Consider the following 56550-nt stretch of genomic DNA (forward strand, 5'->3'; position numbering starts at 1 on the left):
TGCCTTACAAGCAGAATGTCGGCGGTTCGACTCCGTCATCACCCACCAAGTTTCCTTTCATTGTTGCAAAACAATGATGCGCGGTGGTAGCTCAGTTGGTTAGAGTACCGGCCTGTCACGCCGGGGGTCGCGGGTTCGAGCCCCGTCCGCCGCGCCAAATTTCAAAATACTGACATTGTCGGTATTTTTTATTTTCGGGTGATTAGCTCAGTTGGTAGAGCGTCTGCCTTACAAGCAGAATGTCGGCGGTTCGACTCCGTCATCACCCACCAAGTTTCCTTTCATTGTTGCAAAACAATGATGCGCGGTGGTAGCTCAGTTGGTTAGAGTACCGGCCTGTCACGCCGGGGGTCGCGGGTTCGAGCCCCGTCCGCCGCGCCAAATTTAAAAAATACCGGCTTTTGCCGGTATTTTTTTGCGCGTAAGAAACGAACGCAGAAAAGAGCGGTATTCAGTTTTTCAGACGACGTGCATTAGGAAGGTCGTCTGAAAAGCTTCAATCAGCGTTCTCATCGCGTTCATCATACTTTCTCAGAAAAATCACTGTCCAAATTAAGCTGATTAAAATACTGCCAAAAAAGGCAATCTCAAAAAAAACAACCAAAGCCCCGAGACACCCGACCCCGCAATTTCCGCTATTGCTGCTCAGAAAAGCATTAATATAAGCGACGACATAAAGAATTGCCACAAACTCAGGAATAGCCATCAACCAAATACCTAAAACACTCAACCATTTCATCAGCGTTTTTCAACCTCGTTTTTTTCCATTTTAGGCAGCATGGTGGATGGTCCAGCGGAAGATATCATCCCTGCGGCAGCCACATATAGGCTGAACAGACCGGATGCTGAAAAAGGAACGTTTTTCCAATTCACCAACCCCATTATCTGAAGAAGGAAGGAGGAAAAAATCCAATAATAAAATGCCGTCAAACCTGCCGCCTTCATCCTGTCTTTACTATTACATTTCAAATTCATCTTCTTGGCGGTATAACCGACAAAATAACTAGGAATACAATAAAGTAGCAACAAAAGTCCCAAAATCAATAGAGAAAATGGAAAAGCAAATTTCAAAAAGAAAAACACATCTGTCAGCAGGCTGGAAATATTTATTCCCTGAATAGGAAAAAGAAAAAAAATCAGCAATAACTGAATAATAAAAATCGGCAATCCCAATATTAAATTAGAGCGCGTGTAATTTCGATAAGGATTGAAATCTTTTTCTAGTGAATGTTCCATAATCTTTCTTCGTAAACTCTGCGAATAGCATTTACGCTAAACACTTATCCTTCTCTCTACAAGATTCGTATCCCTTTTCTTTTTAAAAGGTCGTCTGAAAATATTTAAGTAATATTCTTGTGACGTTTATTATCCTTTATTAGGAAAACTACCGTCCAAATTAAGCTAATCAACAAACTGCCAAAAAATGCAATCTGCAAAAAAGTATACAAATTTTCAAAGCAATTGACTTCACAATGTCTGCTATTGCTTTCCAAAAAAGGAGAAATCCAGCTGATAATATAAAGAATTGCCACAAACTCAGGAATAGCCATCAACCAAATACCTAAAATTTTCAATAATTTTATCAGCACTTTACAACCTCATTTTTTAGCATTTAGACAGTATATATGACGTTACGGTAAAAAACAACGCTCCTGCAATGACCACATACAGACTGAACAACCTGAATACTGAAAAAGAAAAATCCTGCAACAACATCTGAACGAGAATGAACGGGAAAACTAATAATAAAATGCCCCAAAACCTGCCGCTTTCAGACGACCTTATCAGACTGTTGAGACTTAACCCAATCTGCAGTTACTGCTTCGATAACTACATGAAGGCAGGTCTCAAATTACTGATTTTTTTCTTGAAGGAATTGATTAAAGTTTAAAAAAAAGCTATTCAATGCCATTTCTTCATCGTAATAGAGGGAAAATAGCAATTTATCCCATGAAACGCTATATCGATCAATGTTGAACTTTGCTTGAATCCAGTCTGTAAATTCTATCAGTATTTCTGAATTATCTGTTTGTTTAGGATTTCTAAAATGCCAACCATCTAGAAAGGCTTTTAAGCAAAAAATACTATTGCGTCCAATATACATTGCCGGCCTTTTTTCTATTTCTAAAATAAGCTTTACAATGTTATTTTGCATTTTTAGTCTTTCTTAAAAAAACACCGAATGTTTCATAATCTTTCTTCGTAAACTCTGAGAACAGCATTTAGAGTGGATTAAATTTAAACCAGTACGGCGTTGCCTCGCCTTGCCGTACTATTTGTACTGTCTGCGGCTTCGTCGCCTTGTCCTGATTTAAATTTAATCCACTATACTCTGCCCCGCTACACTACAAGATTCACATTCCGTTTCTTTTTTAAAAGGTCGTCTGAAAACGAAATTCACGAAGTAAATTACCGTTTACTCCTACAAAAAACCCTCTTCCCGCAAAAACTTCTCCAGCCTCTCCGCAAATACCTTATAGCCCGCCGCGTTGGCGTGTATTTGATCGGATTTCAACTTCTCATCACTCAAAATTTCAGACCATGCGCCTTCAAACAAAGGGATTTTGTATTGTTCGGCAAGTTCCTGATAAAGCGGGTGATCGCTCAAATGACCGAACAATGCGCCGACACTCAAGTGCGGTACGCCCACTAAGACGGCGGGGATATTTTCCTTCTGCACGCTTTCGATGATTTCGACAATATTGGCGCGGGTTTCGGCTTCGGTTAATTTGCGCAGGAAATCGTTGCCGCCTATGCTGATAATCACAAGCTTGGGTTGGCGTTGCAACAGCGCAGGCAGACGCGACAGGGCTTGTGCGGAGGTATCGCCGGAAATGCCGCCATTGATAATGTCCCAACCGGTCAGCTTTTGCAATTGCGCAGGATAGGATTCGGCAGGACTCGCGCCGTAGCCGTAGGTCAACGAGTCACCCAAAGCAAGTACGGTATTGCCTGCGGCAATTTTCGTCTGCTTCTTGCCGGATTTACTGCCGCAAGCTGCAAGCAGCAAAACGCTTGTGTAAGCAAGGAATGTTCTTCGTGTGAGCATATTTTGTTTCTGATTCTCTAAAGTATCACGGAAGCTGCTGCGTTAATTTTGTACATCTTGATCTTGAAGATGGAAAGTGATAGGCATACTAAATTTCGTCCATACAGGTTTGCCATTTTTAACGTTAGGTAAAAAGATGCCTCCCATTGCCCCTTTCCTTGCCGCATTATCCAACCAGCTAGAACCTGAGCGTTCTATCACCTTGATGCTCTCCAATTTACCCTCCGGCGAAACTACGCCCTCCAATATAACCTTACCCTCATCCCCATTTTCCTGTGCTGCAGGAGGATAAGGAATGTTCACCCGTCGATATAAACCGCCTTTATAGTTGTCGTTCTCCCCATAGAGCAAGTAAATATGTTCCGCATAAGACGGAACGTTTTGACACACGCTCTGCACCTCGCCGTTTGCATTGGTTTGATCAGAGCAAGTTTGAGCAGGTTCATATCGCTTCGGACGCTTCTGCGCCAATGCAGCTTTGCACAATGCCGCTCCTGTCGACTGATCTCGGCACACTACGCCATCAACCCTGCCTTTTTTATTAATGACGGACAACACTGACAACACGCCGCCCTTACGTCCGTCAGGCATCGAAACAACCACCACTTGTGGGTTCGCTGCCTGCGGACGTTTTAAGATTTTTTCAACAGGCGGCAGTTTTTTGCCCGGCATGGTGGAACCTGCGGTCAGAGGAGTGGACAGCATCAAGAGTGTTAAAACGGATGGTTTGAACATGTTCATTTTTTGTTTTCTTTATGTTTAATGATTTATCTTGCGGAGTGATTAAAAAGATTATGACATAGAAAATATGAAAAAGCTGAATTTCAAAGGACAAAGTTTGCCTCAAGGTCGTCTGAAAACAGTTATAGTGGATTAACTTTAAACCAGTACGGCGTTGCCTTGCCTTAGCTCAAAGAGAACGATTCTCTAAGGTGCTGAAGCACCAAGTGAATCGGTTCCGTACTATCTGTACTGTCTGCGGCTTCGTCGCCTTGTCCTGATTTTTGTTAATCCACTATATTTCTGAAACCGGCAAAGCAAGTTGCCTCGAAACCCGTTTTCAGACGACCTCTGTCCATTTCGGATGGCATTCTAAAACTTCTTGATAAACCGGACAGCTTTCAATATGCGCGCCGGGCAGGTAGCTGGTACTCATTAAAAATTCGCCGACGATTTCGCCTCCGACAAATTTGAAATGTTTTTTAAAGAGCCTCACCCACTCAGCTTTATCGAGCGGATGGTTCGTATCGAGCCAGTGTTTGAACGAACCGTATTCCTGTTGCAACTTTTTGATTTGTCTAGCATTGTAAATAGCGGCATTGATTTTCAGGCGGTTGCGGACGATGCCTGCGTCGGCAAGCAGGCGTTCGATATCGGCTTCGTCGAATACGGCGACAGTGTCAATGTCGAAATCTTTAAATGCAGCCCGAAACGCCTGTTGTTTCTTCAACATCAACGTCCAGCTCAAACCCGCCTGATTGATTTCCAACACCAGCCGCCCGAACAACTCATTGTCGTCTGAAATCGGAAAACCGTATTGCGTATCGTGGTAATGTTTGTTCGGATTGTCCGTATCGTTTGGGAGAGCGGCAACAAATTCGCAGTAATTCATGTTTTATCAACCAAGCAAAACAAAGGTCGTCTGAAAACCTAAAACGGGGTTTCAGACGACCTTTCAAAATCGAAACGCGGCAAAATGCCTGCCGCGCAAGTTTAAATCAATCCACTTCGCCCGCGTATTGCTCGGCGGTCAGCAAGCCGTCGTAGTCGGCAGGATTGGCAGGTTTGATTTTGAAGAACCAGCCTGCGCCGTAAGGGTCGCTGTTGGCGGTTTCCGGCGCGCTGGGCAAATCTTCGTTGACGGCAACGACTTCGCCCGCAATCGGCGCGTACACGTCGGACGCGGCTTTCACAGACTCAACCACACCGGCTTGTTCTTCAGCGGCAAGGTTCGCGCCGACTTCGGGCAGCTCGACGAACACGATGTCGCCCAATAACTCTTGCGCGTGGTGGGTAATGCCGACGGTGATGGTACCGTCTTCTTCAAGGCGCAGCCATTCGTGGCTGGCAACGTATTTCAGTTCGGCTGGGATGTTGTTGCTCATGGTTAATTCTCCATTGGTTTTTTGGTTTGAAGGTCGTCTGAATCATGCTGTCTCAGGCAGATTGTTTCACGGTTTTTCCAACATTGCTTCTAATTTTTGCTGATCTCGTTTATACCAATTTATTAAATAATTTTCTTCTATTCGGCTACGCGAGCCATAACGTATCACGTTTAAATATCCATTATCATTATGTTTAAACTGAATTCCCACCAACTTTCTAGAATTAATTAAAAAATAAATGATATTGTCTGAACAATTATGTGGTTCACATACTGTTGCTCGTTGGTATTTCTGTGAACCAATTATTACAGGTTCTAATGGTGTAGCAACACCCCCCGCCCCTTTCAACCAATCATCATTTTTATCTCTGACTTCTCGCCATACTTCTTGTCCCCAAATTGCTTTATACGGCTGTTTTTTCACCAAATCAAAAGGATAAATCTCTTTAGCAGAAGCAAACCCCGTAACTAGTACCCAAAATGTAGCTGCAATTGTTATAACCTTACTTTTTCTCATAAAAGTTACCTATTTCATTTTGAATTCATAATTTTCGAAGAGGACAGTAAATTACGTCCTCGTTACGAAAACTAATCTAACGTTTAAAACTGTTTCTGCCCATTACGCACAAACGGCAGCTTCAATACGCGCACGTCCACTTCCTTACCGCGCATCAGCACTTTGGCGGTATCGCCGTCAAAATCTTTCGGTACGCAGGCGATAGCGATGGATTGTTTCAGGCTGGGTGAGAATACGCCGCTGGTGGTTTCGCCTTTGCCTTTGTCGGTCAACACTTCCATATGCGCCCGCAGGATGCCGCCTTTGTCGAGCAGCAAACCGACTTGTTTGACGGCAACGCCTTTTTCTTTCAATGCCAACAAGGCGGCTTTGCCGACGAAATCGCGGTTTTCGTCTTTCAAATCAACGGTCCAGCCCATGCCTGCTTCGAGCGGGCTGGTGTCGTCGTCCATATCGTTGCCGTAAAGATTCATACCGGCTTCCATGCGCAGGGTGTCGCGCGCGCCGAGGCCGCAGGGCTGTACGCCGGCTTGTTGCAGGGCTTTGAAAAATGCGACGGCTTCGGTGCCGGGCAGGATGACTTCGACGCCGTCTTCGCCGGTGTAGCCGGTGCGGGCGACAAACCAGTCATTACCCAAATCCGCGCCTTGGAACGGTTTGAGGTTGTGGACGACATCCGCCCATTCAGGTTTGACGGTCAGGAGTTTTTCGATGGCTTTCGGGCCTTGTACGGCAAGCATACCGAGATCGTAGCGCGGGTTGAAGGCGACGCCGAATTCTTGTCCGATTTTGTGGAACTGGGCGGTGTCTTTTTCGCGGGTCGCGCCGTTGGACACGATACGGTATTGGGTTTCGGCTTCGTTGGTGCGGTAAACGATCAAGTCGTCAATCACGCCGCCGTTGTCGTTGAGCAGCGCGGAATAAAGGGCTTTGCCGACAAAGGAAAGTTTGGCAACATCGTTGGCAATCAGTTTGCGGAAAAAGGCTTTGGCGTTCGCTCCGGCGACGTCGGTAACGAGCATATGGGATACGTCGAACATGCCTGCGTCGGTGCGTACGGCTTCGTGTTCGGCGATTTGTGAACCATAATGGATGGGCAGCTCCCAGCCGGCAAAATCGACCAGCTTCGCGCCTGCATCTTGATGGGCTTGGTGAAACGGGGTGGTTTTCAGGGCAGTCATTCTCAGCTTCTCCGGATTTATTGTTCAGATGCCGTCCGCACATAAGCGCGGAAGACCCTATCTGTCCTTGAACCTGAGATTTTCGGCCGTATCCGCTTGATGACAAACCAGTCTGCTCACTGCTTTGCGCGGTTGTCTGAATGGTGGTTCAGACGACCTTCTCCCCTTCGGTGGGTGCGATCGCACCGCTCTCCAGATGTTTTATTTCAATGTGCAGTCCCTGTTGCCTGAGCGATTTAAGGGCATCTGCGCCTTCGGCGGCTACGCGTAACCTGATGTAGCTCTCTCCTGCACATGGCGCGATTATGGCTTGAAAAGACAGTTTGGGCAAGCCGTGTTTTATATGACGGACATTCGTTTTGCCAAAATTGGCTAAAGCCTGTTTGCGGGGATGGAAATTAAATCAATTTGTTTGCATCCATACTTTTTAACACAGATTATTTTCAAAAATACTTTTTCATTGGTTGATTGTATGTTAAGTAAATGTTATTTGTTATATACTCTGCCTGACTGGTCAATTTAAGTGGTCAATTTGAGCGTTCAAACGAACGCAATCCGACTGATTTTCAACCTATACAACAGGGAGCAAACTAAATGATACCGATAACCTTGGATAAAACCGACCTTAAAATCTTACAAGTCCTGCAAGAAAACGGCAGATTGACCAATGTCGAATTATCCGAGCGAATCGCGCTTTCACCCTCTCCCTGCCTGCGCCGCCTGAAACAATTGGAAGACGCGGGTATCATTCGCCAATATGCCGCCCTGCTCTCCCCCGCAGCCGTCCATCTGGGCTTGCAGGCATTTATCCGCGTTTCCATCAGCAAGGCAAAAGATGCGCGCAAAGACTTTGCGAAATCGGTGCAAGAATGGCCCGAAGTATTGAGCTGCTTCGCCCTGACCGGCGAAACCGATTACCTGCTCCACGCATTTTTTACCGATATGAACTCGTTTTCCCATTTCGTTTTGGACACGCTCCTGTCTCACCACGGCGTACAAGACGCGCAGTCCAGCTTCGTGTTGAAAGAAATCAAAAACACAACCGCCCTGCCGCTAGGACACCTCATCCCCGATTAAGGGCAAAACATAAAGGTCGTCTGAAAACGAAAACCCTGTATTTTCAGCGTTTTCATTTTCAGACGACCTTTTTCCGTCCTCATGGCGGTATCCTGAAAACAGAAAGTTTTATGCTATACTTGAGAATTATTTTTAATTAAAGCCAATCCGAATTCCCGCATGACTACCCCCGACTCCGCCACCGTAACCGACCACACCCGCCAATGGCTCGAAAAAGCCGTCATCGGACTCAACCTCTGCCCTTTCGCCAAAGCGCCGCACGTCAAAAACCTCGTACGCATCAGCGTCAGCCAAGCCCGTCATCTGGACGGTTTCCTCGAAGACCTAGACCGTGAATTGCAGCTTTTGGGCGACACGCCCGCCGACGAGCTGGAAACCACCCTTCTTGTCCACCCGACCCTTTTCCCCGACTTCGACACTTTCAACCAAATGCTCGACATTGCCGACGCCGCCGTTGTCGACAACGGTTTGGAAGGCATTGTCCAAATCGCCCCGTTTCATCCCGATTTCCAATTTGAAGGCACGGATTCAGACGACATCAGCAACTACACCAACCGCTCGCCCTACCCCACCCTGCACCTCATCCGCGAAGACAGCATCGCCAAAGCCGCACAAGCCTTCCCCGATGCCTCCGCCATTTTCGAGCGCAACATCGCCCTACTCGAAGAAATGGGACACGAAGGCTGGGACAAGCTCGATATTCCCCGCTGCCCGTTTGATCACGGCAAATCCAAAGAATCCGAATAAAACCTTCAACAAAACAACAATATGATTCGTTACTTACTCATCTTTTGCGGCGCAGTTTCCTTACTTTTAGGTATCATCGGCATTTTCCTGCCATTGCTGCCAACCACGCCTTTCGTCTTGCTCGCCGCCGCCTGCTGGGCGAAAGCCTCGCCCCGCTTCCACCGCTGGCTGCACCAACACCGCTATTTCGGCCCCATGGTGCAAAACTGGGAAAACAACGGCGCCGTCCCGCGCAAAGCCAAAATCTTCGCCATCAGCATGATGGGCCTATCCTGCATCTTCATGTTTTGGCGCTTCCCCGAACAATGGTGGATAGGCGCAGTATCCACATTGGGCTGCGGCTGCGTCGCCGTCTGGATGTGGCTGCGTCCCGAACCCTGATTCGTGTTCAAAACCAAGGTCGTCTGAAAACGCGGCTTCCGTTCCGAAACCGTATTTTCAGACGACCTTTTGTCATTTCAAAGTATCGGTTTTAAAATATCGGCAACACAAACCATCAAAAGGAAAGCCGTCATGGCACAATTCTTCGCCATTCACCCCGACAACCCGCAGGAACGCCTGATCAAACAAGCCGCCGACATCGTCCGCAGCGGCGGGGTTGTCGTGTATCCCACCGACTCCTGCTACGCGCTCGGCTGTAAACTCGGCGACAAAGCCGCGATGGAACGCATCCTCGCCATCCGCAAAATCGACTTGAAACACCACCTGACTCTGATGTGCGCCGATTTGAGCGAATTGGGCACTTACGCCAAAGTCGACAACGCCCAATTCCGCCAACTCAAAGCCGCCACTCCCGGCAGCTACACCTTCATCCTGCAGGCCACCAAAGAAGTCCCCAACCGCACGCTGCACCCGAAACGCAAAACCATCGGTCTGCGCGTTCCCGACAACAACATCGCCTTGAGCCTGTTGCAGGAATTGGGCGAGCCGCTGCTCAGTTGCACCCTGATGCTGCCTGAAGACGACGAGCCGCTGACCGATCCTTACGAAATCCGCGACCGCCTCGAGCACAGCGTCGATTTGGTCATTGACGGCGGCTGGTGCGGCACCGAGCCGACCACCGTCATCGACATGACCGATGGCACAGAACTCATCCGCCAAGGCAAAGGCGACATCGCCCTATTCGGTCTGTAAACCCCGAAAACTATAGTGGATTAAATTTAAATCAGGACAAGGCGACGAAGCCGCAGACAGTACAGATAGTACGGAACCGATTCACTTGGTGCTTCAGCACCTTAGAGAATCGTTCTCTTTGAGCTAAGGCGAGGCAACGCCGTACTGGTTTAAAGTTAATCCACTATAAAAGGTCGTCTGAAAACCCGAATCGGTTTTCAGACGACCTTTTGACATTGCCCTAGCCGAAAACAATCGACTTATTCGAAAATCAACGATGCTGCGGGTTGTAACGGCTTTCCAAACGCAGGAACACCCAGCCCAAGAAAGTCGTCATCAAGAGATAAATCATCGCGACGGTATAAAGCGGTTCTTCATAAACAGAATAGCGGCCGCTAATCGTACTTTGTACATAAGCCAGCTCAGCCACAGCGATGACAGACAAGAGCGAACTGTCTTTCAAAAGAGTAATAAATTCGCTGGCAAGCGGCGGCAGCATACGGCGCAGCGCCTGCGGAAGAATCACATAGCGCATCGCCTGCGGATAACTCAAACCCAGCGAACGCGCCGCCTCCATCTGACCGCGGTCGATGGACTGGATGCCCGCACGAAAAATCTCGCAGATATACGCGCCGGAGTTGGCAATCAGGGCAAGCGAACCGGCAATCAGCGCGCCGTAAGAACGTCGGATTTCTACCGCCTCGTCGCCGTTGATCAGCAAACCGTCGGTAGGATGGACGAAAAACGGGAACCAGACGTAAGACCAAATCACAATCTGTACAAACAGCGGCGTACCACGGAACAGCGTTACATACAGCAACGAAACCTTACGCAAAACCCAAGCCAGCGCACGCATGGGCGCACCCGCCTTTTCCAGATGAATCAAGCGCGCCAGCGCGAGCAGCAGACCCAATACGGAGCCGCCCGCCGTCGCCACTACGGTCAAACCCAGCGTCGTCAGCGCGCCGTAGAAAAACATCCAGCGGTATTCGTAAATAATGTCAAACCGAAAATCCATACTCGTCCGCCTGTCTAAAACTCTGGGAAACGGTTTGCGGCAGCTGCCCGATTCCCGAACATTGGAAAAATGAAACTCGATATTTTACAAGAAAATACATTTTTTGAATGCCTTTTTGTTAAATTAATCGGGTTACATCCGTTTTTTTACATTTCCCCATCCGTCGCGCCTATCCGCCAATCGTCGCACTCGAATCCGTTTTCCTCTGAAAAAACAACGCAAAACAATCCCGATATGCCGCCGCAAAATTGACCGTCCCGACAAAAAGGCGGATAATCCGCCCATCCTTAAAACACCGTTTCAGACGACCTTTTCCCGTGATTTAAAAGGTCGTCTGAAACCTTTTATAAAGCACGAACATGAAAGCACCCGAACTCCTCCTTCCCGCCGGCGGCCTCGAACGTATGCGCGCCGCCTACGACTACGGCGCAGACGCCGTTTATGCCGGCAGCCCGCGTTATTCCCTGCGCGCCCGCAACAACGAATTTGCGAAACTCGACGTCCTCGAGCAAGGCATTAAAGAAGCGCACGAACGCAACAAAAAATTCTTTTTGACCGTCAACACCCTGCCGCACAATTCCAAACTCAAAACCTTCGTCACCGACATGGAGCCGCTGATTGCCATGAAACCCGACGCGCTGATTATGGCGGATCCGGGTTTGATTATGACCGTGCGCGAAAAATGGCCGGAAATGCCGATCCACCTGTCCGTACAGGCGAACACCACCAACTACTGGGGCGTGAAATTCTGGCAGAACATCGGCGTTGAACGCATCATCCTGTCACGCGAATTGAGCATGGAAGAAATCGCCGAAATCCGCCAAGAATGCCCCGACATCGAACTCGAAGTCTTCATCCACGGCGCATTGTGCATCGCTTATTCAGGTCGTTGCCTGTTGTCAGGCTATTTCAACCACCGCGACCCCAACCAAGGTACCTGCACTAACTCCTGCCGCTGGGATTACAAAGTCCACAACGCCACTGAAAGCGATGCGGGCGACGCCCAGCTTCTGCAAGGCTTCAACTTTGAAAAAGCCCAAGAAGAAGCCAACCAAAACTTCGAAGGCATCAACGGTCAGAAACGCCACCCCTACGCCGACAAAGTCTTCCTGATTGAAGAGTCCAACCGCCCAGGCGAAATGATGCCGATTATGGAAGACGAACACGGCACCTACATCATGAATTCCAAAGACCTGCGCGGCATTGAAGTGGTTGAGAAACTCGCCAAAATCGGCGTAGACAGCCTCAAAGTCGAAGGTCGCACCAAGTCGCTCTACTACGTCGCCCGCGTCGCCCAGTCCTACCGCAAAGCGATTGACGATGCCGTCGCAGGCCGTCCGTTCGACTACGGCTTATTGAGCGAACTCGAAGGCCTCGCCAACCGCGGTTACACTAGTGGCTTCCTCGAACGCCACCAAACCCAAGACTATCAAAACTACCTCAGCGGCCATTCCACCGCCAAACAAAGCCAATACGTCGGCCACGTTACTGAAATCGACGCCGAAGGCTGGGCAACAGTGGAAGTCAAAAACCGCTTTGCCGTCGGCGACACCTTGGAAATCATCCATCCCGAAGGCAACCAAACCATTACGCTGGAACAAATGACCCGCAAAGGCGCAGCCGTCGAAGTCGCCCCGGGCAACGGCATCCAAGTCAAAATCCCGAATATGCAGGGCAAAGAAAAAGCCTTGTTGGCGCGGGTTATCAAATAATCAAAAGGTCGTCTGAAAATTTCCAGACGACCTTTTGTCTTTTGTTAAGGAATTGTATGAACGAAGAAACCAAACAGGCGGCTCAGACCATAGGTCGTCTGAAACGTAAAGCCAGCGACGAAGAACGGCTGCAAGGCTGGCGCGAAACCTGCGCCGAACAAGTGTTAAGCGGCGAATTTATCCTGACCGCCAAGCTCAACGGCGCGGCTTATACCGAGGAAGAAGCCCATATGGTGGCGGAGCTTTTCGGCAAATAAACCGACAATCTGTTACTTTAAAATTACAAATCATATCAAAACTTGACAAAATTACCGATTTTGATTATAGTCGTATCTGAGTTAACATTGCCGATTTGACACAGCTTGCGGGCATAAACAGCTAAAGCGTATTTTCATTTTCTGCTGTTTTTATTCCTTTCTTTATATCCAAGCCCGTTGTGTACAGCATCGGGCTTCTTTTTTTCCGGAAGTATCAGGAAGTATTTATGATTATTTTGGACAACGTTTCCAAACATTACCAAACGCGCGACAAAACCCGTTTTGCCGCCGTCGAGCCGACCAGCCTCGAAATCCAAGACGGCGAAATCTTCGGTCTGATGGGCTATTCCGGCGCGGGCAAATCCACCCTGTTGCGCCTGATTAACCTGTTGGAACGTCCCGACAGCGGCAAGGTCAATGTGTGCGGACAAGAGCTGACCGCGCTCGATGCCGCTGCATTGCGTCAGGCGCGGCAGAATATCGGCATGGTGTTTCAGCAGTTCAATCTTTTGAGCAACCGCACCGTCGCCGACAATGTTGCCTTTCCTTTGGAAATCGCCGGATGGTCGTCTGAAAAAATCAAAGAACGTGTTAAAGAATGCCTTGAAATCGTCGGCTTGACCGAACGCGCCGACCACTACCCCGCCCAGCTTTCCGGCGGACAAAAACAGCGCGTCGGCATCGCCCGCGCGCTCGCACCCAAACCCCAAGTCATCCTCGCCGACGAACCCACTTCCGCCCTCGACCCCGCCACCACGCGCAGCGTCTTGGAATGTTTGGAAGACATCAACAAACGCTTCAACGTCACCATCGTCATCGTAACCCACGAAATGAGCGTCATCCGTCGCCTGTGCGACCGCGCCGCCCTTTTGGATAAAGGAAAAGTGGTGGAAATCGTCGAAGTACACGGCAACCAAATCCACGCCCAATCCGAAATCGGGCGCGAACTGATTCGGGAGGACTGATATGGCAGACTTAACATTCGAACAAGCCGTTTCTACCATCGTCGGTATGAAAGACGAAATCATCCGCGCTTTGGGCGAAACCTTCGTCATGGTCGGGTTGTCCACCACGTTTGCCGTCATCTTCGGCACGCTGCTAGGCGTCTTGCTTTTCGTGACTTCCAGCCGCCAGCTTCATTACAACAAGCCGGTGAATTTCCTGCTCGACAACTTAGTCAACCTGATGCGCGCCTTCCCCTTCGTCATCCTGATGATTGCCATGATACCCGCGACCCGCGCCATCGTCGGTAGCACCATCGGCCCGATTGCCGCCTCGCTGGTATTGAGCGTGTCCGGCCTGTTTTACTTCGCCCGACTGGTGGAACAAAACCTGCGCGAAGTCCCCAAAGGCGTGATTGAAGCCGCCACCGCCATGGGCGCCTCGCCGCTTGCCATCGTCCGCAAAGTCCTCTTGAACGAAGCCCGCGCGGGCATGGTTTCCAGCATCACCGTCCTCGCCATCGGCCTGCTCTCATACAGCGCGGCGGCAGGCATGATAGGCGGCGGCGGCTTGGGCGACCTTGCCATCCGCTACGGCTACTACCGCTATCAAACCGAAGTCATCATCTTCATCGTCGCCCTCCTCGTGCTGCTCGTTATCCTGATTCAAAGCACCGGCAACGCATTGGCGCGGAAATTGGACAAACGTTAAACCTCACAAACGTAAACAAGGTCGTCTGAAAATACACCTGATGCATTTTCAGACGACCTTTTGAGTGAAAAATACAACATGAAATCCGCCAAAAAAATTCTAATTGCCATTTATTTAGTCAATATCGGCAATATCCTTTGGTACTTTATTGGCCCCATGAACCATATGCCGAAAATATGGTACATAGGGCTGAGTATCGGCATCTTTCTTGCCCAACTCGTCATCTTGGAAAAATTAGAACACCCGCCCTCCGACGTCAACGCGCACAACAGCAAAATGCTGCGTAACGATATGGGTTTCTTCATTTTATTGTGTGTCGGGCTATTGGCTGTCTTTATGATATGGTCCCTTATCGCTTCCCCTGTCCCCATTTGGGGCATCCTTTCATTTGACGATATGGTTTCCATAGGGGAAATGAACGGATCAATTGGCACGATGGACATCGATGAAATGGGCGAAATCAGCGAGCCGGATGAAAGTGCCATGATGGCTGAAGACTATGGTGATGAAATGGACGGACACGCCGTAATAGACGAAACAGATGAAATGTATGAAAGTCCCGATACCGCCTTTGATGTTTCTCCGTTCGCCACCTCGTTAGATTGGCTTAAAATCATCTCAGCCCTGACTTTTAAAGCAGGATTGATTTGGCTGTGTTACCGTTCCGTCAAAGGGCTGTACTTCACCATAAAAAACCGTCCCGTTTCCCATAAATGGATTTAAAATCCCAACTGTCCCGACGGCAGAGGCCGTCTGAAAAATCGACTTAACACTTACCAGGAGTAAAACATGCAGACAAACACCTTATTCAAAACCCTTTCCGCCGCCGCGCTCGCCGTAGTACTCGCAGCCTGCGGCGGCCAAAAAGACGGCACACCTGCAGCATCCGCCGCATCGCCTGCCGCCGACAATGGCGCGAAAAAAGAAATCGTCTTCGGCACGACCGTCGGCGACTTCGGCGACATGGTCAAAGACCAAATCAAACCTGCGCTGGAGAAAAAAGGTTATACCGTCAAATTGGTCGAATTCACCGACTACGTCCGCCCCAACCTCGCTTTGGCAGAAGGCGAGCTGGACATCAATATTTTCCAACACAAGCCTTATTTGGACGACTTCAAAAAAGAACACAAATTAGACATCACCGAAGTCTTCCAAGTGCCGACTGCGCCTTTAGGTCTGTATCCGGGCAAACTGAAATCGCTGGACGAAGTCAAAGACGGCAGCAGCGTTTCCGCGCCTAACGACCCGTCCAACTTCGCCCGCGCGCTGGTAATGTTGAACGAATTGGGCTGGGTTAAGTTGAAAGACGGTGTGAATCCGCTGACCGCTTCCAAAGCCGACATCGCCGAAAACCTGAAAAACATCAAAATCGTAGAACTTGAAGCCGCACAACTGCCGCGCAGCCGCGCCGACGTCGATTTCGCCGTTGTTAACGGCAACTACGCCATGAGCAGCGGCATGAAGCTGACCGAATCCCTGTTCCAAGAACCGAGCTTCGCCTACGTCAACTGGGCAGCCGTCAAAACCGCCGACAAAGACAGCCAATGGCTCAAAGACGTAACCGAAGCCTACAACTCCGACGAGTTCAAAGCCTACGCGCGCCAACGCTTCGCAGGTTACAAATACCCTGCCGCCTGGGGTGAAAACGCAGCAGCCGGTGCGAAAGCCGAAGCCGCTTCTACCGCTTCGGCAGCAAGTGCCACAGCAGCCTCCGCAGCCAACTCCGGTGCTTCCGCAGCAAAATAAACTGTAAGCCCTAAAGTAAAAGGTCGTCTGAAACCCCAAATCAGGTTTCAGACGACCTTTTTGCCGTATATGGCGGTCAAATATAGTGGATTAAATTTAAATCAGGACAAGGCGACAAAGCCGCAGACAGTACAGATAGTACGGAACCGATTCACTTGGTGCTTCAGCACCTTAGAGAATCGTTCTCTTTGAGCTAAGGCGAGGTAACGCCGTCCTGGTTTAAAGTTAATCCACTATACATTCAACGCAAAGCAACGTGCCCCAATCTTACGATGACGGTTATTCGTCTTTTATTTTGCCGCGCAAACTCAAGGTTTGCCTTACCGGATGCGAATAGGTGTCTTTTTCCGCCGTCAGTTCCAACTCCAGCTCCGTCAGTTTTTGCAAATACTCGGAAGCTTTAACCATCGGCTCTTTTGTCAATTCTTCAAACTGCTTTTTCGCCTCATCAAACCGGCTCAGTTTGCGCAACATTTCTCCGCGCACAAGCTTGGTATTCACACGTTTTTCAGCCGGCAGGCTGTCATCTTTCAAAGTCAAATCGGCGTAATGCAGGACTTTCTCCAGATCTTGCTGATGACCGCCCAGCCAGCTGGCATGCAAAAATATCGACATCATTTGTTCTGCGTTTTGATTTTCGCCTGCCAACTCCAACATCACCCCCGCCAACCTTTGCGCGGAAGCCTTTTCAGCCACCTGCTTGAGATAAGCCTCGCTTCGGATAACTTTTTCATACTTATCCAATTCTTGTTGCGTAAAGTCGTCCTTAAACATGACAAACTTATTGCTCGGACAAACCGGAATGGGGGCTGGCGCCATAACCATACCTACCGGCTCCAAATCAGTCTTCATATCGATCGAAAAGCCCGACATTACCATAACCGATGTGAATTTTTCGCCGCCTATCGGGCAAGTATGCTCGACCGGACGCGTAGTCAGCGCATGGGCATGCGTACAAACGGCAAGTGACAAGACGAATGCTGAAAGTTTGATTTTCATTGGGAATTCCTTAATATTTGCGTATTTAAAGCGGCATAAATCTTGTTTTGCCTGCCCAAAATTTGAATTTATAGTGGATTAACTTTAAACCAGTACAGCGTTGCCTCGCCTTAGCTCAAAGAGAACGATTCTCTAAGGTGCTGAAGCACCAAGTGAATCGGTTCCGTACTATCTGTACTGTCTGCGGCTTCGTCGCCTTGTCCTGATTTAAATTTAATCCACTATATCGTCAAAAAAGGGAATTCTAATCACAAAGAACCCATATCCGCAAACAATAAAGGCTTGCACCAGACTTTAAGCCTGACCGCAAGCCCCTTCTTTCACATACCGTGATTGATTCACGCTTCCGCCGATTTGCCGGTCACTTTTTCAAACGCTTGAATCAGCCTTCCAACCACGGCATCTTCGCCAAACTCGTTCAAACAATCCGCACGCAATTTTTCCGCCGAAAATTTCTCGCGTTCTTCATACATCCGAATCAGTGCCTCGCTCAATGCTTCTATATTTTCAGTCGGAATCAGATAACCATTATTTTCATTAACTATCGACTGAGGTCCGCCGCACATTGTCGCAATGACCGGCAAGCCTTGTGACAGTGCTTCGATAAACACCACGCCGAACGTTTCCACACGGCTGGCGAGTACAAAAGCATTGCTATGGCGCATCAAATCCAAGACCTCTTCCGTTTTCAAAGCACCCAAAAAGGTGACGGCATGACCGATGCCCAACTCATCAACCAAACGGCGCAGATTCGCTGCTTCCACGCCATTGCCGCCGATTTTGAGTTTAAGGAAGGGGTATTTCTCCAAAGCTTTGGCAAAGGCAGGGAGCAATAAATCATGCCCTTTCAGATGACGCAGATGGGAGACGGAACAAAACGTGAAATCCTGATGGGACTTATCGAAAGGCTCGAACGGACGCGCAAAGTTATCGCCCAAAATATTTGGCAGATATTCCCAGTCCAATCCGTATTTCTCGCGCAGCAACGCACAAAAATCCTTGCTGACCGCAAAGCGTTCCTGACAATGCTGTGCGGATTCTTTCATGATCGGCCATTGGTTTGGGCGGACGAGATTGCGGGCGATTGCGCTGCTGTGTTCGGTAATCACATAAGGAATACCGTATTTTTTTGAGATTTCATACGCCAAAACGCCGCCAAAATTCATCGTATGCGCATGGAGGACATCAGGCTTGCCGTTTTCCGCCACATACCGCTTAAAAGCCTTCATGCCCGCCCTTACCCAACGGATACGGTCGATATCGACGACGGGGCAATGCGGGAAAAAATACATGCTGTCGTAAACATAAGTATTCAAACCGCCCTGATTGTGATGGCGCATTCCGTAAGGTCCGGTCAGAATACTTTTCCATTCGGTCCGCAAAGAACGGAACAAAGGCGCAATGACCCCTACTTTCAAACCCTTGCGCTGCAAAGCCTGCGCCTGCAAACGGAAGAAAATCCCGTCCACATCGGTTTCAGATTTCGGATACCACGATGGAAGAACGACAACATGCATTTTTTACTCCTTACACCAACCCTGCCAAAGACAATCTGCATCATTGCCCACAAAGTCAAAAAATATAAAAATCAATAATTTGGTTATATTATAAATAACAGTACATTTTCAAGTGATTATAAACAACAGCATTACAACTCAAAGCATGAATTAAACCATATATATGACAAAGTACTCAAACTGCAAGTTAAAAAAATCTCCCTATTTTTTCAAGCAACTGATTTAAATTGAAATAATATATGACATATAACAACACATTGAAAACTACGCATCGCCAAACCATTTCATCACGCGCATTGGCTTAATAAATACGGCTCTTCAAAAAGCCGACATTTTCCGTTTCAGACGACCCATAGGCTAAACAACGGCAAGACCATGATTGTTTATAGTGGATTAAATTTAAACCAGTACGGCGTTGCCTCGCCTTAGCTCAAAGAGAACGATTCTCTAAGGTGCTGAAGCACCAAGTGAATCGGTTCCGTACTATTTGTACTGTCTGCGGCTTCGTCGCCTTGTCCTGATTTAAATTTAATCCATTATAGTTCCCCTCGCTCGATAATCCATTTTCATTCACAGCACAGAGCCGACTGGAATCACCAACCGTCTTTGCCTTGAAGCTAAACAATAAAAAGGTCGTCTGAAATCTCGTATTTGATTTTTCAGACGACCTCTCAGTCATAGCGAAAAGGTTATGCGTATGACGAAACCTTTTCAGACGACCTCATCAAACAGCAAACATGAATTTTACCGTTTTAAGCTGTCGTTACAGTCCATCAAGCATCCACCGGCTTCCAGTCCGCACCTTTTACCGGCGGCAACCAAGATTGCGTACCGCTGGCGGAAAATTCCCACAGGATGTCGGGCAAGCCGTAATGGTCGGCGCGCATCGGGTCGAGTTGCGTTTCGATTTCGGCTTCGCGGCCTTCGCTGATTTGTGTGGCGATGTGCGGATTGATCATGACGGTTTTGCCCAATGCGATAAATTCCGCCCAGCCGGTTTCAAACGCCGCCAGAATATCGTCGGCGGTAAACAGGTTGCCCACGCCGATAAGAGGCAGCTTGCCGTTGATGCGGTCGTGGATAAACTGCATACGGGTTTGCGCCGTATCGCCGCCGCGTCGGATTTTCTTGTCGAATTCCCACAAGGAAACGTGCAGGTATTGCAACGGCTTTTGCACCAAGGCGTCAATCAACGCGCCCGTTTCAGCCATGGTCAGCCCATCTTCGCCTGCTTCTTCGGGCGAGAAACGGTAACCGATGATGAAATCGTTGCGCTGGTGTTTTTCACGGACGGCGGCAACGGCATCGACGACGGCGAGCGGGAAGTGCATTCTGTTTTCCAAGCTGCCACCCCATTGGTCGTTGCGGCGGTTGCTTTGGGCGGAGTAAAACTGTTGGATTAAATAGCCGTTCGCGCCGTGGATTTCCACGCCGTCAAAGCCTGCGCGAAGTGCCAAATCGGCAGCTTGGGCGAAGGAGGCGATGAGTTCTTCCACTTCTGCAGCACTCGCTTCACGCGCTCCATCCTTTTCGCTGGCGGACGCACTGATTTTGTCGCGACGGTTGAGTTCTACCATCGCTTGGGAGCCGCCGTGATGGATTTGCAAAATCGCTTTCGCGCCTTGTTTTTGAATGATTCGGGCGGTTTCTTTCAGGCTGTCGAGGCAGTTTTCGCCCGTAGCTTCGGGCTGTCCGCGAAAGGCTTTGCCGCCTTCTTGAACCAAAGTGGCGGCGGAGATAAAGAGCCCCATATCGCCTGCGCGGTTGCCGAGAAACGCGCGCTCTTGGTCGCTGATTAAACCGTCGGCGTGCGAGCCGAAATGGGTCATGGGCGCAACGGCGAGGCGGTTTTTGACGGTTACGCCATTGTTGAGTGTGAAAGATTGGAACAGCGGAGCGTATTTGGGATTCATTTTGTTCTGTCGAAATTAATAACTTCGACATAATTGGGACAAATATGGAATTATCAAGAACGAGGTCGTCTGAAAAACACGATTTCGACGAAACGGAATGTTTTCAGACGACCTTTTGGCGATACGCCTAACAACGATTACCAGAGGTAGGTTACGCTGGCGCCGCCGCCCGCACCGCCTTTCGCCGCGCCGACTGCCGAGCCTTTAACCAGCCATTTACCGCTGGCGGATACTTTGGAAATACCTACGGCGTAGCCGCTTTTACCTCGCCAGATACCGCTTGCGACGGAAACCGCGCCTTGTCCCGGCTGATATGCCTGTCCGAGGCTGCCGACCGCGATTGCAGCGGCGGAGCCTGAATCGGCGCGCTCTTCAAGTTTGTCCATACGGACTTTGGCTTCGTTGCGCAAAGTGGCGATTTGGGTTTGATGATTGCTCTCGGCTGCGGCAAAGCTGTTTTGGGTTTGGCGGGCAAGGCTCTTCACTTGGGCAACGTTGACCGCGTCCGTATCCTCCTTACCCGCAGCAACATTGGTAATCTGGCGGCTGTTTTGTTCGCTGCCGACAGATACCGCGCCTAAAGTCGATACCCATGTTTTGCCTGTTTCCGTACTTGCCGCGCCGGTAGCAAAATCATGACCTGCAACGCCTGCCGCAGTATCGGCAACGCTGTCCGTACCGAGTGCCACGGAGTTTTGCTGACGCGCTTCTGCTTTGTAGCCCAAAGCAGCGGATTTTTCCTCAAATGCGGAAGCACCTGCGCCCAAAGCCGTTCCGCCGGATTTCCGTACCCGTGCGCGCGTGCCTGCGGCAAGACCGTTGAGTGCGGTGGACGAAGATTCCACGCCCAATGCCACGCTGTTGGTTTCTTCGGCAACCGCGCGCGTACCGACTGCAACCGCCTGATAACCGTTTGCCTCGGCAGCAGATGCCAGCGCAACCGCCTGCGTACCGTTGGCTTTTGCCCTATCCCCGACAGCAGTGGAACTGAGTGCATTGGCTTCGCTGCCGCGTCCAAACGCAACCGCATCAATGTCGCCAGCCTTCGCGCTTTCGCCGACCGCGATAGAACGCAAACCCGTTGCCTGCGACATCAAACCGACCGCCACCGACTGCCCACCGGAAGCCTTCGATGCGCCGCCGACGGCAATATCGTTGGTTCCTTTTGCATTCGCCCTGAAACCGACGGCAACCGTCCGCAATGCTTCCGCCTTAGCCTCGCTGCCAAATGCCGACGCGCTCAAACCCGAAGCGCTTGAATCATAGCCGGCAGCAACAGACTTATAACCCGCCGCAGCTGCTTTATCGCCCAACGCAGTCGCATTCTCCCCCGCCTTCGATTCTTTGCCCAATGCGGCAGAACCGTTTTTGTGCATCGCTCCTGTCGCAATACCTTCAGCAACACAAACATTTGCAAAAACAAGGGACAACACCAAACACAGCGGTTTGACGGATAAGTTTAGTTTCATCTTTTCATTCTCCAAATTTGAATTTTTAACAATACTAACTAATCCCAAATAGTTATATTTAATTACTTAGAATTAGTTATATTGTATAGTATTATTACAATATTATTAATTATATGTAATTAATATTTGATTTGAATCATCTGAAGAAAATGATAAGCAAGGTTTATATAGTGGATTAAATTTAAATCAGGACAAGGCGACGAAGCCGCAGACAGTACAGATAGTACGGCAAGGCGAGGCAACGCCGTACTGGTTTAAAGTTAATCCACTATAGAATGTACGCAACCCATTCAGATCAATAGAACCCAATCATCTAAAAAGGTCGTCTGAAAACACGGTTTCGGAGAAACGGAATGTTTTCAGACGACCTTTTATATCGGCAAAAAAAAGGCGATACCTTTCAGTACCGCCAAAGCTGCTTTGGTGATGAAACTGGTTATTTCGAGGCGCAGCGGAAGCCTAGGTTGTGCAGGACGTATTTGGATTGCAGGCTGGTGCGTATGCCGTAGCGCAGGAAGGCGGCGTAATTCGATGGGTCGCTGGAGCCTACGGATGCGCCGCTGCAAAACATTTGCGTATCGGCATTGCCAGACGAGAGCAGGCTGCTGTTGAAGTCTTCCGTCCATTCCCAAATCAAGCCGTGCATATCGTAAATGCCCCAGTAGTTGGGTTTGCTTTTGCCGACATCGCGCAAGCCGTTTCTGCCGCCGTCTGCATACCAGTCAAGAATGGTACGGTTGTAGCCCGGTTCGGCAGAACCGTTTTTCTGTGTGGCAGAGGCAAGTCCGGCAAATTCCCATTGGTCTATGGTCGGCAGGCGTTTGCCTTGCGCAGTACAGTAGGCATTGGCGGCAAACCAAGATACGTTGGTTACCGGATGTTTCAGTTCGTTGGGTTTGGGCGCGTAGCTGTTGCTGCCGGTTTTAACCCAGTGTTTGAGGTAGGCAGGCTCGGCTTGTTTGGAGCTGACTTTGCCTTTTTGCCACTGCGGGTGTTTTTTGACAAACTCTGCAAATTCGGCATTGGTAACGGGATATTTGTCGATTTGGAAGGGTTTGACTTTAATGAGGTTTGTTTCTTTCTTCAGATAGAGCGGGCGATAGCTGCCACCTTCAACTTTTGCCATTTCGGCTGCCGCTGCACTGCCGCTTGCGACAAGGGTAAAGAAGGCGAGGAGTGGTATGAGTTTCATAACGGGCTTTCTCATCTGAATACGGAGTATTAGGCTCTGATTATATAGCGAAACCGGATAAAAATCCTTAAAAGCCGTCTGATTATTGTGCTTTGGGCTTGTCGGTTCGTGCATATAGTGGATTAACTTTAAACCAGTACGACGTTGCCTCGCCTTAGTTCAAAGAGAACGATTCTCTAAGGTGCTGAAGCACCAAGTGAATCGGTTCCGTACTATCTGTGCTGTCTGCGGCTTCGTCGCCTTGTCCTGATTTAAATTTAATCCACTATACTTGAAACTGGTTTTTCAGACGACCTTCGATACTTGATAGGTCGTCTGAAAAACCAATCTTTCGATTGGTTGTGGAAGAAAGCCACTGTTGTCCTTGCATCAGCCGGAACAGCAGTGGCTTTTTTCTGTCTCTACGCCGAGATGACTGGATTAGTAGCCGCCTTTACCTGCAGATGCTGCGGAAGCAGGCGCTGCTGCGGAAGATGCAGGGGCAGCCGGAGCTGAAGCGGCAGGGGCTGAAGCCGCACCGCTACCTGCATAGGCTTTGTCTTCCAGTTTTTTGGTCATGATTTCAGGGTTCTCTGCGCCCTCTACTTTCAATTGACCCAAAGCACCTTTGTTGAACGCACGGAAGAGAGAGTGGTCAACCACAGTGTAGCTGCCCGGGATGTCGGCTTTAAATTCGATAATCGCTGCACCACCGGCAGGAATCAGGGTGCTTTGTACGTTTTCGTTGATCAGTTTGCCGCCTTCTACGTAAACTTTGTCGAAGATCTCACCGATAACGTGGAAGGAGGAAACGAGGTTCGGACCACCGTTACCAACGTACATACGGACGGTTTCGCCTGCTTTGGCTTTCAGGGCGTTGTCGCCGGCGATAGCGCCTACGTGACCGTTAAATACAACGTATTCAGGTTGTTCGGCGATGGCTTTGTCCATATCGAACGGTTGCAGGCCTTGCGCACCTTTTTTACCTTTGGTGTAGAAGTCGCCTTGTACGATGTAGAACTCTTTGTCCACTTTAGGCAGACCTTCTTTAGGTTCAACCAAGATCAGACCGTACATACCGTTGGCAATGTGCATACCGACAGGGGCAACGGCACAGTGGTAGATATACAGACCGGGTTGCAGGGCTTTGAAGCTGAATGTAGAAGTACGGCCCGGAGCAGTGAAGCTGGCTTCTGCACCACCGCCTTGACCGGTAGCAGCGTGGAAGTCAACGTTGTGCGGTACGGTAGAAGACGGGTTGTTAGAGAATTCGACTTCTACGGTATCGCCTTCGCGTACGCGGATCATGCGGCCCGGAACGTCGCCGTTAAATGTCCAATAGTGGTATTCCACGCCATCGTCCATTTTCATGGTTTTTTCGACGGTTTCCATTTTCACGCGGACACGTGCAGGATGGTCGCGGTCGATGGCAGGCGGAACTTCAGGAGCGTGGGTAGTTACCGCGTCGATAACAGGCAGCTCGGCAGCGGGGGTTTCGGCAGCAGCTTGAGCACCGGAAGCAGGAGCCTCGGAAGCTGCAGGAGCGGAAGCGGAAGCGGTTTGCTCGGCAGGTTTTTGGGCAGCTTGCTCACCACAGGCGGCTAAAGCAAAAACTGAAGCAATGATTGCAGCTAAAGCTTGGCGTTTCATAGTTGTCATTTCCTTTAATAACTATTTTAAGAAGGTCAGGGTATATTTTTTCAACCTTTGTCGTCCGCGGCATACCGCTTTCGGCTCTTTCAAACCGCCTTATTCCGGGTCGTCTGAAAGGCATCTCTTGTGAACTTTTGTAGGATTATGTAGGTGGTTTTACCGCTATATCTTGACTTAAATCAATTAATTCATCAAAGATGAACTTTTACTACCTGTTTTACTACTTAATAACTAGATAAAACTACATCAAATCGTCTATTATTGTTCACATGTTTTATCCAATTCTTTACAAAAATGCCATCGTATTTTTGATAATAAGAATTATTATTGACTATATATCTGTTTTTTAAAGATTGTTGTTAAGAGAATATTTCTTTTGCCTGAAAAGAGTGCTACAATCTTTAACATTCATATAGTATGAATTTATAAGCAACCACTTTTTACCAAAATAAGGAGTTCTGAAATGGGACAGTACAAGAAGCTATGGTACTTGCTGTTTGCCGTCCTGGCAGTCTGCTTTACCATTCTTGGTTACATGGGCAGCGAGGTTTATAAAAAAGCCCCGCCTTACCCTGAGAAAGTCGTTTCGGCATCAGGCACGCAGCTGATGACTAAAGACGATATTTTGGCAGGTCAATCAGCCTGGCAAACCACCGGCGGTATGGAAGTCGGTTCCGTATTGGGACACGGCGCATACCAAGCTCCCGACTGGACAGCCGACTGGCTGCACCGCGAGCTTGTCGCATGGTTGGATTTGACTGCGCAAGAGACTTACGGCAAAAAATTCAACGAAGTTTCTCCTGAAGAACAAGCCGTACTGAAAACCCGCCTTGCCGACGAATACCGCAACCAAAGCCGTATTAAAGAAGACGGCAGCGTCGTTATCAGCGATACCCGTGTCAAAGCCATTGAGAGCATCCTGCCTTACTACCACGGCGTATACAGCGACGATCCCGCCCTTCAGACGACCCGCGAACACTTCGCAATGAAAAACAACACATTGCCAAGTAAAGAAGCGCGTGAAAAACTGTTCAACTTCTTCTTCTGGACTTCATGGTCTGCCTCGACCAACCGTCCTGACGAAACTTTCACCTACACCAACAACTGGCCGCACGAGCCTCTGATCAACAACGTACCGACTACTGAAAACTACATGTGGTCGTTCACCAGCGTTGTATTGCTCTTGATGGGTATCGGCTTGCTGATGTGGGGTTACTCCTTCCTGACCAAACACGAAGAAGTAGAAGTTCCGACTGAAGACCCGATTTCCAAAGTACAGCTGACTCCTTCCCAAAAAGCATTGGGCAAATACGTCTTCCTGACAGTCGCCCTGTTTGTGGTACAAGTGTTGCTGGGCGGTCTGACTGCACACTACACCGTCGAAGGTCAAGGTTTCTACGGCATCGACGAAGCACTGGGCTTCGAAATGTCCGACTGGTTCCCTTACGCATTGACCCGTACTTGGCACATCCAATCCGCCATCTTCTGGATTGCAACCGGCTTCCTGACAGCAGGTCTGTTCTTGGCTCCGATTGTTAACGGCGGCAAAGATCCCAAGTTCCAACGCGCCGGCGTAAACTTCCTCTATATCGCCCTGTTCATCGTAGTCGGCGGTTCTTATGCAGGTAACTTCTTCGCCCTGACCCACATCATTCGCCCCGATCTCAACTTCTGGTTCGGACACCAAGGTTACGAATACCTCGATTTGGGCCGTTTCTGGCAACTCCTGCTGATGGTCGGTCTGCTGTTGTGGCTGTTCCTGATGTTGCGCTGCACCATCTCCGCCTTTAAAGAAAAAGGCGTGGACAAAAACCTGCTGGCAATCTTCGTTGCCTCCATGGTCGGTGTCGGCGTGTTCTACGCACCCGGTCTGTTCTACGGCGAAAAATCCCCGATTGCCGTTATGGAATACTGGCGCTGGTGGGTAGTTCACCTGTGGGTAGAAGGCTTCTTCGAAGTATTCGCTACCGCAGCCTTTGCCTTCATCTTCTACAACATGGGCTTCGTCCGCCGCAGTACCGCTACCGCATCCACTCTGGCTGCCGCCGCCATCTTCATGTTGGGCGGTATCCCGGGCACACTGCACCACCTGTACTTCTCCGGCTCTACCTCCGCCTCTATGGCAATCGGTGCCTGCTTCTCCGCATTGGAAGTCGTACCGCTGGTATTGCTGGGTCGTGAAGCTTACGAACACTGGTCTTACCAACACCTGTCCGAATGGGCGAAACGCCTGCGTTGGCCGCTGATGTGCTTCGTAGCAGTTGCCTTCTGGAACATGATCGGTGCCGGCGTATTCGGCTTCCTGATTAACCCGCCGATTTCCCTGTTCTACATCCAAGGTCTGAACACTACCGCAGTTCACGCACACGCAGCCTTGTTCGGTGTGTACGGCTTCTTGGCACTGGGCTTCGTATTACTGGTTGCCCGCTACCTGAAACCAAACGCACATTTCGACGACAAACTCATGACTTGGGGCTTCTGGCTGCTCAACGGCGGCTTGGTCGGCATGATCGCCATCAGCCTGCTGCCTGTCGGCGCGATTCAAGCATACGCTTCCATCACTCATGGCCTGTGGTATGCCCGTAGCGAAGAATTCCTGCAAATGGAAATCCTCGACACCCTGCGCTGGGTACGTACAGCAGCCGACTTGATCTTCATCGGCGGCGCAATCTGCGTAGCCATCCAAGCAACCAAAATCGTATTCAGCCGCGATAAATAAATCCTAGCTTGAATGCAATCAAAAGGTCGTCTGAAAATTTTCAGACGACCTTTTTTAATGCCTGCCTACTTTCATTTCAGCAACACACCACCCCCGTTTAACCGCCATATGCACAGAATGTCCTTCTTTGCCCACCTATCCCTACCCTACTCCCCGCCCTCCTCCAACAACTTGAATTCCTTCCCTGCCCGCAGCATCCGCCCGCCCTGTTTTCCCTATTTTTCAGACGACCCCAATGCCGTTTAGAAAACAAGGTCGTCTGAAACCGAAAACAAACAGAACACAGACAACAAAAAACCGCCCATCAAAGCGCGGTCGGTTTTAAAAAGGTTTTTGTCGGAACGGGAAACGAAAGGCTTTTCAGACGACCTCTGAACATTTAGGGGTCGTCTGAAAAAACAAATCAATCAGTAACGGTAATCAGGATGGCGGGAACAGCCTGAATAACGAATGACACATTCTTTAGAATATTTACTACATTTGGCTAACGCATTTTGTTCAGCTTTATCTACATAATCATTACCAGACCACCCTATACCACCTTTGCCTTCTTCCTTCCCGCCTACAGCAACAGCCGCACAAGTATTAAGATATTCATGTGTCAACCGGCAACCTTTACCATCACGGGCAATCGGATTTTCACCGCCGCCAGCCCTGATACAACTTTCCAATGCTTCCTTATTAGCAGAGCGATAACCTCTAGTGTTATTTTCAGAATAACCAACAGCTCGATTTACTGGATTAAAATAAATCGCTCCCCAACGGTCCGGTACTCTATACACCCGTCGAGAAGACGAACTGCCGCCTCCCCAACCGCACGCGCTGCCATCGACAGTTTGGCAATAACCGTCAGTCGGATTCCCTCCCAAAGGGTTGCCCAAGGCGGTAAAACTATTCAATGCCATCAATATCAAAAAAATCTTCTTCATCTTTATACCTCTTAATCTTTCACGCTATTCGTTTCTCTCAAAACCTTACCACATAACTCAGCATCGCTTTCGACCCTATCGCTGCAAAATAAGTTTTCAGACGACCTTTTAGCATTTAGAGGTCGTCTGAAAAATAAATCACTCAATAGCGGTAATCAGGGTGGCGGGAACAGCCTGAATATTTAATGACACATTTATCAGAATATTCACTACATGCAGCTAAGGCTTTTTGTTCAGCTTTCTCTAAATTATCATCACTTTTTACACCAGCCCCACCATTGCCAACAACGCCTCCAATGGCAACCGCGCTACAAGAATTACGGACTTCCGTCATCCTGCGACAACCTTTGCCATCGCTGGCAATAGGGTTCTTTCCTCCTCCCGCTTTAATGCAATTTGCCAAAGCTTCTTTATTGGCGGAACGATAGCCTTCAGTATTATTTTCAGAATAACCTATTGCTGCATTTGCAGGATTTACGTAAATAGCCCCCCAACGGTTCGGCACTTTATATATCCGACGCGCCTGCCCTCCTGACTGACTATTACCACTACACCCCGCCAAGTCCGGTCTTTGAATACAAGGATTCATCACAGGATCGTTAATCGCATTCAATCCGTCGGCTAAAACAAAGGGGCTAACCTGCATTGCCAACAACATCAAAAATATCTTCTTCATCTTTATACCTCTTAATCTTTTCCGCTATTCGTTTCTCTCAAAACCCTGCCGCATAACCCGGCATCGTTTTTGACCCTATCGCTGCAAAATAAGTTTTCAGACGACCTTTGAACATTTGGGGTCGTCTGAAAAATAAAATCACTTAATAACGGTAATCAGGATGGCGCGAACAGCCTGAATAACGGATAACACATTCATTGGAATGTTCTCTGCAATATTCAAGTGCTTCTGCTTCCGCTTTTTTTACATAAGCATTACTACTCCACCCTAGACCACCTTTACCTTCTTCCTTACCACCCACTGCAAACGCTGAACAAGTATTACGAAACTCATTCATTACTCGACAGCCTTTACCATCACGAGCAATCGGATTTTGACCGCCACCGGCTTTAATACAACTTGCCAATGCCTCTCGACGGGCAGATCTTTCGCCTTCGGTATTATTTTCCGAATAACCCACCGCACGATTGACGGGATTAAAGTAAATCGCTCCCCAACGGTTCGGCACTTTATATATCCGACGTGCCTGCCCTCCTGACTGATTATTACCACTACACCCCGCCAAGTCCGGTCTTTGAATACAAGGATTCATTACAGGATCGTTAATCGCATTCAATCCGTCGGCTAAAACAAAGGGGCTAATCTGCATTGCCAACAACATCAAAAACATCTTCTTCATCTTTATACCTCTTAATCTTTTCCGCTATTCGTTTCTCTCAAAACCCTGCCGCATAACTCAGCATCGCTTTCGACCCTATCGCTGCAAAATAAGTTTTCAGACGACCTTTTAGCATTTAGAGGTCGTCTGAAAAATAAAATCACTTAATAACGGTAATCAGGATGGCGGGAACAGCCTGAATAATAGATCGTGCATTTATAAGAACGACCTTTCTCACAAGCAGCAATAGCTTGTTGTTCCGCATCTTCCAATAAAACAGCACTCCGTGCAGCTCCTCGATTTTTTCCACCCAATGCAATCGCTCCACAGGCATTGCGATATTCGGTCATCAAACCACATCCTTCACCATTTTCATCTTTCGGGTCTTGACCTCCTCCAGCTTTAATACAGTTTTGCAAGGCTTCTTTATTAGCAGAACGGTAGCCTTTGGTATTGTTTTCAGAATGCCCTACTGCACGGTTTGCTGCATTGTAATAAATCGCCCCCCAACGATTAGGAATATTGATAACCCGACGTGCCTGCCCTCCTGACTGGTTATTACCGCTACACCCCGCCAAGTCCGGTCTTTGAATACAAGGATTCATTACAGGATCGTTAATAGCATTCAATCCGTCGGCTAAAACAAAGTGGCTAACCTGCATTGCCAACAACATCAAAAATATCTTCTTCATCTTTATACCTCTTAATCTTTTCCACTATTCATTTCTCTCAAAACCCTGCCGCATAACTCGGCATTGCTTTCGACCTTATCGCTGCAAAATAAGTTTTCAGACGACCTTTGAATATTTGGGGTCGTCTGAAAATTCATTTAGTAACGAAGGTAGTCGGGATGGCGGGAACAGCCTGAATAGCGGATGGTACACTTATGCGTCGTGAAATTACTACATTTAGCGATAGCTTCTTCCTCTGCTCTTTTTAAAGAAGAATCACTATGTCCAGCAGCACCACCATCTCCAACTACACCTCCTATGGCAATAGCACTACAAGAATTACGATTTTGGGTCATCAGATCGCACCCTTTCCCGTTACGTCCAATTGGATTCTTACCCCCACCTGCCTTGATACAATTTGCTAAAGCCTCTTGTCTTGCAAATTCTTCACCCTTGGTGTTATTTTCAGAATACCCGATAGCCAAATTAGCACTATTTAAATAAATAGCGCCCCAGCGATCAGGGATATTAATCACTTGCCTTGTTTGTCTCATAGGAGCATTACCTCCCGCGCAACCCGGCAAGTCGGGATGATAGACACAAGGATTGCTCATTTCGTTTGCGTTCGCGAAACTGCTTAAAATCATGGCAGCTATTAATAATATATGCTTCATCGGTTTATTCCTTATTTTTGAACATCAATCATATTCTTACTTTACCCTGTTCCCCAAACAACCCAGTCAAAATCAGACGGGCTGTTCCCATTTTATAGTCTATCGTTACACAATAAAGCTTCAGACGACCCCTAAGCCTTCAAGGGTCGTCTGAAAAAACAAATCAATCGACAATGCTGCCGTATTGCTTTGTGAAGCTTACAAAACGCCTTGATGGGCGGTATCGTGTCCCAAAGCGGTCAGGAATTGCGACATGTTGTATGTTTCGCCTGAAGCGGCAAACTTGAACGCGTCTACGGTATCGCCGCCATCTGAGGAGTGGACGGCATCCAAGACGGTCAGGGTGTCGTCGCTGCCTTTGAGTTTGAGCACCCAGTTCTCTTTGTTGTTTCCTGCTTTATTGATTTCCAAATCGATGTCTTTCAGCGTCAGATTGCCTGAGAACAATACGGTATTGTCCTCGCCACTTGCGTTCAGTGACAATTTGTCATGCCCGCTGCCTTTGCCGAAGGTAATCGTATTGGCATAGCTGCCGCCGGAAATGGTGTCATTGCCTGCGCCGGCATCAATGGTGCTGTCGTGTCCGACTTTGACGGTATCGTCGCCGCTGCCGCCGATAAAGGTGGTTTTGCCGCCGTAGTTGCCTGAAACGCTGACGGTATCGCCGTTGTCGGTGCCGTGAATAATGCGGTTGGAGCCTTCGTACAGCCGTTGTTCAAAGGTATCGGTGTCGTCATTCAGGTATTGAATAATCGTGCCGTCTTTGCGGACATGGGATACTTTCAAACCGAAATGTTCGATGATTTGTTCCGTGCTGTATGTGCCGTTGTCGAATTGAAACTCGGATATGGCGCCTTGCGAACCCATTTGGTTTTTAATCGTCAATACGTCGTTGCTGCCTTTGATAGAAACGGTCCATGTGTTGCCGTTCAGACGAGGCACAGTGACGAAGTCGTAGGGTTCGGGCATATAGTCGATGCCGTTTTTATCGTAGCCCTGGGTAACGGAAATGCTTAAGTCATCCAGTGTCAAACCGCCGGTAAATTTTACGGCGTTGCTGATGGAGGTAGGATTGAATTCTTCGTCGATATCGAAACCGAAGTCGAAAATGGTGTCGTGTCCGTATCCTTTGCCGAAGACATAGGTATCGCGCCCATCGCCGCCTTCCAGATAGTCGTCGCCTGCGCCGCCGTCTAGGTAATCGGCTCCGACCCGCGCATACAGTTTGTCATTACCGTTGCCGCCGTACAGTTTGTCGTCTGAAGACCATTCGTTGCCCCAGTAGCTGGTGCCTTCGTCTCGGATGATGTCGTCGCCGTCCATGCCGTAGATCACGTCCCTGCCGTCTGTGCCGGAGCTTAATTCGTCATTAAACTTGCTGCCGACAATCACATCGTCGTTCGGTGTGCCTTCATTTTTGATGCCTTGGTCGGCTTTTCCGGTGTTGACGGCTTTGAGCAGGGTTTCGGCTGTATAGTTTTCGCCGAGGAATTGGAATTGGTTGATGGAAATATGTCCTTGGGCGTCAACTTGGTTTTGAATGGTTGCCGAGCCGTTGGCGGATGTGATTTCCCAGTTTTTGCTGCCGTCGGCATTGTTGATGACGTTTACTTTGATGTCGCTGACACGGAGGTCGTCTGAAAACTTCAGGGTATTGTTGCCTTGATTGTCGATAATCGTATCGTCGCTGCCGTAAATATAGGTGTCGTTGCCTGTTCCGCCTTTCAACATATCTTTGCCTGCTCCTCCGATTAAAGTGTCGTCGCCTGCGTCGCCGTTGATGGTGTCGTTGCCATCGCCGCCGTCCAAATAGTCATTGCCGTCGCCGCCGTTAATGTTGTCGTTGCCGCCCATGCCGTAAACGGTATCGTTGCCGCGGCCGCTGTTGAGTCGGTTGTGTCCGTCGTTGCCGGTCAGGGTGTTATTGCTGTTGTTGCCTGCCGCGTAGATATTGGCGTTGCCGGTCAGGGTAACGTTTTCAACGTGGGTTGAGGCGGTATAAGAAACGCTGCTGATCACGGTATCATTGCCTTCGCCGCTATTCTCAACGACAACATCTTTTGCGTTATCCACATAGTAAGTATCGTCTCCGATGCCGCCGCGCATCATGTCCGCGCCTGCTTTGCCGTCGATGACGTCGTTGCCGACGGTGCCGTTCAGCGCGTCGTTTCCATCCGTGCCTTCAATACGTTCGCCTGCATTGTCGCGTATTTCTACTTGCGCTTGGGTGGCTTTGATGAATTGGTTGAGGTTTAATGTGCCGTTTGCGAAAACAAACCGTTGAACGGAAGGCATATTGCTGCCTTCTTGATATTGATTGGAAATGGTCAGGACGGATTGTGTGTGTTTCACGGCGATACGCCAGTCCTGTCCGCCTTCGGCATTGCGCACGGCGGTAACGGTCAAATCTTCTACACTGAGATCGTCCAAAAAGCGGATGCTGTTGCTGCCTTGGCGGTCGATTACCGTATCTTTGCCGCTTTTCTCGCCAAACAGATAGGTATCGTTGCCTTCCCCGCCTTGTAAAACATCGTTTCCTGCCGCGCCGTCTAGGATATCGTTACCCTCGTCACCGAACAGTTGGTCATTACCTTCCCCGCCGTTGATGTTGTCGTTGCCTGCGCCTCCGTAAACGATATCATTGCCGCGTCCGCTATACAGGCGGTTGTTGCCGCGGTTGCCGACCAGCACATTATCTGAATTGTTGCCCGCGCCATAAATATTGTCCGAACCGGTCAAAACTAAATTTTCAACATTGTTCGGCAAGGTATAGCTGACATTGCTGTAAACCGTATCCTGTCCTTCATTTACCTTTTCCGCAATACTGTCTGCGGTATGGGTAACATAATAGACATCATTGTTTTTTGTTCCTTGGGAAACCTTAGGTTCAGACGACCTTTCCAAAGACGCGGAGTGTGCGACAGATTCTTCAGAAACGATAGTGCGAAAGACTTGTTTTGCATCCATGATATTATTTTTTCCGTGAGCTGACGGTTGCCTATCCGTGGAAATGGGATAAATAACCAGATTAAAGTATCGTAATTTATTAATTGAATCGTTATCCGCAGCCGAACTGCGCGATATTTTTAGACTGCTTTAATATCAACAAGTTCTAACCTTTTACCAAAAAATTATTCAATCGGAATTTATATTTCAATTGATTAACTTGTTTGCCGTCTATGATAAGTTATAGTGGATTAAATTTAAATCAGGACAAGTCGACGAAGCCGCAGACAGTACAAATAGTACGACAAGGCGAGGCAACGCCGTACTGGTTTAAAGTTAATCCACTATAAGTTCAAACTAAGATAAAGCCAGGCAACTGTAAACTTATCCCGCTATAAAATTAAAAAAGGTCGTCTGAAAACCACTTTTCATGGTTTTCAGACGACCTTTTATTTAAGAACAAAGAATTACAGCGAGCGGGCAACTTCGACAATGTCGAAGCATTCCAATTGGTCGCCTTCCATAATTTCGTTGTAGCCTTTGATCATTAAGCCACATTCGAAGCCCATGCGGACTTCTTTGACGTCGTCTTTGTAGCGTTTCAAAGAAGACAGTTCGCCGGTATGGATGACCACGTTGTTGCGGATAAGGCGGATATGGGAATCGCGTTTGACCACGCCGTCGGTAACCATACAGCCTGCGATGTTGCCGACTTTGGATACACTGATGACCTGACGGATTTCGACCATACCGGTAATCTGCTCTTTCTCTTCCGGCGCCAGCATGCCGCTCATGGCTGCTTTAACGTCGTCAATGGCATCGTAAATGATGTTGTAGTAGCGGATTTCCACGTTTTCATTTTCGGCAAGTTTGCGCGAAGAAGCATCTGCACGCACGTTAAAGCCGATGATGAACGCGCCTGAAGCGATGGCAAGGTTGACATCCGATTCAGTAATGCCGCCCACGCCGCTGTGCAATACGTTCACTTTCACTTCGTCGGTGGACAGTTTTTTCAGGCTGCCCGCCAAAGCTTCGTAAGAACCTTGTACGTCTGCTTTGATGATGACTGACAAGGATTGAGCTTGGTTTTCGCCCATGTTGTTGAACATATTTTCCAGCTTCGCCGCCTGCTGTTTGGCAAGGCGAACGTCGCGGTATTTGCCTTGACGGAAGAGCGCGATTTCGCGTGCTTTTTTCTCGTCCGCCAACACCATCGCGTCCTCACCGGCGTTCGGCACGTCGGACAAGCCGAGGATTTCAACCGGAATAGACGGGCCTGCTTCGTTGACGGCTTTACCGTTTTCATCAACCATCGCACGGATTTTACCGAACGCGGTACCGGCAAGCAGCATATCGCCTTTTTTCAGCGTACCGCTTTGCACCAAGAGGGTGGCGACCGCGCCGCGTCCTTTGTCCAGACGGGCTTCGACGATGATGCCTTTCGCAGGCGCATCGACAGGGGCGGTCAGTTCCAATACCTCGGCTTCGAGCAATACGGCTTCGAGCAATGCGTCGATATTGATGCCTTTTTTGGCGGATACGTCGATAAATTGCACATCACCGCCCCATTCATCCGGCACGACTTCGTGCGCAGTCAACTCTTGGCGGATACGCTCAGGGTTGGCGGCTTCTTTATCGATTTTGTTCACGGCAACCACCATAGGCACGCCCGCTGCTTTAGCGTGGGCAATGGCTTCAATGGTTTGCGGCATCACGCCGTCGTCGGCGGCAACCACGAGAATCACGATGTCGGTTGCTTTCGCACCGCGCGCGCGCATGGCGGTGAACGCTTCGTGACCCGGAGTATCCAAGAAGGTAATCACACCGCGCGGGGTTTCAACGTGATATGCACCGATGTGCTGGGTAATGCCGCCCGCTTCGCCTTGTACCACTTTGGCGCGGCGGATGTAGTCCAGCAGCGAGGTTTTACCGTGGTCGACGTGACCCATGACGGTAACCACCGGCGGACGCGGCAGAGCTTCAGCTTCCGCTGCTTCTGCGCCTTCATCCAAGAATGCTTCGGGATCGTCGGCGGCGGCAGGTTTGCCGATGTGGCCGAGTTCTTCCACCACAATCAGGGCGGTGTCTTGGTCGATGGATTGGTTGATGGTAACCATCATGCCCATTTTCATCAGGGCTTTGACCACTTCCACGCCTTTGACTGCCATTTTGTGCGCCAAGTCGGCCACGGTAATGGTTTCGGGAACCAAGACTTCGTGTACGACAGGTTCGGTCGGCGCTTGGAAAGCATGTTGGTTCGGCTCGAGTTTCAGCTTTTTGCCTTTCTTGCCGCCGCGTACGCGCTCGTCGTCGCCGTTGCGGGCATTGCGGTCGCGTCCGCCTTTACCGCCTTTACCTTTGGCGTTGCGGCCTTGGGTGTCATCGTCGCGGTTGTGGCGGTCTTCTTTTTTCGCACGGGCAGGATTGGTGGCTTTGCCTTCTGCCGATGCGGTTTTGGCTTTTTCGGCAGGCTTGCGCTGCTCGGCAGCTTTGGCTTCGGCTGCGGGCTTGGCTTGCTGATCCGCCTGTTGTTTCATGGCTTCGCGGCGCGCCTGACGCTCTTGTTTTTCTTTCAACAATGCTTCTTGATGGGCGCGCAAAGCGGCGGCACGGCGCGCTTCTTCATCGCGTTGCGCTTGCTCTTCCGCGCTGACCACAGGTTGCGGAGCGGCAGGGGCAGCAGGTTTGGCTGCTTTTTTCGCGTCTTTGCCTTTATTACCTTTGTCTTGTTTAGGCTTGGCTTTGCCTTCGGCAGGTTTTTCAGACGACCTTTGGGCAGGTTTTTCTTCAGCCTGAACTGCTTGTGCAGCAGGTTCTGCCGGTTTGTCGTCGGCTTTGCTTTCAGCTGCTTTCACGTCGGCAGGTTTTTCAGCCGCTTCAACAGGTTTCGCTTCTTCCGCTTTGACTTTCGGCTCGGCTTTTGCTGCTTTGGCAGCCTTCAACTTCGCAGCTTCCGCTTCGGCTTTCGCGCGCGCTTCGGCACGGGCGGCGGCCTCAGCTTCGGCTTTCGCCTGTTCTGCGGCTTGGTCTTTCGCTTCTGCCTGCTCGGCTTTTTGCGCCTCAGCTACTGCTTTGGCTTTGGCTTCGGCGGCAAGCTCTTCCGGCGAAGGAATCGTTACGGCGCGGCCGCGTTTGCGTTCGACTTTGACGCCGCCGACGGTGCTGACTTCGGTTTTTTTGCGGCGGATGCTGATGGTTCCACCGTCATTGCCGTTTTTCTTTTTCAGATAGGCGTTCAGCAGTTGCTTGTCGTCCAGCGTCAGGGAATCGCTGCCGCTGTTTTTATTGACGCCGGCTTCTTTCAGTTGTTTCAACAAATCATCGACGGGGCGTTTCAGTTCGGCGGCAAATTGTTCTACGGTTGTGTTACTCATCTGTACCCCCATTAGTTCTCTTCGGTAAACCAGTGTTCGCGGGCGGCAAGAATCACTTTTTTCGCCGCTTCTTCATCTACACCGGTTATTTCAATCAGTTCGTCAACGGCCAGTTCCGCCAAATCGTCGCGGGTGGTTACGCCGGCCTCCGCCAGTTTGCGGAGCATGTCGGAATCTACGCCGTCCAAATTGCGCATGTCGTCTGAAACCTCTTCCAGCTTCTCTTCGGACGCAATAGCCATGGTCAGAATCGCATCGCGGGCGCGGTTGCGCAGGGTTTCGACGATCTCTTCGTCAAAGCCTTCGATGGCGAGCAATTCGGCAGCCGGAACGTAAGCGACTTCTTCCAGCGTGGCAAAACCTTCTTCAACCAAAATATCGGCGGTTTCGTCGTCGATATTCAGATGCGCGGTGAAGAGGTCGCGGATGGCTGCGTCTTCGGCGGCGGTGCGTTCGTCCGCTTCTTCGACAGTCATGATGTTCAACTGCCAACCTGTCAGGTCGGATGCCAAGCGCACGTTTTGACCACCGCGACCGATAGCAAGCGCAAGCTGGTCTTCGGCAACGATCACGTCAACCGCATGTTTGTCATCGTCAATCACAATGCGGCTGACTTCGGCAGGAGACAGCGCGTTCATCACGAACTCGGCAGTTTCAGACGACCACAACACCACATCAATGCGCTCGCCTGCCAATTCGTTGCTGACGGCATTCACACGAGAGCCGCGCACGCCGATACAAGTGCCTTGCGGGTCGATGCGTTGGTCGTTGGCTTTGACCGCCACTTTCGCACGTTGGCCCGGGTCGCGTGCCACTTCGCGGATTTCCAACAAGCCGTCTGCAATTTCAGGTACTTCCATTTCGTACAGCTTCGCGAGGAAATCGCCCGAAGTACGGCTGAGGATAACTTGTTTGCGGCCGGTGTTGCCGATTTCGTCCACACGCAAAAACAGCGCGCGGATACGGTCGCCGCCGCGGAAGTTTTCGCGCGGAATCATTTGTTCGCGCGGAATCAGCGCGTCCAGTTTGCCCGGAACGACTTCGACGATGATGCCGTGACGTTCCACGCGTTTTACCGTACCGGAAACAATGTCTTCCTTAACGGCGAGAAACTCGTTCAGATTTTGCTCGCGCTCCGCATCGCGGATGCGTTGCAGGATGATTTGTTTGGCAGTTTGCGCGGCTTGGCGGCCAAAACCTTCGTTCGGCAGCGTTTCTTCGTAGTAGTCGCCGATTTGAATGTTGGTATCCGGAATTTCTTCTTGGATTTCTTCGATGGTCTTTTCCAGGTCGGGATAGGTGTAATCCTCGTCGGCAACAATCAGCCAGCGGCGGAAAGTATGGTATTCGCCGGTATCGCGGTCGATTTCGACGCGCACGTCCATATGCTCGCGGTCGGCTTTTTTCTTGGCTGCGGTAGAAAGGGCGAATTCCAATGCTTGGAACACCACTTCCGCTTCAACGTTTTTCTCGCTTGCCAACGCTTCGGCAAGTTGCAACATTTCGCGACTCATTTTTTAGAATCTCCAATATCAAGTTTTAAAATTTAAATTCGGGGCGCAGGCGGGCTTTATCGATATTATCCAAGCCGATTTGCGCGGTTTTGCCGTCGAAAGAGAGCGTTACGGTATCATTTTCACAATCCTCGATGCAGCCGATAAAGTTCTTTTGTCCGTCAACCGGCAGGCGGGTTTTGATTTTTGCCTGCTGTCCTGCAAAGCGCACGAAATCGGCGGCTTTTTTCAGCGGCCGGTCAAGGCCGGGGCTGGAAATTTCCAGATTTTTATAATCGATGTCTTCTACCATGAACACGCGGCTCAAATGATTGCTGACAGTCGCGCAGTCTTCGACGGTAATACCGCCTTCTTTATCGATAAAAACACGCAGCGTGCCTTGCGCGGTCAGCTCGAAATCGACCAGTTCGTAGCCCAAACCCGGCAGGGTTTTTTCGAGAATTGTTTGAATATCCATGAATCTCCCTGAGTACATAAACAAAAAAATGGCCCAGTGGCCATTTTTCGTCGGAGTTGAAAAATTGGCTTATTATAACCGCTTTCCACTCAAAAGAAAAGCGTTGATTTATCGCGGCTTTTTTCAGACGACCTCATAGAATGAATATGTCGGATTGCATAAATTAAAACTTAACATTGTTGACAAAAACAGTCGTCTGAAAAATAACTGCTCAAACTTACCCCTTGATAATCATCATATTATTTTCAACCTTTCTTTTTCAGACGACCCCATTTTCCTTCCGTACGGCTTGCACGAAGCACGCCGTCATTCTAAAATCCAAAGCTGTTATCATCGAAACAAAAAGGCCTCGCCATGTCCGCCCGCCCCATCTACAACTTTTCCGCAGGTCCCGCCGTCCTGCCTGAAGCCGTATTGCGTACCGCGCAGCAAGAAATGCTCGACTACAACGGCACAGGCTTCCCCGTCATGGCGATGAGTCACCGCTCGGAAATGTTCCTCAGTATCCTCCATCACGCCGAACAAGACCTGCGCACGCTGCTGAACATTCCTTCCAACTACAAAATCCTGTTCTTGCAAGGCGGCGCGACCACGCAATTCAACATGGTTGCGATGAATCTGGCGCATGGATTCCCGTCCGCCGACGCAGTGGTAACGGGCAACTGGAGCCGCATTGCTTACGAACAAATGAGCCGCCTTACCGATGCCGAAATCCGACTAGCGGCGCACGGCGGCGAACAATTCGACTATACCGCCCTGCCACCCGTCGAAACTTGGGACATAGACAAAAACTCCGCCTTCGTCCACTTCGCCATCAACGAAACCGTCAACGGCCTGCAATACCAAACCGTTCCCAAACTTTCAAACGACCTGCCGCCGCTCGTTTGCGATATGTCCAGCGAAATCCTCTCGCGCGAATTTGACGTTTCCGACTACGGGCTGATTTACGCGGGCGCGCAAAAAAATATCGGTCCTGCCGGCGCAACCGTCGTCATCATCCGAGAAGACCTGCTCGACCGCTGCCCCGACAGCATTCCCGACGTCTTCAACTACCGCTCGCACATCAACCGCGACGGCATGTACAACACCCCGTCAACCTACGCCATTTATATGTCAGGTTTAGTGTTCCGCTGGCTGCTGACACAAGGCGGCGTGAAGAAAATCGAAGCCGTCAACAACATCAAAGCCCAAACGCTTTACGATGCCATCGACGGCAGCGGCAGCTTCTACGTCAACCGAATCCGCCCCGATGCCCGATCGAAAATGAACGTCGTCTTCCAAACCGCCTCAACCGAACTCGACCGCCGCTTCGTCCTCGAAGCCGAACTGCAAGGCTTGTGCCTGCTTAAAGGCTACAAAACCGTCGGCGGTATGCGCGCCAGCATCTACAACGCCATGCCGCTCGAAGGCGTACAGGCTTTGGCGGACTTTATGAGCGATTTCCAGCGGCGTTACGGCTAAGACAAAATGCGCCTTTAAAAGCACAGCTGAATTCTGTTAACGCCCGTTCCCTGAAAAACCCAAAAGGTCGTCTGAAAACCTTAAACCAAGATTTTCAGACGACCTTTCTTTATCCGACGTGGCAAATGTTTGACCAACTTAGCCAAAGTTACCGCCGAAAACTACATCCCAGCGTAATTCGGTCCACTCGCGCCTTCGGGGCAAATCCAAGTGATGTTTTGCGTCGGGTCTTTGATGTCGCACGTTTTGCAGTGGACGCAGTTGGCGGCGTTGATTTGCAGGTGCGGACTACCGTTTTCTTCAACGATTTCGTACACACCAGCCGGACAATACCGCGTTTCGGGCGAGGCGTATTCTTTGTAGTTCACGTCTATCATCGTTTGCGGATTTTTCAGCACCAAATGGTCGGGCTGGTTTTCTTCGTGCGCGAGATTGGCGAGGAAGACGCTGCTTAAGCGGTCGAAGGTCAATACACCGTCGGGTTTCGGATAATCAATCGGCTTGCACGCGGCGGCTTTTTTGAGCTGCTCGTTGTCTTTGCCGTGATGTTTCAAGGTCCACGGAGCTTTGCCTCTGAAAATCATCTGATCGATGCCGGTATAGATTGAGCCGAGGTAAACGCCCCATTTGAATGACGGACGGACATTACGCGCGGCGTAAAGCTCTTGATACAGCCAGCTTTTTTCGAAACGTTGCTGATAATCCGCCGCTTCTTTGCCGCTGTCGAAACCCTCCGCTTCTTCAAGGTTTTCCAACAAGGGGAACACTGCTTCGGCGGCGAGCATGGCGGATTTCATCGCGGTATGAATGCCTTTGATGCGCGGCATATTGAGGAAACCCGCCGCATCGCCGATTAAAACGCCACCCTTGAACGAGAGCTTCGGCAGGCTTTGCAGACCGCCTTCAATCAGCGAACGCGCGCCGTAAGCAATGCGGCGGCCGCCTTCGAAGGTTTTACGGATTTCGGGATGGGTTTTGAAACGTTGGAACTCTTCAAACGGCGACAGATAAGGATTTTGATAATCCAAACCGACCACAAAGCCGACGGCGACTTTGTTGTCGTCGAAATGGTAAACAAACGCGCCGCCGTAGGTTTGACTGTCGAGCGGCCAGCCCGCGCTGTGTACCACCAAACCGGGCTGATGTTTTTCAGACGACACTTCCCAAATCTCTTTGATGCCCAAGCCGTAAGTTTGCGGCTGGCTGTTTTGGTCGAGTTGGAAACGTTCGATGACTTGTTTGGAAAGCGAACCGCGGCAACCTTCGGCAAACAAGGTTTGCTGCGCCCAAAGCTCCATGCCGGGCTGGAAACTGTCGGTCGGCTCGCCGTCTTTGCCGATACCCATATTGCCGGTCGCAATGCCTTTGACCGAACCATCTTCGTGATACAGCACTTCGGCAGCGGCAAAGCCCGGATAGATTTCCACGCCCATATTTTCCGCCTGCTCCGCCAACCAGCGCACGACTTCGCCCAAGCTGACGATGTAGTTGCCATGATTGTCGAAATTGGGAGTAACCGGCAGATTGAACGCCTTTTTCTCCGTCAGGAACAACACTTTGTCCTGCGTTACCGCACGCGTCAGCGGCGCGCCTTTTTCTTTCCAGTCGGGAATCAGCTCATTCAGCGCAATCGGATCAATGACCGCCCCCGCCAGCGAATGCGCGCCCGCCTCCGAACCCTTCTCCACCACGCAAACGCTGATTTCGCGCCCGTTTTTTTCGGCAAGCTGCTTGAGTTTGATGGCGGCGGACAAACCCGACGGGCCTGCGCCGACAATCACGACATCGTATTGCATACTGTCGCGGGTGATGGATTCTGTCATGGCGGTTCCTGTATGTTTATTATTGAATTGCAAACCCGTGATTATACAACGGGAACATATAGTTACCAAATACAACAAAGGTCGTCTGAAAACCATATTTTCGGTTTTCAGACGACCTTTTCATCTTTACTGTTATTTGGTTTTAAACCAGGCGAACCACACCAATACAATTACAAAACCGAAATAGGCGATGCTCCAGTACGGCAATGCAATGCCCAGCAGATAGTCCGGCACGGCACAATCGCCAAAGCCACGCACAATCGGTTCAAACCAGTCAAACAGCGGCCAGTCTTTTAAACGGAAAGTCCACGGCGCCCCGCAGGACGGCGCACTGCCGGGCGGCAGGCTTTGCAGCCACAATTGATAGGCAGCAACGCCCGCGCCATACACCGCTGGCACACTGACCAACAAGGCGCTAAACAGCCTGCTCAACTTAGAAGCCTGACGGGAAAAGGCTGCTGCCAAAGCCACCAACCCGACCGCCAAAACCGACAAACGCTGCAAAATACACAAAACGCAGGGATCCATCCCCAAAACATATTGCGAGACAAACGACCCGCAGGCAGCCAAGATCGATAAAACAACCAGAAAAAAGATAGTTTTTCTAAAAAAATTCATAACCTTAAACTTTCCAATTATTCAGACGACCTTTTACCGATTTCAAAACAACTGCCGCATCAGATGCGCATCGGCATGACGATGTATTTGAAGTTCGGATTATTCGGCACGGTAAACAAGGTCGAGCGGTTGGCATCGCCGAAGGCAAGCTGCATATCGTCGGAATGGATGTTGCGCAACACGTCCATCAGATAGCCGATGTTGAAACCGACTTCGAGTTCGCCGCCTTGGTAGGCGATCTCGAGTTCTTCGCGGGCTTCTTCCTGCTCGTTGTTGCTGCACACGACACTCAAGAGGCCTGGTTGCAGGAACAGGCGCGCGCCGCGGAATTTTTCGTTGGCAAGGATGGCGGCACGTTCAAGCGCGCCCAAAAGTTGGGTACGGGAAACGAGGAAGATTTTGTCGTTGTCCAGCGGGATGACGCGGTTGAAATCGGGGAATTTACCGTCGATGACTTTGCTGACGATGGTCGTACCGTTGCATTGGAAGCGTACTTGGTTGTTGAGCAATTCGACGCTGATGGGTTCGGACGGGTTGTTCAGCAGTTTGAAGAGTTCCAAAACGGTTTTGCGCGGCAGGATGACTTCGGTTTTTGGCAATTCGGCTTCGATTTGGCTGGCGGCGTAGGCAAGGCGGTGACCGTCGGTGGCAACGAGGCGCAGTTGGTTACCTTCAACCTGCATCAGCAAGCCGTTGAGGTAGTAGCGGATGTCTTGCACTGCCATGCTGTATTGGACTTGCGAAAGCATGGTTTTGAAGGTTTCTTGCGACAGGGAAAACGCGGCGCTGATGTCTTCGCCGACGCTCATCAGCGGGAAGTCTTCGGCAGGCAGAGTTTGCAGGGCGAAGCGTGATTTGCCTGCACGCAGGGTCAGGCGGTTGTCTGCCCAGTCTAGCGAAACGATGGCGCTGTCGGGCAAAGCGCGCAGGATGTCTTGGAATTTTTTGGCGTTGGTGGTGATGCGGAAATCGCCCGCCTGACTTTCCGGGCCGGCTGTGTTGATTTGGATTTCCAAGTCGGTCGCCAAAAGTTTGGTTTGACCGTCTTTGCTTTCGAGCAAGACGTTAGAAAGGATGGGCAGGGTATGGCGGCGTTCGACGATACCGGTAACGGCTTGCAGCGGCTTGAGCAGACTGTCGCGGTCGGCTTGTAAAATCAGCATGGTCAATTCCTTTTGAATCGGTTATTTCGGGTGTTTTTGAATCGGGTTCGGCGTGCGCGATGAATAATGCGTCGCCGTTAAAATCAAAGTGTATTTGCGTTTTCAGACGACCTTTTAAGAGAGGGGTCGTCTGAAAGCCGGTTCTGACTCAGTTTTGAATCAGAATCAGGAGTTTTTCGTAATCTTGCGCCAATTCGGGATCTTCTTCGCGCAGTTTTGCTACGGCTTTCACGCCGTGCATGACGGTCGTGTGGTCGCGTCCGCCGAACGCATCGCCGATGGACGGCAGGCTGAGGGTGGTCAGCTCTTTGGTCAGGCTCATGGCGACTTGACGCGGACGGGCAATGTTGCGCGTGCGCTTTTTACCAAGTATATCGCTGATTTTAATACGGTAATATTTGGCAGTCGCGTCGATGATGGTGTCGGCGGTAATGATTTTGTGTTTTTCGGCGATGATGTCCTGCAAAGCCGTGCGCGCCAAATCCATGTCGATAACGGGACGATTCATAAAACGGCTGCTTGCGCTGACGCGGTTGAACGCGCCTTCCAGTTCGCGCACGTTGGAACGAATCAGGTTGGCAACAAACAATGCGGCCTCGTCTTCAATGCTGATGCCTGCCGCTTCTGCCTTTTTCTGCAAAATCGCCACGCGCATTTCCAGCTCGGGCGGCTCAAGTTCCAAAGTCAAACCCCATGAAAAACGCGATTTGAGGCGATCATCCATGCCTTCAATTTTGGCAGGCAACACGTCGCAAGTGAGAATGAGCTGTTTTTTCTCGTTGTGGAAATGGTTGTACAGATAGAAGAATTCTTCCATCGTACGGTCTTTGCCTTTGATGAACTGGATGTCGTCGATAATCAGCAGGTCGTATTGTTTGTATTGCTGCTTGAACACATCGTAAGTGTTGTTGCGCACCGCCTTCATAAAGCTGCGGATATAGTCGTCTGAATGCATATAGCGCACTTTGGCATCAGGACGGTTTTTCAGCAGTTCGTTGCCGATGGCCTGCACCAAGTGGGTTTTACCCAAACCCGTGCTGCCGTACAGGAAAAACGGGTTGTAACCCTGCCCCGGATTCTCCGCAATCGCTTGGGCGGCGGCTGCGGCAAGGCGGTTGCCTTTACCTTCGACCAAGGTATCGAATGTGTAGTCGCGCGACAGATTGGTTTGCTCGTAACGCGCTTCTTCCGCATCGCGCTGCGCTTCCGTTTTGGCTTTGGCAACAACTTTGGATTCTGCGGGCGCAGCGGCAGGATGCTTGTTTTCGTGCGGCAGATTTTTCATGCGCTGCGCCAAAATGTCCGCCGCTGTTTTCGCAACGGAGGGCTTGTCTGCATTTTCAGACGACGTCTCGTCCGAAAAAGATTCTTGCGCGTCCGCTTTCGGCATTTCTTCCGTCAACGCGGTGTGTTCGGACGCAACCGCCTCCGCATTTTCCGCCATTTCATAATGCTGCCCAGCACCCGCCTTAAACGCAAAAGCAGCTTGCAGCGGAGCCAATTCCGCACGCACCACTTCAATTTTGGCGGCAAACTGGCTTTTGAGCATATTGCAGGCAAATTGGTTTTTACCGTAAACCACCCACACGCCGTTTTCCTCGCCCACCGTCAAGGGCGCAATCCATTGCGCGAACTGCCCGGCAGGCAAAATATCGTGAAGTCGGCGGAGGCACTGCGGCCAAAATTCTGCTAGCGTCATGAATAAGCTCGAGTCGTGGAAATCGTTGGAAAGAAACGGAGAAAAACCGTCGGAAATTGCAGCCCTTGAAAATGCGGTTTCAGCCCGAGGGGAAAAGTGTCGCAAATACCGCACAAACCCTATCCGCCAAACCGAACGTCGTCTGAAAATACAATTAAATTATTTTCGGAAAATCATCACGATAAATCCGTATCAACATTTTCAGACGACCTATCGCCCGGCAAAGGGACAGGAATTGCCGATTATACCCACTCCGACCAACTTTATCCACAACCCGCCGGAAATTTTATCCACAAAGTGCCGCGCAAATCCGCAAACCGAATCACCCCGCGCGCCATATCCATTTACTCAACCGAGATTGACAAAAGATGAAAATTAGAGTGTAATTCACGGTTTATTTATCTACCGATTTTTTAGGAAACATCATGAAACGCACTTATCAACCTTCCGTTACCAAACGCAAACGTACCCACGGCTTCCTGGTTCGCTCCAAAACTCGCGGTGGTCGCGCAGTATTGGCAGCCCGTCGCGCCAAAGGCCGCAAACGCTTGGCAGTGTAATTTTGGACTACCGCTTCGGAAAGCAGTACCGCTTATTAAAAACGGATGATTTTTCATCCGTTTTTGCGTTCAAAAACCGGCGCAGCCGCGATTTGCTGCAAGTTTCCCAATCTGCCGACAACGGATTGAACCATCCGCGGCTCGGCTTGGTCGTCAGCAAAAAAACAGCGAAACGCGCGCATGACCGCAACTATATGAAGCGCGTCATCCGCGATTGGTTCAGACTGAACAAAAACAGCCTGCCGCCGCATGATTTCGTCGTACGCGTCCGTTTGGCATTCAACCGGCAAAACGCGGTCGAAGCGCGACACCAATTGGCGCAACTCATGCGCAAACGCTGATGAATACCCTATTGTCCAAATTCATCCTCGCGCTGATACGTTTTTACCAATACGCCATCAGCCCGCTGATACCGCCACGCTGCCGCTATACCCCGACCTGTTCGCAATATGCGGTCGAAGCCGTCAAAAAATACGGCGCATTTAAAGGCGGCTGGCTTGCTCTCAAACGCATCGCCCGCTGCCACCCCTTCGGCGGACACGGACACGACCCCGTCCCGTAATCCGAATCATTCGGATAACTTGATTTCCTTTAATTTCCCGTCGGTTTCTATATAATGCCGTCTGAAGCAGTTTTCATCTCTATTACATACCCGTCAATTCCAGGAATCTCTTATGGATTTTAAAAGACTAGTGGCATTTTTTGCCATCTCGCTGGCAATCTTTGCCGGCTGGGAACATTTCTTCCCCAGCCCAAAACCCAATCCGGCACAACAAGCCGCGCAGCAACAGCAGCAAACCGCAGCAACCGCTGCCGCTGAAGCCGCACTCGCCCCCGCAACGCCGATTACCGTAACGACCGACACCGTCAAAGCCGTCATCGACGAAAAAAGCGGCGACCTGCGTCAAATGACCCTGCTCAAATACAAAGCAAATGGCGACGAAAACAAAGCATTCACCCTGTTTAACGACAGCAAAGAATACACCTACGTCGCCCAATCCGAGCTTTTGGATGCACAAGGTAACAACATCCTGAAAGGCGTCAACTTTACCGCAGCGCAAAAAGAATACAGCCTCAACGGCGACAAAGTCGAAGTCCGCCTGAGCGCGCCTGAAACAAACGGACTGAAAATCGACAAAGTCTATACCTTTACCAAAGACAGCTACCTCGTCAACGTCCGTTTCGACATCACCAACACCAGCGGCAAGCCCGCCAACCTGAGCGCGGACTACCGCATCGTACGCGACCACAGCGAACCCGAAGGTCAAGGCTACTTTACCCGCTCTTTCGTCGGCCCCGTCGTTTACACTCCTGAAGACAAATTCCAAAAAGTCAGCTTCTCCGACTTGGACGACGATGCCAAATCAGGCAAAAACGAAGCCGAATACGCCCGCAAAACCCAAACCGGCTGGCTCGGCATGATTGAACACCACTTCATGTCCACCTGGATCCTCCAGCCTAAAGGCGGACAAAGCGTTTGCGCCGCAGGCGACTGCCGTATCGACATCAAACGCCGCAACGACAACCTCTACAGCGCCAGCGTCAGCGTTCCCCTTGCCGCCATCCAAAATGGCGCGAAAGCCGAAGCCTCCATCAACCTCTACGCCGGCCCGCAGACCACATCCGTCATCGCAAACATCGCCGACAACCTGCAACTGGCAAAAGACTACGGCAAAGTACACTGGTTCGCATCGCCGCTCTTCTGGCTTCTGAACCAACTGCACAACATCATCGGCAACTGGGGCTGGGCAATCGTCGTTTTGACCATCATCGTCAAAGCCGTACTCTACCCGCTGACCAACGCGTCCTACCGCTCGATGGCAAAAATGCGCGCCGCCGCGCCCAAACTGCAAGCCATCAAAGAGAAATACGGCGACGACCGTATAGCGCAACAGCAAGCCATGATGCAGCTTTACAAAGACGAAAAAATCAACCCACTGGGCGGCTGTCTGCCTATGTTGTTGCAAATCCCCGTCTTCATCGGCTTGTACTGGGCATTGTTCGCCTCCGTAGAATTGCGTCAAGCTCCTTGGCTGGGCTGGATTACCGACCTTAGCCGCTCCGACCCCTACTACATCCTGCCCGTAATTATGGCGGTAACGATGTTTGCCCAAACATTCCTCAACCCGCCGCCGACCGACCCGATGCAGGCAAAAATGATGAAAGTCATGCCACTGGTTTTCTCAGCCATGTTCTTCTTCTTCCCTGCCGGTTTGGTACTTTACTGGGTAGTCAACAACCTCCTGACCATCGCCCAACAATGGCACATCAACCGCAGCATCGACAAACAACGCGCCCAAGGCGAAGTGGTTTCCTAACAGCGGTTTGACACACTAAAAAGGTCGTCTGAAAACTTAATTTCAGACGACCTTTTCGTTTGGGAACGTCACAAAACTTGATTGATTGGACATTCAGCAACAATCAAACACAAATGCCAAACGGCTGAAATCACGTTTAGCCAAATCTTCGGGCGTAATGAAGAAATTCGCTACGCCAGAATCGCCCCACATCAGTTTTCCGGTACGGTGGTCTTTTTCATTGATATCAGTGTCTAATTGCAGCAGCAGGATGTATTTGCGCCAGTCGGAATAAGTGATGGTAGCAGGATCGTCAAAATCGGCTTTTTCGTCATACTCAATAAACGGGTCGCCCTGAAGAAAAATCGGAGAACCGCCAATTTTATGTCCTTGAAATTTATTGAAATCTTCATCCTCCTCTTCTTCACTTGCCGCTTGGAAAATCAGCGGAAATTCACCGGAAAACGGCAGACATTCAGAATCGGTTGCCTGATAAGCGGAAAAATCGGTTTGCAATTCGCTCTCGGGCAACAGTTCGGGATAGTACATGATACGCCAACCGGTTTGTTCCGACAGGTTTTCAAAGTCGTAGCCTAAGCCGTAATCCAGCCCATCAACAAAAACTTGCAAGATGCCGCGTTCAGGGAAACCAGGCAACAGCGGCACTTCGGCAAAGTTGATTTGCGCCACCAAGGTCAACGGATGATTTTTCTCTGCGTGATACGGGTATTCGGCGTTTTTTGGCAAGTAGGGCTTACCGCCGACTTTGCTTTGATAAGGCGTGGTGGCGGCGGCTTCGCCCAATGTGAAGCGGACGGTAGGACGGTACATGAGTTTCTCCTATCGGATAGAAAGTATTGAATGGAATAAATTATATCGGATTAAATCAATGTTTACCTGAAATCTCCGAGAGGTCGTCTGAAAGCATAAACTTGCTCAACTAGAGTACGCTTTTGAAATACTCCGCCCTTCCTATCAATATAAAAAGGTCGTCTGAAAACTTAATTTCCGACGACCTTTTACATTTCCAACCTATTTCACAAACTTCAACACCTTGCCGGATTTTGCCGCCGCATCGGTTTCTTGTTTGCTTTCAGTTTCCTGTTCCGGTTGTTCTTTATCGGAAGGTTCATAAGGTTCGACTTCGAATCCCATGCCTTCGCCGCTTTCTCGGGCAAACAGGCTGATAACGTGTCCGACCGGAATCCAAATATCGTGCGCTACGCCACCAAACCGAGCCGAGAAGCTGATCCAATCGTTGTCGATATTCAGATTATGGCTGGCAGTCGGTCCGATATTGAGGACAATCTCATTTTCACGAACATACTGCATGGGAACGCGGGTATGTTCGTTTACCCATGCGACAATGTGCGGCGTTTCATTGTTGTCTGTACACCATTCGTACAAAGCTCGAATCAGATAAGGCTTGGTAGATGTCGTCATGATGAATCCTTTCGGCCTTTAACGGCGCATTGCCTTCTCAGCTGGGGTCATTGCCTCAATGAAGGCTTCGCGTTGGAAGATACGTTCGGCATATTTCAGCAACGGTGCGGCGGATTTGCCGAGTTTGATGTCGTAATGGTCGAGACGCCACAGCAACGGAGACAGCGCCACGTCAATCATTGAGAAATCATCGCCGAGAATGTATTTGTTTTTGGTGAACGCAGGCGCAAGCATGGTCAGACCGTTGCCGATGGCTTCGCGCGCTTTCGCCATTTCTTTATTGGTGGAATTTGGGTTTTCCAATACATGCACCAAGCTGAACAGCTCTTTCTCCATACGGAACAAAACCAATCGTCCGCGACCGCGCATGACGGGGTCGCCGGGCATCAGCTGCGGATGTGGGAAACGTTCGTCTATGTATTCATTGATGATATTGGATTCATAGAGGATCAAATCACGTTCAACCAAAACGGGAACTTGGTTATACGGATTCATTACGGCAAGATCTTCGGGCTTATTGAAAATATCAACGTCTTTGATTTCAAAATCCATGCCTTTTTCGTATAGGACGAAGCGACAGCGTTGGCTGAACGGGCATGTAATGCCTGAATATAATATCATCATGGTATTGGGCTCCTATAAGCATCCCAGACAATCCACTGCCTGAAATTGCAGAATAAAACAATCGCAAAATTATACTCGATTGTATCTAACAATTCCACAAAAAGCGTATATCCTTTTGTTTATCAAAATATTTTTAGTAAAATTTAAAATCCTAAAAAATGATGGATAAACTCGGATTTTTTGCTTTTCTGATGTATCTCGATTTTTATAGCGGGTTTGAATGGAAGCAGGACAAAGCCGCCTCTCCTTCTGTTTAGAGGGAAAAAAATCAGCAGCTTTACCCCCCGCCAACTTACTCCCCAAAGACATAAAAAGGTCGTCTGAAAACGAGTTTGGCATGCTTCGTTACACTTGCCATATCGTTTTCAGACGACCTTTCATTTGTTTTGACTCTTCAGTCCAATTCTTTCAATTTCCGGCTCAAGATGCCGTGTACTTCCTGCGCCGTTTCATAGCGGTCTTCTTTAGCGGGAACCGGCTCCAGGAAATGCAGCTCCACTTTACTGGAAGGCTGGCTGATAATCATGCAGATGGATTGCCACAAGCTGGTATCGCCCACATAAGCCGCCTGAAGGTTCGGACTTGTGCCGTCGGGATTGGGGTAGCGGCAGAGCATGGGGATAATGGGAACGCCTGCATCGTAGGCAGTTTGGAAAAAGCTGGGTTTGAACGGGAGGATTTCGTAACCTTCCGTACTCGTTCCTTCAGGAAAAATAGTCACGGTATCGCCGTTTTTGAGGGCTTCGGTTACGGTAGCGATTTTGGCGGTATTGCCTTTGGTGCCTTTATTGCGTGAAACGTAAACGGTTTGCGCCTGCGTGGCGAGATAGCCGACCACCGGCCATTTGGCGACATCGTCTTTTGCCACAAAGCGACCCGGAAATGCGCCGTTGACCGCCATGATGTCTAGCCAAGAGATATGGTTGCTGATTAACAACTGCGCCTGCCCTTCCTGAGGCAACGTACCGAAGGTTTCCAGCTTCATGCCGCATGAAGCGAGGACGCGCAGCGACCAGATTTGAATGGCACGCAGTTTGCGCCGTTTGCTGTAAAAAGGAAACAGGAAGAACATTTCCGCCATACCGTAAAGCAGGCAGAAGCCGATACAGAGCAGGCGGAAAGTAAAACGTAGTTTGGCAATCATAAGGTTGTGGTGTGTGTATATTGGTATAGGGTGAAATTGCTAAAAATTGTTGATTTCACAATAGTTGAGGTCGTCTGAAAAGGTTTTCAGACGACCTTTTAGTCTTTATAGTCTGGGGGCAAAACGCTGAAGGTAACGGTCTGCCAGACGGGTAATGTCCATCATGATAAGCACGTCGGCGCAGTTGAACGCTTCATCGACACAAGGCTCGCCGCAAAACCATGCGCCTGCGTTGAGGTAACCTTTAATCAGCGGCGGAACATCCGGTTTGTCCGACGGGGTGATTTTGTCCCACTTGAGTGGATTGAGCGGCTTGACGCACCATTTTTCAGGCGCGAGGTATTTGGATTTCAGGGCATGATACAGACCCGCCGCATCGCTGCCGCCGTCGTGCATATCAATGCTGCCGCAGCCTATCATGAAGCGCAGGTTTTCGTCTTTCATGAATTTGACCAAACCCGACCACAAAAGCATGACCAAACCGCCGTTGCGGTAGTCGGGATGGGTGCAGGCGCGACCTAGTTCGACGGTTTGCGGCAAAATGTCTTTCAAAGGGGACAAGTCAAATTCATGTTCGCTATACCAGCCGCCGACTTTTTTGGCGGTTTCTTCGGTAATCAGGCGGTAGCAGCCGATGACGTCTCCAGTTGCGTCGTCAAAAGCCAAAAGGTGGTGGCAATGTTCGTCGTAAGGATCGACATCGCGACCGTCGTCGCTTTCGATTTCTGCACCCAGCTCTTGGGCGAATACTTGATAACGCAAGCGTTGTGCTGCTTCAATTTCCGCCTGCGTTTCCGCAAGGCGCACGCTCAGACCGATTTTGGGGCCGGTTTGGTTGAAACGGCTTTGGGACATGAATTTTCCTGTCTTATACATTGGATAATCGATTTTCGATTATAGCGGATATAGGACGGAATTTATATTGAGTTCGGACAAGTGCAGCAAATTAGGGATGAAATGTCTATGCATAAAGAATTTTTTACAACAGAATGGGTATGGCTGTTTTCAGACGACCCCTCCCCTACTTTGAAAACGTCTTGCATCCCCTTTTCCCAAACTTACTCTAAAAGTCTAAGGTCATCTAAAAATCCTACCCACTCAAAAACAAACCGCCCTTTCAGGCGGTTTGTTTTCAGCTTAAACAGACGGTTATTGTTTTTTACCGCCGAATACACCAAAGGCATTGTCACTCAAAGAACCGTTGTTGCCTGGTGTCTTATTGTAACTGTAACGCCCCGCCATTTCGGCTGCTTTGTCGCCATAGAATCCGCCGGATATAGAACCTTCGACACCGGAATTCCACTTGCCGTTAAAGCTGCTGCCTGAAATACCTGCGGTAAAGGCTTTTTCACCCATATATCGGTTATCGCCACTATTGATTTTACCTGCGATGGTTTTTGCATCAAAATCAACATCGGCGGTAAATGAACCGGTGGTACGATAGGTGTTGCCGGCACCCACCCAGTTTTCCTTATCATCTAAGTTGCGGGCACGGAAATTCAACACATCGCCGGCATATTTGGCAGTACCGGACGGCAGAGAAGCACTCATTTCACCCTGAACAAACAAGGAGTAAGCATTATCGGCAAGTTTTGCCGCACCGAAGACAACATTGCTCAAATTGCCTGAAGCAACAAACGACTTATAGTCTGAGCCCAATTCAGTTTGATGGAGCTTGTTGGTAACAGGTGCCAAAGCGATTGCCGTACCGTTGATAATGACTTTGGTCAAGTCCGCGATATTCGATAAGAAGTATTGCTCGCCTGTTTCGCCTTTTTTCAATTCGGCTGCAGCGGCATCAACTTTAGGCTGAGTTACAGGCGCATCAGGTTTGGCAACCGGCGCATCAGGCTGTCCGCCTGCTTGAGCTGCTGCATCTCGGCGTTTTGCACCAAACACACCGCGCGCCACTACGTCTTCATCACGTTGGTTTTTGCCTGCCGCACTATATGTACCGGCAAGTTGGTCTGCCTTCGCGCCAAAGAATCCGCCTTGCATCGTACCTTGCTTGTTGGAGAAGGTGTTGCCGTGCAAATCGCCATTGAAAGACAGATTTTCCGCCATATCGCGCGCATTGGATTTGACGACACCTGCAATCCTGTTGCCACCGCTACCACCGCCAACCGTTTGATCGGAATAGCGGTTGATGCCGACATTGATGGTTTTTTGGTCGAAATTGACTTTTGCGGTAACATCGGTTGCTCTGGCGGCAGGATACAGGTTTTCCAATTTAGATGCAGAGCTTGTATCAGGAAGCTCGTTTAACAAGCTGGTATTGACCGGCAATCCGTTTGCAAAATGCAAACCGATACCTTTATAAGTAGCTTCGCCTTTTTGAGCGGCAACAGTATCGCTTCCGGTAGGAGTACCTTGTACAAATAAAGCTTGTTTGAAATCACGCAGGTTGGTTACATCGGCAACACCGCCGTAACGAACGTCAGGCAGCAGGTCGCCGCTGTGTACCGCATATTGTGCTGCATCGGCTTTACCGCCGTTCGTACTTCTTTCGCCCAACGTGAACTCACCTGCTTTAACGTCTTTGGTATTAATGGCGACACCATCAAGTACGACGCTGTTTTTATCCGAGGCAGTCGGAGCTTCGGTTTTTGCATATTCCAAATCGCCGGTTTCACGTTTTTTCGCTACCAAGACACCGCCATCCAAAGCCTTGCCCATTACTTTGCCTTCGCCGCCAAAACCTTGACCTGAATTGGCCTCATTGGCTTTCTTAGCTTCTTCGGCTTTCTTGGCTTCTTCAGCTTTCTTGGCTTCTTCAGCTTTCTTGGCTTCTTCAGCTTTCTTGGCTTCTTCAGCTTTCTTGGCTTCTTCAGCTTTCTTGGCTTCTTCAGCTTTCTTGGCTTCTTCAGCTTTCTTGGCTTCTTCAGCTTTCTTGGCTTCTTCAGCTTTCTTGGCTTCTTCAGCTTTCTTGGCTTCTTCAGCTTTCTTAGCGTCTTCAGTTTGTTTTGAATCACCTCCTCCGCCCGAGCCGGAATTATTGCCCGGCTGTTGCGGGGTCGGTGCAGGCTGTGCAGATGGCGTGCCACCACCGCTTGAACCGCATGCACTCAATGCGATACTGCAGGCAATCGCCAACATACTTAATTTAAATGATTCCTTCATGGTCAAACTCCTGAATGTGACAATAGCATTTTGGAATGATGCTGATAAAATATTTGATAATTATTTACATCAAACCAATTAAAATATACCGCAAATGCGGATAACCAAACGGTACTAAACTTGCATCAGTATGAAGGTCGTCTGAAAACAGAATTTATGAATCCGTGCATACAGATGTGTTTCAGACGACCTCTACTTATATCGTCAAACCATTAATGACGATGCGGAACAAAGCCTTCCGGAGCTTCCGCACCTGCAGGCAGGTCAAATGTTTCGCGCAGAACGACTTTATAGAACGCAAATGCATCTTTTGCGCCTTGAATCGCTTCGGCTTCAGCTTCAGGGCTTAAACCCAAAGCATTCAGATGCTCGACAAAGGCACGCCAATGTTTGCCGCGGCCGTTCGGATGGGGAGCGAGGTGGCGCGCGCCGTGTTCGCCGGTGTAATCCAGCTTTTGCGCGTGTTTAAACAAAAATGCTGCGCCCAAATTGGAACCTTCGGCGCAATACAGCCAACCGATGGCTTTGTTGCCGGTTTCGTGCGGCAGCGGTTTGCCGTATTCGTAAGGTTTGTCGCCCAAATCCGCCAAGTCTTGCGTTACCGCGTCGTAACGCGCCATGTATTCCAGCTCGGGAATGGCTTTGTTCAACTCCGGGTCTTTATAGATATGATCGACCGCTTTGTGGAACACGGATTGCAGTTTCAAAAATTTGATGTAGTTCTCTTTGTTGGTAAACGGCTCGACAGACATAACCAAGTTGTCCACGCTGTCGTGAACGGTGGTGGTTTGCTCTTTCAGACGTTTGGCAAAAGTCAGCTCTTGTGTTTCGCTCATGTGAATATCCTTTGATAATCTACAAAATTCAATGAATGTTTTAATAAAACCCGCACAGCGGGTTTTCAGACGACCTCAAATGAAGACCGCCCCGAATCAATAAAAAATTAACTGATGAAAAATCTGTATCTAGAAATGGAAATTAAGATACTTCGACATTGACTCGTTTACAAACGAAGATTGTCATATTACAAAACAATTTAGGAATATATATCATTTCTATTACAATAGCAAGAATTTAACTTGCT

At 49.7% G+C, this 56550-nt stretch carries 54 protein-coding genes, 3 tRNA genes, 2 pseudogenes and 1 riboswitch; of the genes and pseudogenes, 22 read left to right on the forward strand and 37 right to left on the reverse strand.

The annotated features are described in order from the left end of the window. Nucleotides 1-80: 80 nt before the first annotated feature. From DBZ16_RS04490 to DBZ16_RS04500, 3 genes are all read left to right on the forward strand, one after another. Nucleotides 81-157: transfer RNA gene (locus DBZ16_RS04490), tRNA-Asp, on the forward strand. A 39-nt stretch (nucleotides 158-196) separates the two neighbouring features. Further along, a tRNA-Val gene (locus DBZ16_RS04495) sits at nucleotides 197-272 on the forward strand. A 32-nt stretch (nucleotides 273-304) separates the two neighbouring features. Continuing rightward, nucleotides 305-381, forward strand: a tRNA-Asp gene (locus DBZ16_RS04500). A 115-nt stretch (nucleotides 382-496) separates the two neighbouring features. Here DBZ16_RS04500 and DBZ16_RS04505 read toward each other — a convergent pair. The 9 genes from DBZ16_RS04505 to gcvT form a co-directional block, all read right to left on the reverse strand. Further along, complete coding sequence (locus tag DBZ16_RS04505) at nucleotides 497-739, reverse strand: sodium:glutamate symporter (RefSeq protein ID WP_107813118.1); 243 nt, start codon at nucleotides 737-739, stop codon at nucleotides 497-499. Continuing rightward, nucleotides 739-1236 carry a hypothetical protein gene (locus tag DBZ16_RS04510; protein ID WP_107813119.1) on the reverse strand — a complete coding sequence of 166 codons (498 nt, stop codon included), beginning with the start codon at nucleotides 1234-1236 and terminating at the stop codon, nucleotides 739-741. Before DBZ16_RS04510 ends, DBZ16_RS04505 begins: the two co-directional genes overlap by 1 nt. A 616-nt stretch (nucleotides 1237-1852) precedes the next feature. Beyond that, a complete protein-coding gene (locus tag DBZ16_RS04520) occupies nucleotides 1853-2155 on the reverse strand; it encodes a hypothetical protein (RefSeq protein WP_107813120.1) in 303 nt (100 codons plus the stop codon). Between the two features lie 267 nt (nucleotides 2156-2422). Next, on the reverse strand, nucleotides 2423-3049 hold the full coding sequence (locus tag DBZ16_RS04525) for an arylesterase (protein WP_107813121.1): 627 nt from the start codon (nucleotides 3047-3049) through the stop codon (nucleotides 2423-2425). A 42-nt stretch (nucleotides 3050-3091) separates the two neighbouring features. Continuing rightward, on the reverse strand, nucleotides 3092-3790 hold the full coding sequence (locus DBZ16_RS04530; protein WP_107813122.1) for an energy transducer TonB: 699 nt from the start codon (nucleotides 3788-3790) through the stop codon (nucleotides 3092-3094). A 319-nt stretch (nucleotides 3791-4109) separates the two neighbouring features. Beyond that, a complete protein-coding gene (locus DBZ16_RS04535; protein ID WP_107813123.1) occupies nucleotides 4110-4661 on the reverse strand; it encodes a DNA-3-methyladenine glycosylase I in 552 nt (183 codons plus the stop codon). Between the two features lie 106 nt (nucleotides 4662-4767). Further along, nucleotides 4768-5154: a glycine cleavage system protein GcvH gene (gene gcvH, locus DBZ16_RS04540; RefSeq protein ID WP_080542344.1), complete on the reverse strand. Its 387-nt coding sequence runs from the start codon at nucleotides 5152-5154 to the stop codon at nucleotides 4768-4770. Between the two features lie 66 nt (nucleotides 5155-5220). Next, nucleotides 5221-5670, reverse strand: coding sequence for an Ivy family c-type lysozyme inhibitor (locus DBZ16_RS04545; RefSeq protein ID WP_039404759.1), 450 nt, complete (start codon nucleotides 5668-5670; stop codon nucleotides 5221-5223). Between the two features lie 83 nt (nucleotides 5671-5753). Beyond that, complete coding sequence (gene gcvT, locus DBZ16_RS04550) at nucleotides 5754-6851, reverse strand: glycine cleavage system aminomethyltransferase GcvT (protein ID WP_107813124.1); 1098 nt, start codon at nucleotides 6849-6851, stop codon at nucleotides 5754-5756. A 204-nt stretch (nucleotides 6852-7055) separates the two neighbouring features. After that, a riboswitch (glycine riboswitch) is annotated at nucleotides 7056-7152 on the reverse strand. Nucleotides 7153-7445: 293 nt separating this feature from the next. Here gcvT and DBZ16_RS04560 point away from each other — a divergent pair. The 4 genes from DBZ16_RS04560 (at nucleotide 7446) to DBZ16_RS04575 (ending at nucleotide 9809) form a co-directional block, all read left to right on the forward strand. After that, a complete protein-coding gene (locus DBZ16_RS04560; protein WP_107813125.1) occupies nucleotides 7446-7928 on the forward strand; it encodes an Lrp/AsnC family transcriptional regulator in 483 nt (160 codons plus the stop codon). Between the two features lie 159 nt (nucleotides 7929-8087). Further along, a complete protein-coding gene (locus tag DBZ16_RS04565) occupies nucleotides 8088-8675 on the forward strand; it encodes a DUF1415 domain-containing protein (RefSeq protein WP_107813126.1) in 588 nt (195 codons plus the stop codon). A 21-nt stretch (nucleotides 8676-8696) separates the two neighbouring features. Next, nucleotides 8697-9056 (forward strand): YbaN family protein, encoded by a 360-nt coding sequence (locus tag DBZ16_RS04570; RefSeq protein ID WP_107813127.1) that lies wholly within the window; start codon nucleotides 8697-8699, stop codon nucleotides 9054-9056. Nucleotides 9057-9188: 132 nt separating this feature from the next. Beyond that, complete coding sequence (locus DBZ16_RS04575) at nucleotides 9189-9809, forward strand: L-threonylcarbamoyladenylate synthase (protein ID WP_107813128.1); 621 nt, start codon at nucleotides 9189-9191, stop codon at nucleotides 9807-9809. A 250-nt stretch (nucleotides 9810-10059) separates the two neighbouring features. On the opposite strand, the gene DBZ16_RS04585 is transcribed toward DBZ16_RS04575, so the two are convergent. Further along, nucleotides 10060-10806 carry an amino acid ABC transporter permease gene (locus DBZ16_RS04585; protein ID WP_107813130.1) on the reverse strand — a complete coding sequence of 249 codons (747 nt, stop codon included), beginning with the start codon at nucleotides 10804-10806 and terminating at the stop codon, nucleotides 10060-10062. 359 nt (nucleotides 10807-11165) lie between these two features. Between DBZ16_RS04585 and yegQ the strand changes: the two genes are divergently transcribed. The 6 genes from yegQ (at nucleotide 11166) to DBZ16_RS04620 (ending at nucleotide 16174) form a co-directional block, all read left to right on the forward strand. After that, nucleotides 11166-12518: a tRNA 5-hydroxyuridine modification protein YegQ gene (gene yegQ / locus DBZ16_RS04595; RefSeq protein WP_107813132.1), complete on the forward strand. Its 1353-nt coding sequence runs from the start codon at nucleotides 11166-11168 to the stop codon at nucleotides 12516-12518. Between the two features lie 56 nt (nucleotides 12519-12574). Beyond that, nucleotides 12575-12775, forward strand: coding sequence for a hypothetical protein (locus tag DBZ16_RS04600; RefSeq protein ID WP_107813133.1), 201 nt, complete (start codon nucleotides 12575-12577; stop codon nucleotides 12773-12775). Between the two features lie 227 nt (nucleotides 12776-13002). Then, the gene (locus tag DBZ16_RS04605; RefSeq protein WP_074896349.1) at nucleotides 13003-13740 is read left to right on the forward strand and encodes a methionine ABC transporter ATP-binding protein; all 738 of its coding nucleotides are present in this window, start codon (nucleotides 13003-13005) and stop codon (nucleotides 13738-13740) included. Between the two features lies 1 nt (nucleotide 13741). Beyond that, nucleotides 13742-14428: a methionine ABC transporter permease gene (locus DBZ16_RS04610; RefSeq protein WP_107813134.1), complete on the forward strand. Its 687-nt coding sequence runs from the start codon at nucleotides 13742-13744 to the stop codon at nucleotides 14426-14428. 165 nt (nucleotides 14429-14593) lie between these two features. Then, nucleotides 14594-15151, forward strand: a complete 558-nt coding sequence (locus DBZ16_RS04615; protein ID WP_240600232.1) for a hypothetical protein — start codon at nucleotides 14594-14596, stop codon at nucleotides 15149-15151. Nucleotides 15152-15217: 66 nt separating this feature from the next. After that, complete coding sequence (locus DBZ16_RS04620) at nucleotides 15218-16174, forward strand: MetQ/NlpA family ABC transporter substrate-binding protein (RefSeq protein ID WP_107813136.1); 957 nt, start codon at nucleotides 15218-15220, stop codon at nucleotides 16172-16174. Nucleotides 16175-16453: 279 nt separating this feature from the next. Here the strand turns inward: DBZ16_RS04620 and DBZ16_RS04625 are convergent, their stop codons facing one another. The 7 genes and pseudogenes from DBZ16_RS04625 to nirK form a co-directional block, all read right to left on the reverse strand. Continuing rightward, nucleotides 16454-17173, reverse strand: coding sequence for a hypothetical protein (locus DBZ16_RS04625; protein ID WP_107813137.1), 720 nt, complete (start codon nucleotides 17171-17173; stop codon nucleotides 16454-16456). Nucleotides 17174-17336: 163 nt separating this feature from the next. Beyond that, nucleotides 17337-17402 (reverse strand): annotated as a pseudogene (locus tag DBZ16_RS16685) (transposase); the annotation flags it as partial. A gap of 109 nt (nucleotides 17403-17511) precedes the next feature. After that, nucleotides 17512-18690 (reverse strand): glycosyltransferase, encoded by a 1179-nt coding sequence (locus DBZ16_RS04635; RefSeq protein ID WP_107813138.1) that lies wholly within the window; start codon nucleotides 18688-18690, stop codon nucleotides 17512-17514. A 773-nt stretch (nucleotides 18691-19463) separates the two neighbouring features. Further along, complete coding sequence (locus DBZ16_RS04640) at nucleotides 19464-20603, reverse strand: NADH-dependent flavin oxidoreductase (protein WP_107813139.1); 1140 nt, start codon at nucleotides 20601-20603, stop codon at nucleotides 19464-19466. A gap of 137 nt (nucleotides 20604-20740) precedes the next feature. Beyond that, nucleotides 20741-22072, reverse strand: a complete 1332-nt coding sequence (locus DBZ16_RS04645) for a YadA family autotransporter adhesin (RefSeq protein WP_107813140.1) — start codon at nucleotides 22070-22072, stop codon at nucleotides 20741-20743. Between the two features lie 436 nt (nucleotides 22073-22508). Continuing rightward, on the reverse strand, nucleotides 22509-23264 hold the full coding sequence (locus DBZ16_RS04650; protein ID WP_040668451.1) for a formylglycine-generating enzyme family protein: 756 nt from the start codon (nucleotides 23262-23264) through the stop codon (nucleotides 22509-22511). Nucleotides 23265-23684: 420 nt separating this feature from the next. Further along, nucleotides 23685-24893, reverse strand: coding sequence for a copper-containing nitrite reductase (nirK, locus tag DBZ16_RS04655; RefSeq protein ID WP_107813141.1), 1209 nt, complete (start codon nucleotides 24891-24893; stop codon nucleotides 23685-23687). Nucleotides 24894-25359: 466 nt separating this feature from the next. On the opposite strand from nirK, the gene DBZ16_RS04660 reads away from it, so the two are divergent. Continuing rightward, complete coding sequence (locus DBZ16_RS04660) at nucleotides 25360-27615, forward strand: nitric-oxide reductase large subunit (protein ID WP_107813142.1); 2256 nt, start codon at nucleotides 25360-25362, stop codon at nucleotides 27613-27615. A 57-nt stretch (nucleotides 27616-27672) separates the two neighbouring features. After that, nucleotides 27673-27861: a hypothetical protein gene (locus DBZ16_RS04665; RefSeq protein ID WP_240600235.1), complete on the forward strand. Its 189-nt coding sequence runs from the start codon at nucleotides 27673-27675 to the stop codon at nucleotides 27859-27861. Between the two features lie 161 nt (nucleotides 27862-28022). Here DBZ16_RS04665 and DBZ16_RS04670 read toward each other — a convergent pair whose 3' ends face one another. The 6 genes from DBZ16_RS04670 to DBZ16_RS04700 form a co-directional block, all read right to left on the reverse strand. Then, a complete protein-coding gene (locus DBZ16_RS04670; RefSeq protein WP_107813144.1) occupies nucleotides 28023-28544 on the reverse strand; it encodes a DUF4189 domain-containing protein in 522 nt (173 codons plus the stop codon). A gap of 142 nt (nucleotides 28545-28686) precedes the next feature. Beyond that, the gene (locus tag DBZ16_RS04675) at nucleotides 28687-29220 is read right to left on the reverse strand and encodes a DUF4189 domain-containing protein (protein WP_107813145.1); all 534 of its coding nucleotides are present in this window, start codon (nucleotides 29218-29220) and stop codon (nucleotides 28687-28689) included. A 142-nt stretch (nucleotides 29221-29362) separates the two neighbouring features. Beyond that, on the reverse strand, nucleotides 29363-29899 hold the full coding sequence (locus tag DBZ16_RS04680) for a DUF4189 domain-containing protein (protein WP_107813146.1): 537 nt from the start codon (nucleotides 29897-29899) through the stop codon (nucleotides 29363-29365). A gap of 143 nt (nucleotides 29900-30042) precedes the next feature. Further along, nucleotides 30043-30570 carry a DUF4189 domain-containing protein gene (locus tag DBZ16_RS04685; RefSeq protein WP_107813147.1) on the reverse strand — a complete coding sequence of 176 codons (528 nt, stop codon included), beginning with the start codon at nucleotides 30568-30570 and terminating at the stop codon, nucleotides 30043-30045. A 137-nt stretch (nucleotides 30571-30707) separates the two neighbouring features. Further along, the gene (locus DBZ16_RS04690) at nucleotides 30708-31223 is read right to left on the reverse strand and encodes a DUF4189 domain-containing protein (RefSeq protein ID WP_107813148.1); all 516 of its coding nucleotides are present in this window, start codon (nucleotides 31221-31223) and stop codon (nucleotides 30708-30710) included. A gap of 198 nt (nucleotides 31224-31421) precedes the next feature. Beyond that, complete coding sequence (locus tag DBZ16_RS04700) at nucleotides 31422-34190, reverse strand: calcium-binding protein (protein WP_107813150.1); 2769 nt, start codon at nucleotides 34188-34190, stop codon at nucleotides 31422-31424. Nucleotides 34191-34399: 209 nt separating this feature from the next. On the opposite strand from DBZ16_RS04700, the pseudogene DBZ16_RS16690 reads away from it, so the two are divergent. Beyond that, nucleotides 34400-34516, forward strand: a pseudogene (locus DBZ16_RS16690) (IS5/IS1182 family transposase); the annotation flags it as partial. Nucleotides 34517-34636: 120 nt separating this feature from the next. Here the strand turns inward: DBZ16_RS16690 and infB are convergent. Genes infB through rimP form a run of 3 tightly spaced genes read right to left on the reverse strand, consistent with a single transcriptional unit; the run spans nucleotide 34637 to nucleotide 39514 of the window. Continuing rightward, the gene (infB, locus tag DBZ16_RS04705; RefSeq protein ID WP_107813463.1) at nucleotides 34637-37543 is read right to left on the reverse strand and encodes a translation initiation factor IF-2; all 2907 of its coding nucleotides are present in this window, start codon (nucleotides 37541-37543) and stop codon (nucleotides 34637-34639) included. Nucleotides 37544-37554: 11 nt separating this feature from the next. Beyond that, nucleotides 37555-39057: a transcription termination factor NusA gene (gene nusA, locus DBZ16_RS04710; RefSeq protein WP_107813151.1), complete on the reverse strand. Its 1503-nt coding sequence runs from the start codon at nucleotides 39055-39057 to the stop codon at nucleotides 37555-37557. 25 nt (nucleotides 39058-39082) lie between these two features. Continuing rightward, nucleotides 39083-39514: a ribosome maturation factor RimP gene (gene rimP / locus DBZ16_RS04715; RefSeq protein ID WP_167390263.1), complete on the reverse strand. Its 432-nt coding sequence runs from the start codon at nucleotides 39512-39514 to the stop codon at nucleotides 39083-39085. 354 nt (nucleotides 39515-39868) lie between these two features. Here rimP and serC point away from each other — a divergent pair, with 354 nt between their 5' ends. Next, entirely contained in the window at nucleotides 39869-40975 is a 1107-nt protein-coding gene (serC, locus tag DBZ16_RS04720; protein WP_107813153.1) for a phosphoserine transaminase, read from the forward strand. Between the two features lie 161 nt (nucleotides 40976-41136). Here serC and DBZ16_RS04725 read toward each other — a convergent pair whose 3' ends face one another. From DBZ16_RS04725 to dnaA, 4 genes are all read right to left on the reverse strand, one after another. Next, nucleotides 41137-42798 carry an electron transfer flavoprotein-ubiquinone oxidoreductase gene (locus DBZ16_RS04725; RefSeq protein WP_107813154.1) on the reverse strand — a complete coding sequence of 554 codons (1662 nt, stop codon included), beginning with the start codon at nucleotides 42796-42798 and terminating at the stop codon, nucleotides 41137-41139. Nucleotides 42799-42930: 132 nt separating this feature from the next. Next, nucleotides 42931-43416 (reverse strand): disulfide bond formation protein B, encoded by a 486-nt coding sequence (locus DBZ16_RS04735; protein ID WP_070870308.1) that lies wholly within the window; start codon nucleotides 43414-43416, stop codon nucleotides 42931-42933. 59 nt (nucleotides 43417-43475) lie between these two features. Then, nucleotides 43476-44579 carry a DNA polymerase III subunit beta gene (gene dnaN, locus DBZ16_RS04740; protein WP_003758101.1) on the reverse strand — a complete coding sequence of 368 codons (1104 nt, stop codon included), beginning with the start codon at nucleotides 44577-44579 and terminating at the stop codon, nucleotides 43476-43478. 148 nt (nucleotides 44580-44727) lie between these two features. After that, the gene (gene dnaA / locus DBZ16_RS04745; protein ID WP_107813155.1) at nucleotides 44728-46278 is read right to left on the reverse strand and encodes a chromosomal replication initiator protein DnaA; all 1551 of its coding nucleotides are present in this window, start codon (nucleotides 46276-46278) and stop codon (nucleotides 44728-44730) included. Here dnaA and DBZ16_RS04750 point away from each other — a divergent pair. From DBZ16_RS04750 to yidC, 5 genes are all read left to right on the forward strand, one after another. After that, nucleotides 46277-46657, forward strand: coding sequence for a hypothetical protein (locus DBZ16_RS04750; protein ID WP_159070300.1), 381 nt, complete (start codon nucleotides 46277-46279; stop codon nucleotides 46655-46657). The two genes, dnaA and DBZ16_RS04750, sit on opposite strands and share 2 nt — an antisense overlap. A gap of 46 nt (nucleotides 46658-46703) precedes the next feature. Next, nucleotides 46704-46838, forward strand: coding sequence for a 50S ribosomal protein L34 (rpmH, locus tag DBZ16_RS04755; RefSeq protein ID WP_002214728.1), 135 nt, complete (start codon nucleotides 46704-46706; stop codon nucleotides 46836-46838). A 2-nt stretch (nucleotides 46839-46840) separates the two neighbouring features. Then, complete coding sequence (gene rnpA, locus DBZ16_RS04760; RefSeq protein ID WP_107813157.1) at nucleotides 46841-47179, forward strand: ribonuclease P protein component; 339 nt, start codon at nucleotides 46841-46843, stop codon at nucleotides 47177-47179. Continuing rightward, a complete protein-coding gene (gene yidD / locus DBZ16_RS04765) occupies nucleotides 47179-47400 on the forward strand; it encodes a membrane protein insertion efficiency factor YidD (RefSeq protein ID WP_003762642.1) in 222 nt (73 codons plus the stop codon). Before rnpA ends, yidD begins: the two co-directional genes overlap by 1 nt. Before the next feature lie 112 nt (nucleotides 47401-47512). Next, nucleotides 47513-49156, forward strand: coding sequence for a membrane protein insertase YidC (gene yidC, locus DBZ16_RS04770; protein ID WP_107813158.1), 1644 nt, complete (start codon nucleotides 47513-47515; stop codon nucleotides 49154-49156). Nucleotides 49157-49249: 93 nt separating this feature from the next. Here yidC and DBZ16_RS04775 read toward each other — a convergent pair whose 3' ends face one another. From DBZ16_RS04775 to DBZ16_RS04810, 7 genes are all read right to left on the reverse strand, one after another. After that, nucleotides 49250-49966, reverse strand: a complete 717-nt coding sequence (locus tag DBZ16_RS04775) for a YwqG family protein (protein ID WP_107813159.1) — start codon at nucleotides 49964-49966, stop codon at nucleotides 49250-49252. A 201-nt stretch (nucleotides 49967-50167) separates the two neighbouring features. Further along, a complete protein-coding gene (locus tag DBZ16_RS04780; protein WP_107813160.1) occupies nucleotides 50168-50578 on the reverse strand; it encodes a ClpXP protease specificity-enhancing factor in 411 nt (136 codons plus the stop codon). Nucleotides 50579-50596: 18 nt separating this feature from the next. Continuing rightward, a complete protein-coding gene (locus DBZ16_RS04785) occupies nucleotides 50597-51202 on the reverse strand; it encodes a glutathione S-transferase N-terminal domain-containing protein (protein ID WP_003762636.1) in 606 nt (201 codons plus the stop codon). A 394-nt stretch (nucleotides 51203-51596) separates the two neighbouring features. Then, on the reverse strand, nucleotides 51597-52346 hold the full coding sequence (locus DBZ16_RS04790) for a lysophospholipid acyltransferase family protein (RefSeq protein ID WP_107813161.1): 750 nt from the start codon (nucleotides 52344-52346) through the stop codon (nucleotides 51597-51599). A gap of 105 nt (nucleotides 52347-52451) precedes the next feature. After that, nucleotides 52452-53201, reverse strand: coding sequence for a GNAT family N-acetyltransferase (locus tag DBZ16_RS04795; RefSeq protein ID WP_049230384.1), 750 nt, complete (start codon nucleotides 53199-53201; stop codon nucleotides 52452-52454). Between the two features lie 294 nt (nucleotides 53202-53495). After that, complete coding sequence (locus DBZ16_RS04805) at nucleotides 53496-55466, reverse strand: transferrin-binding protein-like solute binding protein (RefSeq protein WP_107813162.1); 1971 nt, start codon at nucleotides 55464-55466, stop codon at nucleotides 53496-53498. A 212-nt stretch (nucleotides 55467-55678) separates the two neighbouring features. Continuing rightward, nucleotides 55679-56302, reverse strand: coding sequence for a biliverdin-producing heme oxygenase (locus tag DBZ16_RS04810; protein WP_107813163.1), 624 nt, complete (start codon nucleotides 56300-56302; stop codon nucleotides 55679-55681). Nucleotides 56303-56550: the final 248 nt, after the last annotated feature.

This window comes from Neisseria sicca, assembly GCF_003044565.1.
Classification (GTDB): domain Bacteria; phylum Pseudomonadota; class Gammaproteobacteria; order Burkholderiales; family Neisseriaceae; genus Neisseria; species Neisseria sicca_A.

Bases quoted from the DNA above. Each gene is read 5' to 3' on its own strand.
- rimP (WP_167390263.1), bottom strand. From the start codon at position 39,514: ATGGATATTCAAACAATTCTCGAAAAAACCCTGCCGGGTTTGGGCTAC.
- nusA (WP_107813151.1), bottom strand. From the start codon at position 39,057: ATGAGTCGCGAAATGTTGCAACTTGCCGAAGCGTTGGCAAGCGAGAAA.
- DBZ16_RS04560 (WP_107813125.1), top strand. From the start codon at position 7,446: ATGATACCGATAACCTTGGATAAAACCGACCTTAAAATCTTACAAGTC.
- DBZ16_RS04775 (WP_107813159.1), bottom strand. From the start codon at position 49,966: ATGTACCGTCCTACCGTCCGCTTCACATTGGGCGAAGCCGCCGCCACC.
- yidD (WP_003762642.1), top strand. From the start codon at position 47,179: ATGAATACCCTATTGTCCAAATTCATCCTCGCGCTGATACGTTTTTAC.
- DBZ16_RS04545 (WP_039404759.1), bottom strand. From the start codon at position 5,670: ATGAGAAAAAGTAAGGTTATAACAATTGCAGCTACATTTTGGGTACTA.
- nirK (WP_107813141.1), bottom strand. From the start codon at position 24,893: ATGAAACGCCAAGCTTTAGCTGCAATCATTGCTTCAGTTTTTGCTTTA.
- DBZ16_RS04615 (WP_240600232.1), top strand. From the start codon at position 14,594: ATGCCGAAAATATGGTACATAGGGCTGAGTATCGGCATCTTTCTTGCC.
- dnaN (WP_003758101.1), bottom strand. From the start codon at position 44,579: ATGCTGATTTTACAAGCCGACCGCGACAGTCTGCTCAAGCCGCTGCAA.
- gcvH (WP_080542344.1), bottom strand. From the start codon at position 5,154: ATGAGCAACAACATCCCAGCCGAACTGAAATACGTTGCCAGCCACGAA.
- DBZ16_RS04675 (WP_107813145.1), bottom strand. From the start codon at position 29,220: ATGAAGAAGATATTTTTGATGTTGTTGGCAATGCAGGTTAGCCCCTTT.
- DBZ16_RS04700 (WP_107813150.1), bottom strand. From the start codon at position 34,190: ATGGATGCAAAACAAGTCTTTCGCACTATCGTTTCTGAAGAATCTGTC.
- DBZ16_RS04535 (WP_107813123.1), bottom strand. From the start codon at position 4,661: ATGAATTACTGCGAATTTGTTGCCGCTCTCCCAAACGATACGGACAAT.
- DBZ16_RS04735 (WP_070870308.1), bottom strand. From the start codon at position 43,416: ATGAATTTTTTTAGAAAAACTATCTTTTTTCTGGTTGTTTTATCGATC.
- DBZ16_RS04665 (WP_240600235.1), top strand. From the start codon at position 27,673: ATGCCTGCCTACTTTCATTTCAGCAACACACCACCCCCGTTTAACCGC.
- serC (WP_107813153.1), top strand. From the start codon at position 39,869: ATGTCCGCCCGCCCCATCTACAACTTTTCCGCAGGTCCCGCCGTCCTG.
- DBZ16_RS04525 (WP_107813121.1), bottom strand. From the start codon at position 3,049: ATGCTCACACGAAGAACATTCCTTGCTTACACAAGCGTTTTGCTGCTT.
- DBZ16_RS04645 (WP_107813140.1), bottom strand. From the start codon at position 22,072: ATGAAACTAAACTTATCCGTCAAACCGCTGTGTTTGGTGTTGTCCCTT.
- DBZ16_RS04635 (WP_107813138.1), bottom strand. From the start codon at position 18,690: ATGCATGTTGTCGTTCTTCCATCGTGGTATCCGAAATCTGAAACCGAT.
- dnaA (WP_107813155.1), bottom strand. From the start codon at position 46,278: ATGACGCTAGCAGAATTTTGGCCGCAGTGCCTCCGCCGACTTCACGAT.
- yegQ (WP_107813132.1), top strand. From the start codon at position 11,166: ATGAAAGCACCCGAACTCCTCCTTCCCGCCGGCGGCCTCGAACGTATG.
- DBZ16_RS04725 (WP_107813154.1), bottom strand. From the start codon at position 42,798: ATGACAGAATCCATCACCCGCGACAGTATGCAATACGATGTCGTGATT.
- DBZ16_RS04605 (WP_074896349.1), top strand. From the start codon at position 13,003: ATGATTATTTTGGACAACGTTTCCAAACATTACCAAACGCGCGACAAA.
- DBZ16_RS04620 (WP_107813136.1), top strand. From the start codon at position 15,218: ATGCAGACAAACACCTTATTCAAAACCCTTTCCGCCGCCGCGCTCGCC.
- DBZ16_RS04680 (WP_107813146.1), bottom strand. From the start codon at position 29,899: ATGAAGAAGATGTTTTTGATGTTGTTGGCAATGCAGATTAGCCCCTTT.
- DBZ16_RS04795 (WP_049230384.1), bottom strand. From the start codon at position 53,201: ATGTCCCAAAGCCGTTTCAACCAAACCGGCCCCAAAATCGGTCTGAGC.
- DBZ16_RS04570 (WP_107813127.1), top strand. From the start codon at position 8,697: ATGATTCGTTACTTACTCATCTTTTGCGGCGCAGTTTCCTTACTTTTA.
- DBZ16_RS04805 (WP_107813162.1), bottom strand. From the start codon at position 55,466: ATGAAGGAATCATTTAAATTAAGTATGTTGGCGATTGCCTGCAGTATC.
- DBZ16_RS04585 (WP_107813130.1), bottom strand. From the start codon at position 10,806: ATGGATTTTCGGTTTGACATTATTTACGAATACCGCTGGATGTTTTTC.
- DBZ16_RS04750 (WP_159070300.1), top strand. From the start codon at position 46,277: ATGAATAAGCTCGAGTCGTGGAAATCGTTGGAAAGAAACGGAGAAAAA.
- DBZ16_RS04790 (WP_107813161.1), bottom strand. From the start codon at position 52,346: ATGATTGCCAAACTACGTTTTACTTTCCGCCTGCTCTGTATCGGCTTC.
- DBZ16_RS04565 (WP_107813126.1), top strand. From the start codon at position 8,088: ATGACTACCCCCGACTCCGCCACCGTAACCGACCACACCCGCCAATGG.
- DBZ16_RS04520 (WP_107813120.1), bottom strand. From the start codon at position 2,155: ATGCAAAATAACATTGTAAAGCTTATTTTAGAAATAGAAAAAAGGCCG.
- DBZ16_RS04670 (WP_107813144.1), bottom strand. From the start codon at position 28,544: ATGAAGAAGATTTTTTTGATATTGATGGCATTGAATAGTTTTACCGCC.
- DBZ16_RS04530 (WP_107813122.1), bottom strand. From the start codon at position 3,790: ATGAACATGTTCAAACCATCCGTTTTAACACTCTTGATGCTGTCCACT.
- DBZ16_RS04650 (WP_040668451.1), bottom strand. From the start codon at position 23,264: ATGAAACTCATACCACTCCTCGCCTTCTTTACCCTTGTCGCAAGCGGC.
- yidC (WP_107813158.1), top strand. From the start codon at position 47,513: ATGGATTTTAAAAGACTAGTGGCATTTTTTGCCATCTCGCTGGCAATC.
- DBZ16_RS04660 (WP_107813142.1), top strand. From the start codon at position 25,360: ATGGGACAGTACAAGAAGCTATGGTACTTGCTGTTTGCCGTCCTGGCA.
- DBZ16_RS04610 (WP_107813134.1), top strand. From the start codon at position 13,742: ATGGCAGACTTAACATTCGAACAAGCCGTTTCTACCATCGTCGGTATG.
- infB (WP_107813463.1), bottom strand. From the start codon at position 37,543: ATGAGTAACACAACCGTAGAACAATTTGCCGCCGAACTGAAACGCCCC.
- DBZ16_RS04685 (WP_107813147.1), bottom strand. From the start codon at position 30,570: ATGAAGAAGATATTTTTGATGTTGTTGGCAATGCAGGTTAGCCACTTT.
- DBZ16_RS04690 (WP_107813148.1), bottom strand. From the start codon at position 31,223: ATGAAGCATATATTATTAATAGCTGCCATGATTTTAAGCAGTTTCGCG.
- DBZ16_RS04780 (WP_107813160.1), bottom strand. From the start codon at position 50,578: ATGACGACATCTACCAAGCCTTATCTGATTCGAGCTTTGTACGAATGG.
- gcvT (WP_107813124.1), bottom strand. From the start codon at position 6,851: ATGACTGCCCTGAAAACCACCCCGTTTCACCAAGCCCATCAAGATGCA.
- DBZ16_RS04505 (WP_107813118.1), bottom strand. From the start codon at position 739: ATGAAATGGTTGAGTGTTTTAGGTATTTGGTTGATGGCTATTCCTGAG.
- DBZ16_RS04575 (WP_107813128.1), top strand. From the start codon at position 9,189: ATGGCACAATTCTTCGCCATTCACCCCGACAACCCGCAGGAACGCCTG.
- DBZ16_RS04510 (WP_107813119.1), bottom strand. From the start codon at position 1,236: ATGGAACATTCACTAGAAAAAGATTTCAATCCTTATCGAAATTACACG.
- rpmH (WP_002214728.1), top strand. From the start codon at position 46,704: ATGAAACGCACTTATCAACCTTCCGTTACCAAACGCAAACGTACCCAC.
- DBZ16_RS04640 (WP_107813139.1), bottom strand. From the start codon at position 20,603: ATGAATCCCAAATACGCTCCGCTGTTCCAATCTTTCACACTCAACAAT.
- DBZ16_RS04600 (WP_107813133.1), top strand. From the start codon at position 12,575: ATGAACGAAGAAACCAAACAGGCGGCTCAGACCATAGGTCGTCTGAAA.
- DBZ16_RS04810 (WP_107813163.1), bottom strand. From the start codon at position 56,302: ATGAGCGAAACACAAGAGCTGACTTTTGCCAAACGTCTGAAAGAGCAA.
- DBZ16_RS04625 (WP_107813137.1), bottom strand. From the start codon at position 17,173: ATGAAAATCAAACTTTCAGCATTCGTCTTGTCACTTGCCGTTTGTACG.
- DBZ16_RS04785 (WP_003762636.1), bottom strand. From the start codon at position 51,202: ATGATGATATTATATTCAGGCATTACATGCCCGTTCAGCCAACGCTGT.